This window comes from Abyssibacter profundi, assembly GCF_003151135.1.
Lineage (GTDB): Bacteria > Pseudomonadota > Gammaproteobacteria > Nevskiales > OUC007 > Abyssibacter > Abyssibacter profundi.
In genome coordinates this window covers 1-56,541 of sequence record NZ_QEQK01000013.1, presented here as the reverse complement: position 1 = coordinate 56,541, position 56,541 = coordinate 1, and the positions used below count along the sequence as shown (strand labels likewise).

55 protein-coding genes (1 of these 55 only partly in view) are annotated in these 56,541 nt (G+C 62.5%); 28 read left to right on the top strand and 27 right to left on the bottom strand.

Annotated elements, in window-relative coordinates:
• Nucleotides 1-706, bottom strand: partial view of a glutamate racemase gene (murI, locus tag DEH80_RS14005; protein ID WP_109721165.1) — the 5' portion only. The gene continues 188 nt to the left of window position 1, outside the view; 706 of the gene's 894 nt are visible here — the first part of the coding sequence; it begins with the start codon at nt 704-706; its stop codon lies off the left edge, out of view.
• A gap of 223 nt (nt 707-929) precedes the next feature.
• On the opposite strand from murI, the gene DEH80_RS14000 reads away from it, so the two are divergent.
• From DEH80_RS14000 to DEH80_RS13960, 9 genes are all read left to right on the top strand, one after another.
• Nucleotides 930-2,333, top strand: coding sequence for an alpha/beta hydrolase (locus DEH80_RS14000; RefSeq protein WP_165831477.1), 1,404 nt, complete (start codon nt 930-932; stop codon nt 2,331-2,333).
• Complete coding sequence (locus DEH80_RS13995) at nt 2,330-3,064, top strand: ABC transporter ATP-binding protein (protein WP_109721133.1); 735 nt, start codon at nt 2,330-2,332, stop codon at nt 3,062-3,064. The genes DEH80_RS14000 and DEH80_RS13995 overlap by 4 nt, the downstream gene beginning before the upstream one ends.
• Nucleotides 3,061-4,227, top strand: coding sequence for an ABC transporter permease (locus tag DEH80_RS13990; protein ID WP_109721132.1), 1,167 nt, complete (start codon nt 3,061-3,063; stop codon nt 4,225-4,227). The genes DEH80_RS13995 and DEH80_RS13990 overlap by 4 nt, the downstream gene beginning before the upstream one ends.
• 28 nt (nt 4,228-4,255) lie before the next feature.
• Entirely contained in the window at nt 4,256-4,750 is a 495-nt protein-coding gene (locus DEH80_RS13985) for an RNA polymerase sigma factor (RefSeq protein WP_109721131.1), read from the top strand.
• Nucleotides 4,747-5,325, top strand: coding sequence for a hypothetical protein (locus DEH80_RS13980; RefSeq protein WP_133249251.1), 579 nt, complete (start codon nt 4,747-4,749; stop codon nt 5,323-5,325). The genes DEH80_RS13985 and DEH80_RS13980 overlap by 4 nt, the downstream gene beginning before the upstream one ends.
• Before the next feature lie 80 nt (nt 5,326-5,405).
• Nucleotides 5,406-7,016: a hypothetical protein gene (locus DEH80_RS13975; RefSeq protein WP_133249250.1), complete on the top strand. Its 1,611-nt coding sequence runs from the start codon at nt 5,406-5,408 to the stop codon at nt 7,014-7,016.
• Nucleotides 7,017-7,094: 78 nt separating this feature from the next.
• A complete protein-coding gene (locus DEH80_RS17755) occupies nt 7,095-7,262 on the top strand; it encodes a DUF2256 domain-containing protein (RefSeq protein WP_330408669.1) in 168 nt (55 codons plus the stop codon).
• Nucleotides 7,255-8,778 (top strand): cryptochrome/photolyase family protein, encoded by a 1,524-nt coding sequence (locus DEH80_RS13965; protein WP_109721127.1) that lies wholly within the window; start codon nt 7,255-7,257, stop codon nt 8,776-8,778. The genes DEH80_RS17755 and DEH80_RS13965 overlap by 8 nt, the downstream gene beginning before the upstream one ends.
• Nucleotides 8,778-9,482, top strand: a complete 705-nt coding sequence (locus DEH80_RS13960; RefSeq protein WP_109721126.1) for a DUF3429 domain-containing protein — start codon at nt 8,778-8,780, stop codon at nt 9,480-9,482. The genes DEH80_RS13965 and DEH80_RS13960 overlap by 1 nt, the downstream gene beginning before the upstream one ends.
• A gap of 21 nt (nt 9,483-9,503) precedes the next feature.
• Here DEH80_RS13960 and DEH80_RS13955 read toward each other — a convergent pair whose 3' ends face one another.
• The 7 genes from DEH80_RS13955 to DEH80_RS13925 form a co-directional block, all read right to left on the bottom strand.
• A complete protein-coding gene (locus DEH80_RS13955; RefSeq protein ID WP_109721125.1) occupies nt 9,504-9,899 on the bottom strand; it encodes a VOC family protein in 396 nt (131 codons plus the stop codon).
• A 112-nt stretch (nt 9,900-10,011) separates the two neighbouring features.
• The gene (locus DEH80_RS13950; protein ID WP_109721124.1) at nt 10,012-10,446 is read right to left on the bottom strand and encodes a type II toxin-antitoxin system VapC family toxin; all 435 of its coding nucleotides are present in this window, start codon (nt 10,444-10,446) and stop codon (nt 10,012-10,014) included.
• Nucleotides 10,443-10,664 carry an AbrB/MazE/SpoVT family DNA-binding domain-containing protein gene (locus DEH80_RS13945; RefSeq protein ID WP_109721123.1) on the bottom strand — a complete coding sequence of 74 codons (222 nt, stop codon included), beginning with the start codon at nt 10,662-10,664 and terminating at the stop codon, nt 10,443-10,445. Before DEH80_RS13945 ends, DEH80_RS13950 begins: the two co-directional genes overlap by 4 nt.
• 156 nt (nt 10,665-10,820) lie before the next feature.
• A complete protein-coding gene (locus DEH80_RS13940; RefSeq protein WP_109721122.1) occupies nt 10,821-12,131 on the bottom strand; it encodes a S41 family peptidase in 1,311 nt (436 codons plus the stop codon).
• 57 nt (nt 12,132-12,188) lie between these two features.
• Entirely contained in the window at nt 12,189-13,088 is a 900-nt protein-coding gene (locus tag DEH80_RS13935; protein ID WP_109721121.1) for a TIGR01777 family oxidoreductase, read from the bottom strand.
• A 75-nt stretch (nt 13,089-13,163) separates the two neighbouring features.
• Entirely contained in the window at nt 13,164-17,138 is a 3,975-nt protein-coding gene (locus DEH80_RS13930) for a translocation/assembly module TamB domain-containing protein (RefSeq protein WP_109721120.1), read from the bottom strand.
• On the bottom strand, nt 17,138-18,886 hold the full coding sequence (locus DEH80_RS13925; protein WP_109721119.1) for an autotransporter assembly complex protein TamA: 1,749 nt from the start codon (nt 18,884-18,886) through the stop codon (nt 17,138-17,140). Before DEH80_RS13925 ends, DEH80_RS13930 begins: the two co-directional genes overlap by 1 nt.
• Before the next feature lie 100 nt (nt 18,887-18,986).
• On the opposite strand from DEH80_RS13925, the gene ald reads away from it, so the two are divergent.
• Complete coding sequence (ald, locus tag DEH80_RS13920; protein ID WP_109721118.1) at nt 18,987-20,111, top strand: alanine dehydrogenase; 1,125 nt, start codon at nt 18,987-18,989, stop codon at nt 20,109-20,111.
• Nucleotides 20,112-20,214: 103 nt separating this feature from the next.
• On the opposite strand, the gene gyrB is transcribed toward ald, so the two are convergent.
• The 4 genes from gyrB to dnaA form a co-directional block, all read right to left on the bottom strand.
• The gene (gene gyrB, locus DEH80_RS13915) at nt 20,215-22,629 is read right to left on the bottom strand and encodes a DNA topoisomerase (ATP-hydrolyzing) subunit B (protein WP_109721117.1); all 2,415 of its coding nucleotides are present in this window, start codon (nt 22,627-22,629) and stop codon (nt 20,215-20,217) included.
• Between the two features lie 31 nt (nt 22,630-22,660).
• Nucleotides 22,661-23,737, bottom strand: a complete 1,077-nt coding sequence (gene recF, locus DEH80_RS13910; protein ID WP_109721116.1) for a DNA replication/repair protein RecF — start codon at nt 23,735-23,737, stop codon at nt 22,661-22,663.
• A gap of 51 nt (nt 23,738-23,788) precedes the next feature.
• On the bottom strand, nt 23,789-24,889 hold the full coding sequence (dnaN, locus tag DEH80_RS13905; protein WP_109721115.1) for a DNA polymerase III subunit beta: 1,101 nt from the start codon (nt 24,887-24,889) through the stop codon (nt 23,789-23,791).
• A gap of 238 nt (nt 24,890-25,127) precedes the next feature.
• Nucleotides 25,128-26,468, bottom strand: a complete 1,341-nt coding sequence (gene dnaA / locus DEH80_RS13900) for a chromosomal replication initiator protein DnaA (RefSeq protein ID WP_109721114.1) — start codon at nt 26,466-26,468, stop codon at nt 25,128-25,130.
• 399 nt (nt 26,469-26,867) lie between these two features.
• Here dnaA and rpmH point away from each other — a divergent pair, with 399 nt between their 5' ends.
• Genes rpmH through mnmE form a run of 5 tightly spaced genes read left to right on the top strand, consistent with a single transcriptional unit; the run spans nt 26,868 to nt 30,656 of the window.
• Complete coding sequence (rpmH, locus tag DEH80_RS13895; protein ID WP_109721113.1) at nt 26,868-27,002, top strand: 50S ribosomal protein L34; 135 nt, start codon at nt 26,868-26,870, stop codon at nt 27,000-27,002.
• Nucleotides 26,971-27,342 carry a ribonuclease P protein component gene (gene rnpA / locus DEH80_RS13890; RefSeq protein WP_109721112.1) on the top strand — a complete coding sequence of 124 codons (372 nt, stop codon included), beginning with the start codon at nt 26,971-26,973 and terminating at the stop codon, nt 27,340-27,342. Before rpmH ends, rnpA begins: the two co-directional genes overlap by 32 nt.
• Entirely contained in the window at nt 27,339-27,587 is a 249-nt protein-coding gene (yidD, locus tag DEH80_RS13885; RefSeq protein ID WP_109721111.1) for a membrane protein insertion efficiency factor YidD, read from the top strand. Before rnpA ends, yidD begins: the two co-directional genes overlap by 4 nt.
• Nucleotides 27,588-27,590: 3 nt before the next feature.
• Nucleotides 27,591-29,264, top strand: a complete 1,674-nt coding sequence (gene yidC / locus DEH80_RS13880) for a membrane protein insertase YidC (RefSeq protein WP_109721110.1) — start codon at nt 27,591-27,593, stop codon at nt 29,262-29,264.
• A 48-nt stretch (nt 29,265-29,312) separates the two neighbouring features.
• The gene (gene mnmE / locus DEH80_RS13875) at nt 29,313-30,656 is read left to right on the top strand and encodes a tRNA uridine-5-carboxymethylaminomethyl(34) synthesis GTPase MnmE (RefSeq protein ID WP_243412822.1); all 1,344 of its coding nucleotides are present in this window, start codon (nt 29,313-29,315) and stop codon (nt 30,654-30,656) included.
• A gap of 8 nt (nt 30,657-30,664) precedes the next feature.
• On the opposite strand, the gene DEH80_RS13870 is transcribed toward mnmE, so the two are convergent.
• The 4 genes from DEH80_RS13870 to DEH80_RS13855 form a co-directional block, all read right to left on the bottom strand.
• Complete coding sequence (locus DEH80_RS13870) at nt 30,665-31,549, bottom strand: TraB/GumN family protein (RefSeq protein ID WP_109721108.1); 885 nt, start codon at nt 31,547-31,549, stop codon at nt 30,665-30,667.
• Complete coding sequence (ttcA, locus tag DEH80_RS13865) at nt 31,549-32,406, bottom strand: tRNA 2-thiocytidine(32) synthetase TtcA (protein ID WP_109721164.1); 858 nt, start codon at nt 32,404-32,406, stop codon at nt 31,549-31,551. Before ttcA ends, DEH80_RS13870 begins: the two co-directional genes overlap by 1 nt.
• Nucleotides 32,407-32,544: 138 nt before the next feature.
• Nucleotides 32,545-33,237 carry a nitroreductase family protein gene (locus DEH80_RS13860; protein WP_109721107.1) on the bottom strand — a complete coding sequence of 231 codons (693 nt, stop codon included), beginning with the start codon at nt 33,235-33,237 and terminating at the stop codon, nt 32,545-32,547.
• Nucleotides 33,234-34,439 carry an MFS transporter gene (locus DEH80_RS13855; protein WP_109721106.1) on the bottom strand — a complete coding sequence of 402 codons (1,206 nt, stop codon included), beginning with the start codon at nt 34,437-34,439 and terminating at the stop codon, nt 33,234-33,236. The genes DEH80_RS13860 and DEH80_RS13855 overlap by 4 nt, the downstream gene beginning before the upstream one ends.
• Nucleotides 34,440-34,507: 68 nt before the next feature.
• On the opposite strand from DEH80_RS13855, the gene DEH80_RS13850 reads away from it, so the two are divergent.
• Complete coding sequence (locus tag DEH80_RS13850; protein WP_109721105.1) at nt 34,508-34,726, top strand: hypothetical protein; 219 nt, start codon at nt 34,508-34,510, stop codon at nt 34,724-34,726.
• A 91-nt stretch (nt 34,727-34,817) separates the two neighbouring features.
• Here the strand turns inward: DEH80_RS13850 and DEH80_RS13845 are convergent, their stop codons facing one another.
• Together DEH80_RS13845 and DEH80_RS13840 are read right to left on the bottom strand one after the other, a co-directional pair.
• Nucleotides 34,818-35,333 (bottom strand): O-acetyl-ADP-ribose deacetylase, encoded by a 516-nt coding sequence (locus tag DEH80_RS13845; protein ID WP_109721104.1) that lies wholly within the window; start codon nt 35,331-35,333, stop codon nt 34,818-34,820.
• Nucleotides 35,330-35,893, bottom strand: a complete 564-nt coding sequence (locus DEH80_RS13840; RefSeq protein WP_109721103.1) for a flavodoxin family protein — start codon at nt 35,891-35,893, stop codon at nt 35,330-35,332. Before DEH80_RS13840 ends, DEH80_RS13845 begins: the two co-directional genes overlap by 4 nt.
• 171 nt (nt 35,894-36,064) lie before the next feature.
• Between DEH80_RS13840 and DEH80_RS13835 the strand changes: the two genes are divergently transcribed.
• On the top strand, nt 36,065-36,544 hold the full coding sequence (locus DEH80_RS13835) for an FKBP-type peptidyl-prolyl cis-trans isomerase (protein WP_109721102.1): 480 nt from the start codon (nt 36,065-36,067) through the stop codon (nt 36,542-36,544).
• A gap of 38 nt (nt 36,545-36,582) precedes the next feature.
• Here DEH80_RS13835 and DEH80_RS13830 read toward each other — a convergent pair whose 3' ends face one another.
• Nucleotides 36,583-37,770 (bottom strand): acyltransferase family protein, encoded by a 1,188-nt coding sequence (locus tag DEH80_RS13830; protein ID WP_109721101.1) that lies wholly within the window; start codon nt 37,768-37,770, stop codon nt 36,583-36,585.
• Between the two features lie 154 nt (nt 37,771-37,924).
• Here DEH80_RS13830 and DEH80_RS13825 point away from each other — a divergent pair, with 154 nt between their 5' ends.
• The 6 genes from DEH80_RS13825 (at nt 37,925) to DEH80_RS13800 (ending at nt 46,905) form a co-directional block, all read left to right on the top strand.
• Nucleotides 37,925-38,770 (top strand): LytR/AlgR family response regulator transcription factor, encoded by an 846-nt coding sequence (locus DEH80_RS13825; protein WP_109721100.1) that lies wholly within the window; start codon nt 37,925-37,927, stop codon nt 38,768-38,770.
• 60 nt (nt 38,771-38,830) lie between these two features.
• Nucleotides 38,831-39,643 carry a class I SAM-dependent methyltransferase gene (locus DEH80_RS13820; protein WP_109721099.1) on the top strand — a complete coding sequence of 271 codons (813 nt, stop codon included), beginning with the start codon at nt 38,831-38,833 and terminating at the stop codon, nt 39,641-39,643.
• 19 nt (nt 39,644-39,662) lie between these two features.
• Nucleotides 39,663-40,322, top strand: coding sequence for an HAD family hydrolase (locus tag DEH80_RS13815; protein ID WP_109721098.1), 660 nt, complete (start codon nt 39,663-39,665; stop codon nt 40,320-40,322).
• A 129-nt stretch (nt 40,323-40,451) separates the two neighbouring features.
• Nucleotides 40,452-42,650, top strand: a complete 2,199-nt coding sequence (locus DEH80_RS13810) for a peptidase M19 (RefSeq protein ID WP_165831476.1) — start codon at nt 40,452-40,454, stop codon at nt 42,648-42,650.
• Between the two features lie 81 nt (nt 42,651-42,731).
• Nucleotides 42,732-44,189, top strand: coding sequence for a hypothetical protein (locus tag DEH80_RS13805; RefSeq protein ID WP_165831475.1), 1,458 nt, complete (start codon nt 42,732-42,734; stop codon nt 44,187-44,189).
• 496 nt (nt 44,190-44,685) lie between these two features.
• A complete protein-coding gene (locus tag DEH80_RS13800; protein ID WP_109721095.1) occupies nt 44,686-46,905 on the top strand; it encodes a bifunctional metallophosphatase/5'-nucleotidase in 2,220 nt (739 codons plus the stop codon).
• 183 nt (nt 46,906-47,088) lie between these two features.
• On the opposite strand, the gene DEH80_RS13795 is transcribed toward DEH80_RS13800, so the two are convergent.
• Nucleotides 47,089-47,436, bottom strand: coding sequence for an MGMT family protein (locus DEH80_RS13795; RefSeq protein WP_109721163.1), 348 nt, complete (start codon nt 47,434-47,436; stop codon nt 47,089-47,091).
• A 62-nt stretch (nt 47,437-47,498) separates the two neighbouring features.
• Here DEH80_RS13795 and DEH80_RS13790 point away from each other — a divergent pair, with 62 nt between their 5' ends.
• Nucleotides 47,499-47,762 (top strand): hypothetical protein, encoded by a 264-nt coding sequence (locus tag DEH80_RS13790; RefSeq protein WP_109721094.1) that lies wholly within the window; start codon nt 47,499-47,501, stop codon nt 47,760-47,762.
• Here the strand turns inward: DEH80_RS13790 and DEH80_RS13785 are convergent.
• Entirely contained in the window at nt 47,759-49,063 is a 1,305-nt protein-coding gene (locus tag DEH80_RS13785) for a GDSL-type esterase/lipase family protein (RefSeq protein WP_109721093.1), read from the bottom strand. The two genes, DEH80_RS13790 and DEH80_RS13785, sit on opposite strands and share 4 nt — an antisense overlap.
• Nucleotides 49,064-49,089: 26 nt before the next feature.
• On the bottom strand, nt 49,090-49,737 hold the full coding sequence (locus tag DEH80_RS13780) for a TetR/AcrR family transcriptional regulator (RefSeq protein ID WP_109721092.1): 648 nt from the start codon (nt 49,735-49,737) through the stop codon (nt 49,090-49,092).
• 71 nt (nt 49,738-49,808) lie between these two features.
• Here DEH80_RS13780 and DEH80_RS13775 point away from each other — a divergent pair, with 71 nt between their 5' ends.
• The 3 genes from DEH80_RS13775 to DEH80_RS13765 all read left to right on the top strand — a co-directional run bounded on the left by DEH80_RS13775 (nt 49,809) and on the right by DEH80_RS13765 (nt 52,793).
• Nucleotides 49,809-50,681, top strand: a complete 873-nt coding sequence (locus tag DEH80_RS13775; RefSeq protein ID WP_109721091.1) for an SDR family NAD(P)-dependent oxidoreductase — start codon at nt 49,809-49,811, stop codon at nt 50,679-50,681.
• Nucleotides 50,671-52,185 carry a flavin-containing monooxygenase gene (locus DEH80_RS13770; protein ID WP_109721090.1) on the top strand — a complete coding sequence of 505 codons (1,515 nt, stop codon included), beginning with the start codon at nt 50,671-50,673 and terminating at the stop codon, nt 52,183-52,185. Before DEH80_RS13775 ends, DEH80_RS13770 begins: the two co-directional genes overlap by 11 nt.
• A gap of 200 nt (nt 52,186-52,385) precedes the next feature.
• A complete protein-coding gene (locus DEH80_RS13765) occupies nt 52,386-52,793 on the top strand; it encodes a hypothetical protein (protein WP_109721089.1) in 408 nt (135 codons plus the stop codon).
• Between the two features lie 60 nt (nt 52,794-52,853).
• Here DEH80_RS13765 and DEH80_RS13760 read toward each other — a convergent pair whose 3' ends face one another.
• The 5 genes from DEH80_RS13760 to DEH80_RS13740 all read right to left on the bottom strand — a co-directional run bounded on the left by DEH80_RS13760 (nt 52,854) and on the right by DEH80_RS13740 (nt 55,343).
• On the bottom strand, nt 52,854-53,168 hold the full coding sequence (locus DEH80_RS13760) for a hypothetical protein (RefSeq protein ID WP_109721088.1): 315 nt from the start codon (nt 53,166-53,168) through the stop codon (nt 52,854-52,856).
• Between the two features lie 371 nt (nt 53,169-53,539).
• Nucleotides 53,540-53,839, bottom strand: a complete 300-nt coding sequence (locus tag DEH80_RS13755; RefSeq protein WP_109721087.1) for a type II toxin-antitoxin system RelE/ParE family toxin — start codon at nt 53,837-53,839, stop codon at nt 53,540-53,542.
• Nucleotides 53,836-54,075, bottom strand: a complete 240-nt coding sequence (locus DEH80_RS13750) for an addiction module protein (RefSeq protein WP_109721086.1) — start codon at nt 54,073-54,075, stop codon at nt 53,836-53,838. Before DEH80_RS13750 ends, DEH80_RS13755 begins: the two co-directional genes overlap by 4 nt.
• 164 nt (nt 54,076-54,239) lie before the next feature.
• Nucleotides 54,240-54,659, bottom strand: a complete 420-nt coding sequence (locus tag DEH80_RS13745) for a PH domain-containing protein (RefSeq protein WP_207774609.1) — start codon at nt 54,657-54,659, stop codon at nt 54,240-54,242.
• 99 nt (nt 54,660-54,758) lie between these two features.
• Nucleotides 54,759-55,343 carry a hypothetical protein gene (locus DEH80_RS13740; protein ID WP_133249248.1) on the bottom strand — a complete coding sequence of 195 codons (585 nt, stop codon included), beginning with the start codon at nt 55,341-55,343 and terminating at the stop codon, nt 54,759-54,761.
• Between the two features lie 201 nt (nt 55,344-55,544).
• Between DEH80_RS13740 and DEH80_RS13735 the strand changes: the two genes are divergently transcribed.
• Nucleotides 55,545-56,541 (top strand): IS110 family RNA-guided transposase (locus DEH80_RS13735; protein ID WP_109721084.1); only part of this gene is annotated, 997 nt, incomplete at its 3' end.

The following is a 56,541-nucleotide window of genomic DNA, read 5'->3' as shown; positions in this document are numbered from 1 at the left end:
ACCGCAACGTCGCGGGCCCGACGGCACGCTCGGCAGCGCTCCGGTGGCCGGTCAGTCGCCGTTGCAACTCCTGGGTCACCGCCTCGGCCGGGTCGATGATGGTCAGGTCCTCGCCGACCACGGCGCGAATCGCCGGCAGCAGGAACGGGTAGTGGGTACACCCCAGCACCAGGACGTCGATGCCCGCATCCAGTAGCGGCTGCAGGGTGTCGGCGACCAGCCGGCGGGTCCGGGCACCGGTCAGCTCCCCTCGCTCCACCTGATCGACAAACCCCGGACAGGGCTGAAGCAGTACGCGGCAGCCTTGGGCATGTCGCTGAACTAGCCGCTCGATTTGCTGGCTGGCCAGCGTGCGCTGGGTCGCCAGCACAGCCACCACCCCGGTTTGTGTCAGCGCCGCCGCGGGCTTGATCGCCGGCTCCATGGCCACGATGGGTAAATCGAAGGTTGCTCGCAGCGATGCCACGGCCACCGCCGTGGCCGTGTTGCAGGCCACGACGATGGCGCGGGCACCCTGGTCGATCAGGAACCGGCAAATCGCATGCGCCCGCGCGTGGATCTCCTCGCTACTGCGATCACCGTAGGGCGCATAGGCGGAATCGGCGACATAGATCAGCGATTCGGAGGGCAGCATGCGATGAATATGTCGCAGGACCGACAGCCCGCCCACGCCCGAGTCGAAGACACCAATAGGCGCCGCGCTCATGGCAGGAGCCAGCAGTGCAGGCCCCGGACAGGGGCCGTGGAACAGGGCGGGGCGGTCATGGCAGACAGGGCGCTCATCAAGGCGCGTATTGTGACCGCCCGGCGGCATGGACACCACGATCCCGCCCGCGCCGGGCGATGGGCGCTGCGGCTCGTCGCACCCGGATGTAATAAATCCGAGCCCACCGCACACTAGCGAGGTATCTCCCCCAAAGGATCGCCGCGTGTTTTCGATACTGGCCCTGGCCGCGACCGGCCTGACCTCCCCCTGCTTTGTCGACGGGCTGGGTAGCCGCGTGGAATGCGGCGAGCTGTCGGTGCCCCTGCATCACGCCGAGCCCGACGGCGAGCAGCTGCCGCTGGCCTTTGTCCGGCTACCGGCACAGTCCGCCACCCCCGCGCCCGATCCGATTGTCGTGATCCCCGGCGGGCCCGGACAATCCGGGCGCTCCATCGCCGCGATGGCGGGTGGTCTGCTGCGCGACGCCAATGTCGACCGCGACATTGTCATCATCGACCCGCGTGGCACCGGTTCATCCAACAAGCTGGCCTGTCCCTTCGAAGATGACGACTTCGCCGACGACCGCGAGCGCATCGTGGCCGAGACCGTGGCCTGTCGTGATCAGCTGGATACGGACCTGACCGCCTATGGCAGCGAGGCCGTGGCCGATGATCTGGATCGGCTACGCCAAGCACTGGCGGCACCGACACTCAATCTCTGGGGCGGGTCCTGGGGCACGCGGGCCGCACTGGTCTACGCCCGCCGCTATCCGGCGCACACCCGAACCCTCACCCTGGATTCGGTCGCGCCCACGGACTGGACCATTGGCGCCCACATGGGCGCCGATGCGCAACAGGCGCTAACGCGTGTGTTTCAGGCCTGTGCAGACGAAACCGGCTGTTCGGAAGCTTTCCCGGCGCTGCCGCGACGCTTCGACACCCTGATGAACCGTTTGGATGCCCGGCCGTTCGCGGCCGACCTGGCGCATCCGCTCACCGGCGCCACCCGCGAGGAGTCATTCAACGCGCTGCGTGCGGGTTCGGCCCTCCGCGGCATGCTGTACAGCGATGCGATGATTCGCGTGCTCCCGTACACCATCATCCAGGCATTCGAGGGCCGTTACGCGCCGTTGCATGCAGCGGCAGAGGCCTTTAACAGCGGCATGCTGGATGACATCGCCTTCGGGATGATGCTGTCGGTTTTGTGCTCGGAGGACATCGGCCGGCTTGAGGCTGCCGACATCAGTGCAGCCGAACGGACATCGTTTATGGGAGACCAGGTATTCAAATTCTGGATGACCGCCTGTTCGGTCTGGCCCCGACACGCCGTGGCACCCGACTTCCACGAACCGGTGACCAGCGACATCCCCAGCCTGCTGATTGCCGGACAGTGGGACCCGGTCACACCGCCGTACACCGCCCACCAGGCCGCGCGGACGCTGTCCAATAGCCGCGTGCTGGAAGTCGCTGGCGCTGCGCATATTGCCAGCCGCCGAGGCTGTATCGCCGAACTGACCTCCCGCTTTATCGACACGGCGGACCCCCAATCACTGGATACCCGCTGCGTGGCGGACATCCAGCCCAAGGCATTTTTTATTGACGCCACTGGACCGGAGCTTCCCGAATGATTCATGCCACAGGATTGGCCAAGCATTTTGGCGACGTGCAGGCGGTTAGCGATGTCAGCTTTTCGGCCCCCGATGGCGCCATTACCGGCTTGCTGGGACCCAATGGCGCCGGCAAGACCACCGCCATGCGTTGTGTGGAAGGTTTGCTGAAACCGGATCAGGGACATGTCGATATCGACGGTATCCGCGTGGGCGAGCAGCCCATGGCGGCCCGGCAGCGCCTGGGCGTGTTGCCGGACCAGTTCGGGCTCTATGCCCGGCTGACCACCCGGGAACACCTGGCCTACTTCGGCCGGCTACACGGCCTGGGCCGGCAGGCGGTGGCCGAGGCCATCGACCGGGTCGCCGGGCAACTGCACATCGATGCCTTGCTGGACCGTCGCGTCGAAGGCTTTTCGGCCGGCGAACGCATGAAGGTCGGGCTGGCTCGCGCCCTGCTGCATAACCCGCAGAACCTGGTGTTGGACGAACCGACCCGCGGCCTGGATGTCATGAGCACACGCGGACTACGCGACCACCTGCGCCTGCTGCGCTCCCAAGGGCGTTGCGTCGTGTTTTCCAGCCATGTGATGCAGGAGGTCGAGGAACTTTGCGATCACCTGGTCATCGTCGGCGACGGCATCGTCAAGGCGGCCGGCAGCCCGGCTGAGCTCTGCGCCCGGACCGGACAAAGCCGGCTGGAGGATGCCTTTGTTCGCCTCATCGAGGCCCCCACCGGAGTCGCGGCATGATGCGCCAACTCTGGGCCGTGGCCACCAAGGAGTTCATCGATGCTCGCCGGGATCCGCGGTCGATTATGACCTTGGTCGGCTATGCCCTCATGGGGCCGGTGATGATGCTGGCCGCGTTCACGGCGCTGGTGGAAAACGAGACCCGGAACGAGCAGCAGGTCACCGTGCAGCACATCGATCGGGCGCCGGGCCTGGCCCAACACCTGCGCGAGGCGGGCTACCGCCTGGAGACACTGGCCCCGGACATCGATGCAGAGCAGGCCGTGGGCGACCACGACGTGATCCTGCGACCCGTCGATGACTTCCGGCGGCGGATGCGCGCCGGCCAGCCGGCCCATATCGAGCTGCTCCATGACAGTTCGCGCACCAGCAGCCAAAGCGCCACGCGCCGCGTGGAACAAACCATCGCGGCCTGGAGCGGCGAGCTGGCCAGCCTGCGCCTCATGGCTCTCGGCGTATCGCCCCAGGCCGCGCAACCGGTGCTCACCCAGCGCCGTGATGTCGCCAGCCGCGCCGACCGCGCGGCGCTGGTGCTGAGCGGCTTCCAGGTCTTCGTATTGATTGCCGCCTTCTTCGGCAGCATGCATGTCAGCATCGACGCCACTGCCGGTGAGCGGGAACGACGGTCGCTAGAGGCCCTGCTGGTCCAGCCGGTGTCGCCGCTGGCGCTGGTCGTCGGCAAGTGGCTGGTCGCGGCGCTGTTCGGGCTGTTGGGCGTGGCGTTGACGCTCACCGCCATGGGCCTGCTGTTGCCCATGGCGCCGCTGGGCGAGCTGGGCATTCGCTATCAGCCCACGCCGATGTCGATGCTGACCATGTTCGCACTCATCGCACCGCTGTCCCTGTTGGCCGCCGGGTTGCAGATGCTGGCCTCCAGCTACGCGAAGTCGTTCAAAGAGGCGCAGACGTATCTGTCGCTGTTGATGTTCGTCCCCATGGTGCCCGCCATGGCGGTGAGTTTTCTGCAGCTAGATGCCGAACCCTGGATGTTTGCCGTCCCGGTACTGGGTCAACAGCAGCTACTGGGCGATGCATTGCGGGAGCTGTCGCCGGACCCGCTGTCCTGGGCTGTGGCCACGGCCACCGTGGTGGGGCTGGGGCTGGTTTGCGTCATCGCCACGGCTCGGATGTATGCCTCTGAACGCATGCTGCGCGGCCTGTGAGGCGCCTGACCGATCCACGCCCGCAGCCATGAGCGATTTTGACGCGCTGGTGGCCGAGCATGGACCCGCCATCCGCCGCGTAGCCGCCAGCTACGAACACGACCCCGGTCTGGCCGAAGACCTGACGCAGGACATGCTGGTGGCGATCTGGCGCGCCTGGCCACGGTTTCGCGGCGAGGCGTCGCCGCGCACGTTTGTGCTGCGCATTGCCCATAACCGCGGCGCCTCCCATGCCCTGACGCAGTCCAGGCAGCCCCGATCGACGGATCAGATTCCGGATATGAGCAGTCCCGAGGGCTCGGCCCTCGATCGCGCCGAACGGCAGGAACAGGCCGATCGCCTGCTGGCCGCGGTCCGTGCGCTACCGCTGGGCCAGCGCCAGCTGGTGACCTTGGCGTTGGAAGGCCTGAGCTATGCGGAAATGGCCAAGGTGCTGGATATCACCAGCAATCTCGTCGGCGTGCGACTGAACCGGGCCCGCGCCGCGCTCAGCAAACAACTGGCCGCGGAGGCCAAGCCATGAACGAATGGGATTCAATGCGCCAGGCCTGGCAGCAGGTCGACACCCACCCGGATCAAACGGGTCGCAGCACCGCACCACCGGATGTCACACGCCTGAGCAAGCGGGTGCGTTGGATGCGCTGGTACATCGCATCCGAAATGATTGGATCACCGTTTGCGCTGCTGCTGTTGGCCTGGGCCTGGACCCGCCTCGACCATACGCTGGAATACCTGATGATCGCCCTGCTGGGCCTGAGCATCATCGGCTACTGGTGGGTGGTCCTGGCCGCCTACCGTCGCCAGCAGGCACCGCTGCCGGTCCGACCCTGGGCCATCCGGGCGCGGATGCTTGCCGTGTCTCGCTTCTGGCTCACGGTTTGCCGGGCCGCCACGGTGCTGTTCCTGTTAATCCTGCCGCTGCCGCTGCTGGATCTGGCGCTCTACGGCTTCACCGATCGCTGGCCCTACCTCGCGTTTTCGATGGGCTGGGCCCTGGCCTGGATCGGCGCCTGCCAGTGGTGGGCCTGGCGCCTGTGGCGGCGTTCGCGCGACTACTGCATCGGACCGGCCCGACAGGCACCGTACAGGATTTTCTGACAGCGCCCGGGCCGGCTGGCCGATAGCCGCAGGGCGCGCGGCGCGGGACACTGCGTTCCTGCCTGTCTCCACTGTCCACAATGGCCCGACGGACCCCGCGCGCGCGACGACCACTCCATGCCACCGCCATGCTGCTGGGGCTGTTACTGGTGCTCACTGCCTGTGTGGACGGGGGCGGCGACGCCACGCCGGTGGCCAACGAACCTGCCGACCCCACAGATCCGACCGAATCACCGACCACGGGTTTTGAGATTCCACTGGGCGAGCCTGGCCCCACCGCGTACGCCCATTTGCAGGCGTACCTGGATGTCATCGTCGAGCCAGCTCATTTCGACGAGTGTCTGACCACGGACCCGGACACCGAGTGGTACAAGTGCCTACCGGGACCGCGCACGGGCAGCGGCCTGGGCCATCAGGTTCACCGCTGGGCCGCGGATCAATTCCGTCGCATCGACGGGCTGGAACACATCCAGGAACAGCCGTTCGGGTTCCCGATCTTCAAACCGCGAAACTACGAACTCACCGTCAGCCTGGCGGATGGATCCACCTACCGACCCGCCGTATTTCCGTGGTATTTCCAAGGGGTGACACCGCCCCAGGGCGTTAGCGGTGACCTGGTTGATCTGGGAGGAGGCAGCCTATTGGATCGGCTGGCCGCCGGCGATGTCTCCGGCAAGGTCATCATCTTCACCGCGCGGCAAGTGCTCAACGCCGCGACCGTGGGCGCCCAGCAGGCGCTGGATTGGGCCGCCGAGCAGGGCGCCATCGGGGCGATCGTCGCCGTCGAAGGACCATCCAACGAACTGGTCGCCCAGAACTACAACACCTTCGAGGGCCCGCGCAGTCTGCCAACCCTTATCGTCGGCGAATTCGACGGACAACGCCTCGTGGAACTGGCCGGCCAGCCCGCGCAGCTGGTTGTGGACGCAGACATCGCCGAGCCGGGCCCAGATGGCTATTCCTCGAACAGCTATGCGTTTCTACCGGGCGTGAATCGGGATCAATTTCTGGTCATTGGCACCCCCGTCAATGGTTGGTTCACCGTGGGCTCGGAACGCGGCCCCGGCGTGGGCGGGCTCATCTACCTGGCGCGGTATCTGGCCGACCGGGTCCGGCGCGAAGGCCCGCTGCCTTACACCGTGGTGTTCACCTTCACAGGTGCGCACGAGATGATGGGGTTTGGTCAGGAGCGGGTCCTGCAATGCCTGGGACCCGAGCGCGTGGCGACTTATGTGCATCTGGGCGCGGGCTTGGCCAGCCGAGGTTATATCGAGCGTCAGGGTGAGCCCATGCCCACCGGGCTACCCGCCACGCAGCGTGCGCTGGTGATCTCGGAAAACCCCTTGTTGGAAACCGCCACGCTGGCCGCTTTTGCCGACGTGATTGCCACGCAGGCACTCACGGTATCGCCCGGCGGCGTGTTCAATCCTGGCGAGACCCAGGCCGCCTACGCCTTGCAGATTCCCACGCTGGGCATCTCCGGAGCCGGGCTCTTCCACCACTCGCCGGCGGACACCATCGACAAGCTGTCACTGGACTATCTCGCCCCCGTCATCGAAAGCTACCGCGACCTGGTGGATCGCTTGCTGGACAGCGACCCGAACAGCCTACGCAACGCGAACGCCGTGGCCGATGCGCTGGCCGGTGACCCCATCGGATACAGCTGCCCGGGTCCGATCACCACGCCCTGATCGCCTTGGGTTCGCGGTCAAACATGAACAGCTGTTGCGGTCAGGCGCAGGAATTGCCGACGCTCACAGGCCATCTCGATGCGACGGTCCATGGTCCACCGCAAGCCTTATCTGCCGGAAAAACAATGTCCGGTCTGCCAGCGACCGTTCGCCTGGCGCAAACGCTGGGCCCGCGACTGGCCGCAGGTTGTCTACTGCTCTGAACGCTGTCGACGCAGCGGAAGGCCGAGCGCCCGCCATGCGTGATCTCATTGTCGTGCTCGGCGACCAACTGGATCCCGCCCATGCCCTGATCGCCGACATGGATCCCGAGCAGGACCGGGTCTGGATGGCCGAAGTCGACGATGAGGCCACGCATGTCTGGTCTCATAAGGCTCGGCTGGTCTTGTTTCTGTCGGCCATGCGCCATTTTCGCGACGACCTCGACCGGCCGTTGATCTATCACGAACTCGGCGCGCATCCAGACCTGGCCGCCGCGCTGGCGGCGGACCTGACCCAGCACCAGCCGCAACGTGTCCGTCTGCTCAAACCGGGCGACTGGCGCGTGGAACAATCCATCGAACAGACCTGTCGCGACGCCGGCATCGAGTTGGTGGTCGACGACGATCCACACTTCATCTGCTCCCTGGCCGACTTCGAAGCGTGGGCCGACGGGCGTAAACGCTTTCTGCTGGAGGATTTCTACCGATGGCTGCGCAAGCGGACGGGTATTCTGATGCGCAATCGCGAGCCTGCCGGCGGGCGTTGGAATTATGACGAGGATAATCGCGCCAGTTTTGGCCGGGGAGGGCCTGGCAAGCTGCCACCGCGGCAGCGTTTCGACCCCGACGCAACCACCCAGTCCGTCATCGACCTGGTCGAGGCGCGCTGGCCAGATCACCCCGGCGAGCTGGCGGACTTCGACTGGCCGGTGACCCCGGCACAAGCCCAGCAGGCACTGGACGATTTTGTCGAACACCGCCTGGCCGGCTTTGGCGCCCACCAGGACGCCATGTGGACCGACGCCGCGTTCCTATCACATTCCACGCTGTCGGCTGCGCTCAACCTGAAACTCATCGACCCGCGGTCGGTGATGGATGCCGCTGTTCAAGCCTGGGAATCCGGCCATGCCCCGATCAACGCGGTTGAAGGCTTTGTCCGACAGATACTCGGGTGGCGTGAGTATGTGCGCGGCCTCTACTGGCGCGATATGCCCCAGTGGCTGGACGAGAACCGCCTGGACGCGCAGGAGGCCTTGCCGCCGATGTACTGGACCGGCCAGACGGAAATGCAGTGCATGCAGCAGGCGGTCGGGCAGACGCTGCGCTACGGCTACGCCCACCACATCCAGCGCCTGATGATCACGGGGCTGTTTGGTCTGCTGTTGGGTGTCCGCCCACGTGAGGTCCACGCCTGGTATCTAGCGATTTACGTCGACGCCGTTGAATGGGTGGAACTACCCAATACGCTGGGCATGTCCCAGCACGCTGACGGCGGGCGCATGGCCAGCAAGCCCTACGTGGCCAGCGGCCAGTATGTGAAGCGGATGAGCAACTACTGCGACGGCTGCCGGTATGATCCCGGGGATGCTACGACCGACCAAGCCTGTCCGATGACCACGCTTTACTGGGATTTCCTGGCCCGTCACGAAGACCGCTTTGCCGATCATCGGCGCATGCGGTTCCAGTACCGCCACTACGCCCGCAAGAACAGCGGCGAGCGCGCCGCGATCAGCCGGCGCGCCAATACCGTGCGCAAGCTGGCGCGAGACGGGCAGCTGTAATGGACGCATCTACACTGGGGCGGATCATCGACGAGACGCCCATCGTCATCATCGCCTCCAAACTGACGGACACGCGGACCTTGGAAAAGCGCTTGGGTCTGGCGGGCGCCGATTTCCGTATCCTCATCCTTGGCATGGGCAGCGCCGAGCACCGGCAGGCGTTTCACGACCTACAGACCGAACACGGCTGGTCGCAGCTACCGATGGTGTTCGTTCATGGTCGCTGCATCGGTGGGGAACCCGAACTCTATGACCACCCGCTGCTACGGCCCGAAGACCCAATCACCTGGACGCTGGGCCTGGCCGGGCTGATTCCTTTCGTGCTCGGTGCGCTGGGTAGCCATTTGGATGTGGGGCTCATCGGCCCACACATCTTCAACGCCACTTTGGCCTACGCGGTGCTGATCCTGTCGTTCATGGCCGGAAGCCAGTGGGGTGGGGCGGTTAACGTCCGGGATCAGCGCAATCGATGGCGCTATGTGCTGTCGGTGATCCCACCGTTGGTCATCTGGCCGGCCTGGCTCATGGGTCCGGTTGCCACCCTCTGCGTGCTGCTGGCGGGGTTTGCCGGGCTGCTGCTGGTCGACATCGGCCTGCAGCGCCGCAAGGGCTGGCCCGGCTGGTATCTGAAACTGCGCGCCGTGCTGACCACCGGCGTCATCGTCAGTCTGGTCGTGATGGCCGAGGCCATCCCCACCCTCTAGACCCCGCGGGCCAGCGTCGTGTCAGGCTGGCAGACGGCATATCGCGCAGAGCTTGTGCCCATCCGGGTCACGCACATAGGCCAGGTACATGGGCCCCATGGAGGCCTGCCGTGGGCCCGGCGGCTGCTCAATGGACGTCCCACCCTGTTCCACGGCCGTGTCGTGGAAGGCGCGGACTTGCTCGGGTGACTCACAGGCGAACCCCAGGGTGCTGCCATTGGCCGCCGTTGCCGGTTCGTCGTTAATCGGTTGGGTCAGGCAGAGCGAGCTGCCGGCATGGCGGTAGAAATAGCGGACGTGGCCGCTCGCCGCGACGTTGCGGATGGGTTCCCCGGCGCCCAGTACCCCCAGCACGGCGTCGTAGAAGCGCTTGGACCGATCGAGGTCATTCGACCCCAGCATGACATGGCTCAACATCAAATCACTCCCTGCATTAAAGGCTATCTGCGTCTCAGGGTTGGATGACTGCAGGTTACAACCCTATGGTGCAAATAACGGACTTCCTCTATGTGCCTAAAGGGGACCTTCTTTATGGCTGCAATGTGCCTGGCAATTCAAGTAGTGCTTGATCAAACGTGCAGAGTCCGTCCAGACGATCTCCTGAATCTCCAGAACATTTCGAAGCCTTGTTGAGAATCAGAACATCAGGGAAATCTGCCCATTTCAACTTGCCAGAAATTCTCACGGCTGGTGCATTTCGGAAGTCTACAAGGGCACGCCAAATCGTTTGGCCGTCTTCAAAGCATACGGAGGGCTCTTCAAATAGGGCTGAAACCACCCGTGCAATAGCTTCCCTGTCTTGCTTGTACTTCTTTCCTTTCAACGTCCAGATCGTCTCGACAAGAACGACATCGGTTACCAAGATCTTTTTCTCACCGCTAAATAATGTGGCGGCACGCGGCGATTGTTCCGGATCGTCATTAAGCAGATACCTGAGCAGGACATTGGTATCGACTGCAATCACGCACCAATTCCGCTCTTCATCGAGGCCTCGTCACTCATTCGAGAATCGCCCTTGACGTGGCTCAGTAGGCCGTGCGCAGCTCCGGCCACTTTTTTCACGATGGTGATGTGACCTTCGTTATCGACGAAGCTTTGGTATTCATCACCGGGCTCAATTCCGGCAACTCTGCACTGCTCGATTGGCAATGTAATTTGCCTCTTTGCGCTGACCTTGGGCACGGGGCCACCCTTTACTTTATGGCTAGAAGTAAAGACTAAGAGATTCTTTACTCGCAAGCAAATGGTAAGACATCGGCGCCAATGGGGTTGGCGCAGTGAACTTCCGCAATGCGCCCACTGCCGACGGTCGCCTAGGTTGAAAGTCCTGACGTTAAGTCAGTGGGCGCCGATCAGCCCACGTAGTCCGGCCGTATACGCAACGGGGGCCACGCCAGTCTGTTTGCTGCCCGCAGGACATTGCCCGGTGGTCAGGTAGTCCAGAGCGGTTTGAATCGACGCTTCGTTGCCGGTCTGTCCCTGAATGGCCAGCGGCTCGTCCCATTCATCACCCGCAATGCAATCCGGCGTGATGCCGTCGAAGTAATCCCCCTGACCATCGGCATTCAGCGTCTGGAACGTGACCGCCACCAGCGTCTTGTCGCAGAAGTCCATTGGATGCTGTCCCACCGGTTTGCCGAAGCTGGTGTCGCCGACTACGACGACGTTGATAAACGGCTCCAGACCATTGATGACCAGTTCGCTGGCCGATGCCGTGGACGCGGTGCTGACCACCACGACGCGCCCCAGATCGAGGGCTTCGGCTTCGTTGAAAAAGCGCTCGACAAAGCCCAGCTCGGGATGATCGTCATTGGCCGCTGCATGGGTGAATACCTCACCGCTGTTACCGCGATACACCTGATCCCCACCCACCAGGCTGGCGAGAATGGTGGAGGTGCGGACGCTGCCACCGCCGTTGTACCGCAGGTCCAGAATCAGTTCGTCGACCCCCTGTGAACGAAAGGCCGCAAACGCCTCCCGCAGGGCTGTTCGGGACGGATCCGTGAAGAAATTGGTGAACAGCAAATACCCCACACGCGTGCCACCAACCGTCTCATGGACCTGCGCGGCCTGGACGCTATCAATCGTGACCACCGCCTTGGTCACGCTGACTTGCCGCGAGGTCGCGTCGTCCGGACCCTGGATCTCCATGTCGACGGTCACGCCTTCCTCATCCGCACCCAGCAGGGTGTCGAAATAGTTGGGCTGGGATGGATCGGAGCTGGGAACCTGACCTTCGATACGCAGGATGCGGCTGCCTCGCACCAGCCCGGCTTCGGCCGCCGGACTGTCGGAGAAGACCAGCAGGGCCGTCAGCTCGTCGGCATCGCTAAACCCCAGCCGGACACCGAGCCCGGTGAACTGGCCCTCGTTGAGCAGGGAGTTGAACTGGGCCTTGTCGGCCACATAGCTGTAGCTATTGCCAAAGCGGGTTTCATCCAGGGTATGCCGAAGATCTTGGAGCAGGGCAGACGGACTGTTGTAGCTCGCCGGGTTGGCCCCGTCGGCCACGAATTCCGCCCACAGGTAGGTGTCACGTAGCTGGTCGTAAACGTAGGCGTTCTGGTTGACCACTTGGCAGTCGTCCCCGCCCCCACAGGCCGTCAGCAAACCGGCACCGAGCAACAAACAGGTCAGGCGTGGCTTCATTCGGAACACTCCAGGCCGCGGCGCATCGGGCGACCGATGTGGATTATCAGGGGCAGACTATCGTTCACGCGCGAGGATGTCGGCAAATGCCACCTCGACTGTCGGATAGGCGAACGCGAATCCAACGGCCTGCGCAGCCGCCGGTACGGCGCGCTGGCCCGTGAGCAGTAGGTGCGCCATCTCGCCCACCAACAAGCGCAACATGAAGGCCGGCACCGGCAGTAACACCGGGCGACGCAGCGCGGCCCCCAGTGCCTTGGAAAAGTGCTTATTGGTCACGGGATTGGGTGCCACCGCATTGACCGGGCCTTGGAGGGTCGGGTCGGCCAGCGCCTGTTGGATCAGGCTGACCAGGTCGTGGCGGTGAATCCAGGCCATCCACTGGCGTCCATGGCCCAGCCAACCACCCAGCCCCCAGCGAAATGGCGGCATCATCGCCTGTAGCGCGCCTCCGCCGGCATCGAGCACCACGCCGATACGCAGGCGCACCACGCGTAGGCCCAGCGACTCCGCGGCCTGCGCTGCGGCCTCCCAATCACGACACAGCCGATGCTGGAATTCGTCGTGGGGCGGCGTGGTTTCGTCGACAGTCTCATGGCCCTGCGCGCCGTAATAGCCCACCGCGGATCCCGAAACCAGCACGGCCGGTGGGGCGTCCAGCCCGCGCATCCAGGCCACCAGCTCCTGGGTCAGACCCACCCGGCTGTCAAAAAACGCCTGCTTGCGACGCGCGGTCCAGCGTTTTTCACCCAGATTTTCACCTGCGAGATTCACGACCGCGGAGACCGGCTGGTGAACCTCGGCCAGCGTGTTGACCAAGCGGACCGCGGCGGGCAGGGACTGGCTCGCTTGGCCGGGGTTGCGCGTCAAGACGGTCACGGACCAACCGTCGGCGAGTAACGCGGGAACCAGCGCCGAGCCAATGAATCCGGTCCCTCCGGTGATCAGAACATGCACGACAGTTCACCATCCGAGTGGAGACCCAGTGTACGACGCCACCATCAGGCCGCGTCGCCGCGTTCAGCCACCCGGCTAGTCGCGCTCGATGGTGTAGATCAGATCACCCCCGGTCTGGCTGCCGGTTTCGGTCTTAAGCGTCCATTTGTCCGACAGCGAATAGCGCAGTCGAAAGCTTTGTCCTGGCTTGAACAAGGCCACGCCATAGCTGATGTACAGCTTGGGCGACAGATACTTGCCCAGCACCAGCGAGGCCTGGTCATTGGATGCGCCCGCCTGGGCGCCAATGCTGATCTCGTCCAGGCCCACCTTGTCCTGCAGGGTGTCCGCCAGGAAACTGCCCCCCCGGAGCCCCAGGGCGAGTGCGGCGTTGGCCAGTGCCGCCTGCTCGGTGCCCGAGGCGCCCGAGCGGCGATCCAGCGACCGACCCAAGACCAGGTACGACAGCTGCTCCTGCTGCGCCATAGTCGGGTCTGAGTACAGTTCGAATTCCGGCCGGTTCAACGGGCCGCGCACGCGCACACCCACCTCGATGTCTTCCGTGGGGTAGCGGGATGCCTTTACATCCAAACCGGGCTCCGTGATCGGCCCGCCGGCGAAGATCAAGCGGCCGCGGCGGATATCGAGGTTCTGGCCGTAGGCCTTGTACGCGCCGTCCACCAGGCGCAGTTCGCCGGTCGCCGTCGTTTGATTACCGGCTCGGTCGCGTGCCGTGATCTGGCCTTCAATGCGCGAGGTTAGGCCAAAGCCCTCGAAGCGCACGTCATCGCCTAGGATTAGATCAACCGTCGCCGTCAGTTGGATGGGCTCTTCAGCTGCCCCGCGCGCGCGGGGCCCGATGATGACTTCATCATCGCTGGCGCGAACCAGGGTGTCCGAATCACGCTTCTGCGGCGTGATACGGGCCGAGGGGACCCGCACGGCACCCTCTAGTGTGGCCTGACGGTCTTCTAGCTCAAACTGCAGGTCCGGCGTGACCAGGACACGGGCGTCTTCGGTGTTGTACGCCAGGAATCGCTCCCCGCTGACCTGCGCCTGGATGCGTCGTCGTTCGCCCAGCTGTGCGCGGGCGTTGGCGCGCACCTGGCCATCCCCTGATTTCGCCTGGGCTTCGATCGTCAAAGCCTGGCTCGGGTCGCCGGTCACCAGCACTTGAACCTCGCGCAAGTCGATCCCGGCGGCATCAATCGACGCCGCTGCATCGGCCAGCTCCAGGCGGCCATTGATGTCCGGTGCATTCAGCGCCCCGGTGAGCTGTAGATCGGCGCTCAGGCGACCGGTGACATCGGTGAGCGCATCAACGAGCAGGGCCACGAAGTCCAGGTTGCTCAGCTCGACGCGCAACTGGCCGTCCAGCGGGCGGTCGATCAGCATGCCTTCGCCCTGGAGACGGGCGTCCAGTTGCAGGCCGGCCGCCGTATCGTCCTCCAGCGGCAGGCTGAGCTGCGCGCGAGTCGCCCCGTTCTCATTGCGAATCGTCAGACCACCCGGCGCAAACGCAATGTCCAGCGGATCGTCGGGACCCCGGGTACCGATGAGTTCGATGGCCGAGGTCTTGAGGTCTGCGTTGAGCTGCTCCCGCCCGGCGTCGCGCTGATACGCGGCCTCGCCCTGCACCGCACCGCTCAGGCGTGTGGCCGGGGGTAACAAGGGGGTGATGTAGGCCAGATCGAAGTAGTCGATGGTGGTACTGGCCTTGATGGCGCCATCCGTTGCAGCCGCCTCCAGGCAAAGCTGACTGCGCCGGGTGGATTGCGGTGCGGCGGTCTGCTGTGTCGTGGCCGAGCGGCGAATGGGGCCCGAGGCAGCCGCTAGGCAGAGGTCGGCCACCGACCAGTCCGTAGCGCCGACATCCAGATACGCCTCCGACTCCAGCCTCCAGGCCGGAAAATCAACCGGATCAAGCTCCAACTCGGTGAGCTGGCCTTCCCAACCGGGCGCTTGCAGATCTACCGCTCCGGCCAGTCTCATCTTCAACACGCCTTCAGTGGTCTGTGTTTCCAGTTTGAGAACCATGGCCTCGGCTTCGCCACTGGCGTCGATGATCAGGCTGCGAATGCCAGTGGCAGCGATTTGTGCATCGGCCATCCGCAAATCCACATCCATGCGTTCACCGTCGGCCAGGTCAATATCCGCGGCCACATCGAGACCGGCCACGGCAAATTCCCGATAACCCAGGGCCTCGCCGCGCAGCTCGCCTTGAACACGTGGTGTTTGAGTCGGACCCGACAGTTGGCCGTTTCCGAGCAATCGTCCGGTGACGCCTGGATAAAAATCTGCCAGGTCCGGGCTGGAGATGCGCCATTGCAGGTCGAGTTGCTGAGCACTGGCACGACCCTGAAGCGAAAGCTCCGATGGGCCGGACTCCAGCGTCAGTTCTTCGATACGCAGACCCTCCTCGACATACTGAAGCCGTCCGGCAAGGTCGACGGGGCGCTCCCTTAGTTCACCCGAGAGTTGGAGACGGGGCACACGGACCACTGGCGTCTGGCGGGTGCCGGCCAGTTCGACCTGGACCTGCCCATTCACCGACCCTGGCCACTGCGGCAGCAGCACCGCCGGATCGAGCTGGTCCAGGCGCAGCTGCGCCTGGCCTTCGAGTTGCTGGGCAAGGGCCAGTCGGGCCTGACCAGCGATTTCACCGCCTAGTGCCTTGATCTGCAATCGCTCTAGCTGCACACGTTCGGGCGACAGCTGACCCTTGAGGGCGACGGCAAGCGGCTGATCTCTAAGCTGCCCCTCGACCCGCAGGTCCGGGATGGTGATCTGGATTTGCTCGCCTTCGCGTTCCAGCCGAATCGCACCCTCGGCAACCATATCGCCAGGCCAGTCAGCCAAGGTCGGGGAGAGGTTGGACGGGTCAAAATTCCGACCGGAGATGTTCAAACGGGCGGACAATGTTGGCTGCCAGCTGACACGACCGGTGATTCGGGTCTCGCTACCCGCCGTATCCAGCCGCAACGCATCCAGGGTCAAGCCCTGCGGGTTACCCACGCCGTTTAGCCGCAGCTCCACGGGTTTGAATTCAGCCGGAAGCACGGCGGTCTGGGCCTGTAGTCGCACCGCGTCGACCGGCCCCTTGGCCGTGATGGCTCCGGATTGTAAGCGCAGCTGGACATCACCGAGGGCCGCCTCCAATGGCCACGCCAGCGTGTCCCAGGCGATACGGGCATCGATTTGCTCCCGTTGGACCGTTGCCTGGGCCTGGAGCGTGGCCGGACGCCCCCGAGAGAGCAGATCGGCCTTGAGTGATGCTTCTAAGGCCGCCAGGTGACCTTCCACGTGAAAGCGGCCGCTGGGCGAGCGGACTTGCGGCTGGCTGGTCAACGGCCAACGCAACGCGTTCCACTGGCCTTCGAGGTCAAGGTTGAGACGCCCCAGGGTTTGCCGAATTTGGCCTTGCAGCTGTGTGGACAGATCGCTATCCGGTGATGCCAGATTCAGGGTCTGGATGCGCACCGCATTGTGTTCCAGCAGGGCAAAGGCCTGGGCCTGGAGATGACCCGTCAAAGGCGACCGGACCGTCAATTCCGAGATCTCCAGCGAACCGCGATCCCAGACACCTGCCATCGTCGCCGCATTGATCACCAGCGGTTCCGCACCTGGGCTGGACCGGAGCGTGAAGTTCTCGATGAAGGCGTCTTCGATGACCAGCGTAATCGGGGCGCGAAAATCCAGCGACAAGGCAGTGTCCGGATCCGCCGCTGGCGGCGGCGCGGGGCCACGCAGTTCGATATCCACACCCTCGGCCCCGAGCTGTGCAATCTGAACCTTGGCCACTGTGAGGCGGCTGGGCCGCCAATCCAGGACCAAGCGATCCGCCGTCATTTGCAGACCGGGTTGGTCAATGTCTACGCCGTGCAGCTCCAGCGGGCCGATGAGGCGACCTTCGACGCGCTGGACCGACACGCCTTCGGGTAGGCGATCCCGGAGCAACGACCAAAGCGATGCCAGCCCCGCTTCCGTGGTGAACAAGAAGAGCAAAGTAAGGGCCAACAGGCCGGCCAACGTGGCGGGCAGCCAACCCAAGGTCCTGATCACCCGGCGCATCAAAGTCCTGCCCTCACGCCGATGTGCAGGCGCGCCGCCCGGTCGGGGTCATCGAATGGATGGGCTACGTCGATGCGGATCACGCCTACGGGAGACCGATACCGAAAACCCACACCTGCACCATAGACAGGCTCAGGAAACCCGTCATCGTCGGCGTTACCGGCGTCGACGAAGATGGCCGCGCCCATGTTGCCGCGAATCAGGTGTTCGTATTCAACAGACCCGGTGAGCAGAAACTCGCCCCCGATGACCCGGCCTTCGTCGTCCGTCGGACCAAGGGATTCGTAGGCATAACCTCTGACGCTGTTGTCACCGCCCGCAAAAAACCGTTCCGATGCCGGCAGGCGGGAGAACTCATCGGTCCAGCTTCCGCCCACTTCGCTGCGTAGCAACAAGCGACCACGGCTCAACACGGGCAATACGCCTTGGAGCCGTAAACGCGACTGAATAAAGTTGGTATCCGACAGCAGGGTTCGTTCGGCGCCATGGACATCAAAAAAGGCACTCCACCCGCTGCGGGCAAACACGGGGTCGGACAGCTCCGTCCTGCTGAAACTCACGCCTGGGGTGAAGAGCACGCTAAAAGTTTGCTGATCGGACAGTTGAAAATCTTCGCGCACGAACTGCAGGTAATAGCGTCGTTTCCAGTCGCCCAGCTGCCAGTTGCGAGCCGCCTCTAGGCGCAGGGTTCTACGGTCGCCATCCTCCAGCCGCTCGTCTTCGACACCGGCCGAAAATGTCAGGGATTCACCCGGCACATTGCCAACGGGCACGAGATACTGCGTCGTCAGCGTGTTGATCACTTCGGAGACCTGAAACGACAGGTCCAGCTGGTGCCCACGACGGTTCAGGCGTCGCCATTCCGCCCCGGCTGTCAGGCGGGCCCCCGTGTCCGTTCCATAACCCACACCGGCTTCATAACGCTCGGACGGCCTGGGCACCGTCTCGATCACCACGGGAATCCGATGGTTGACGGCATTGTCCTTGTTGGCATCGACTTGGACCTGGTTGAAATAGCCCAGGTCGGCCAGATCCAGTTGCAGGTTCACCAAACGCGACGGATCGAAGCGTTCGCCAGGCGCCACCTTGACGTAGCGCGTCAGAAAATCGGGGTCCAAGATGTCCTGGTTGATCTTGATCTCGCCAAATTCGTAGGCGTTTCCGCTGCTCAGGATCAGAGCAACATCGGCACGGTTAATCGCCGGATCCACCGCCAAGCGCGCCGTTTGATACTGCGCATCCAGGTAACCCAGTTCGTAAGCCTTGTCACGAATGGCGGCCTTGGTCGACCGGTAAAGGTCGTGTCGCAACGGCGCATCCGCCTTGATCTCGCTGGCCTGTACGACGTTGCGTAGCGCTTGCTCCCGAGAACCCGGACCCGAAATTTCGATACGGATGTCACGGAGCGTAGTCAGCGGTCCCACGTCGACCGTATAGGTCGCCTGGTAGCCCTGATCGGTGGGGACCAGTTCGGATCGGATCACCGGGTTGTAATAGCCGAAAGGCCTCAGCGCATCGCGAATATCGGATTCGGCGCGACGATGCAGCCGACGGATGGCGCGAGCGCGCGTCTTGTCGTCGTTTTCGAGCTTTCTGATGCCGAGAAAGCCGTTTATGTTGTTGCGTATGGCATTTTCCTGCACACCTTCCAGTTGGACTGAAACCGTTGCAGCCGACGCACAGAAGCCAGCCAGGATCAGGCCTGCGGCGATGAACGGTTTACAATAACGGGTAGCGTTTGCAGGCATGCCTGACCTTGGTCGTCCGTTCCTCGGACAAGTTCCATGATTGTTTGCCAAGGCTTAGTCATTATACGGGCCGTCGCCCTTTCTCCGTCTGGGGTTGTTCATGAAAATCGGTGTACCCAAGGAAATCAAAGCCCGTGAATATCGCGTCGGTCTGACGCCTTCGGGCGTGCGTGAACTGACCAGCCGCGGTCATGAGGTGGTGGTCGAAACCATGGCCGGCGACGGCATTGGTTTGAGTGACGAAGCCTACGAGCAGGCAGGTGCAGTCATTCTGGCCGACGCCGATTCGGTCTTCCAACAGGCCGAGATGATCGTCAAGGTCAAGGAGCCACAACCTGACGAATGCCGAAAGCTACGAGATGGACAGGTTCTGTTTACCTACTTGCACCTGGCCCCGGACCCGACTCAAACCGAGTTGCTGGTAGCCTCAGGTTGTACCGCAATCGCTTACGAAACCGTCACGGACGACCACGGCGGCTTACCCTTGCTACGGCCGATGAGTGAAGTGGCCGGCCGCATGTCCATCCAGGCGGGTGCACATGCCTTGGAGCGGGCGCAGGGCGGTAATGGCACCCTGATTGGAGGCGTGCCCGGCGTCGCGCCGGCCAATGTTTGCATCATCGGTGGCGGCGTGGTCGGTTACAGCGCCGCGCGCATGGCCGTGGGGCTGGGCGCTGATGTCAATATCATCGACCGCTCCCTGCCACGGCTGCGGGAGTTGGACGAGTTGTTCCAAGGTCGCATGACAACGCTGTTTTCAACGGCAGATGCTCTGGAGCACAGCATACGGAATGCAGATCTCGTGATCGGCGCAGTGCTGCTGCCCGGCGCGGCAGCACCTAAGATCATCACGCGGGACATGCTCGGTTTGATGCGTTCACGGGCGGTCATCGTGGATGTAGCCATTGATCAGGGTGGCTGCACGGAAACCTCGAAAGCCACCACGCACGATAACCCGACCTATGTGGTCGATGACGTGGTGCATTACTGCGTCGCCAACATGCCCGGCGCAGTCGCCCGGACATCAACCTTTGCGTTGACGAACGCCACCTTGCCGTTTGTTCTCAAGCTCGCCAACCAGGGTTACAAGCAGGCATTACAAACGGATCGCCACCTGCGCAACGGTTTAAATGTTCACCGCGGCAAAATTACTTGTCAGGCTGTAGCCGAGGCGCTGGACTACAACTATGTGCCTGCCGATGAGGTGTTGTCGCAGGCCGCTTGATCAACCGCAAGTATCCCGGCTGATGCTGGCATCGTAAGTTGTTGATATAAAAGAAAAAGCCGCCCGAAGGGGCGGCTTCTTTCATTCTGCGGGGAAACCCCTGCTAAACGTCTAGATTGCCAACCAGCAGCGCGTTGTGTTCGATGAATTCGCGCCTTGGCTCGACATGATCACCCATGAGTGTGGTGAAAATTTCATCAGACGCAACCACGTCCTCAATGCGAACCTGCATGAGTCGACGCGTCTCGGGGTCCATCGTGGTCTCCCACAGCTGATCAGGATTCATCTCACCGAGACCCTTGTACCGCTGGATATGCAGTCCGCGACGGGCTTCCTTCATCAACCAGTTCAGCGCCTCGCTGAAGTCACTGACCTCGGTCGACTGCTGGCCGCGGGTAACGGTCGCACCGCTACCGACCAGGCCCTGGAATCGCTCACCCAGCTGGCATAGCTCTTCGTACTCTGGCGATGCAAAGAACTCGGCCAGCCACTGGCAGGCATGCGGGACACCGTGGCTGTAGCGCACGACTTCCAGATACGCCCGACCGTCGCGAACAAACTTCGCCGTATAGCGATGTTCGCTGTTCTCGAACTCATCCAGGATGGCCTGCATAGACGCGGCCCAGGCATCTGAAGCGTCTGCATTCTCCAAGTCTGCCGCGGACAGTCGAGGCAGCCGCATCATGGCTTCCAGCGCCGCGCGTTCATAGCGCCTGGCGAGCCGGTCCACCAGTGCACGTCCTGCCAGGTGATCCCGGGACAGGATTTCCAACTCACTGGGGTGAATCGGCGGGGCATCAGGGCCCACCCGCAGTTCTGCGCCATTGAGCGCGGAGTTCAGCAGGTAGGCGTTCAGCTCCGCATCGTCCTTGACGTAGGTTTCCTGCTTGCCAGCCTTCACCTTGTACAGGGGCGGCTGGGCAATATAAATGTGTCCACCCTCCACCAGCACATACATCTGGCGGTAGAAAAACGTTAACAACAGCGTCCGAATATGCGATCCATCCACGTCGGCATCGGTCATGATGATGATGCGTTCGTATCGCAGTTTTTCGGGATCGAATTCGTCGCGCCCGATCCCGCAACCCAGGGCGGTAATGAGCGTGCCAACCTCTGCGGAAGACAGCATCTTGTCGAAACGCGCCTTCTCCACGTTCAGGATCTTGCCCTTTAGTGGAAGAATGGCCTGGAACCGACGATCACGCCCCTGCTTGGCAGAGCCACCGGCCGAATCGCCCTCGACCAGGAACAGCTCGCATTTGGAGGGATCCTTTTCCTGGCAATCCGCCAGCTTGCCAGGCAAACCGGCCACATCAAGCGCACCTTTACGACGCGTCATTTCCCTTGCTTTGCGAGCAGCCTCGCGGGCCCGTGCAGCCTCAACAATCTTCTGGGCCACGGCCTTGGCATCCCGGGGGTTCTCCAGCAAGAAGGTGTTGAGGTGCTCGGCCATGGCCGATTCCACTGCGCCCTTAACCTCCGACGAGACCAACTTTTCCTTGGTCTGCGAAGAGAACTTTGGATCAGGCACCTTCACGGAGATCACCGCGGTCAACCCTTCGCGCGCATCATCACCGGAGGTCGCCACCTTCTCCCGCTTGGCCAGCCCCTCGGCTTCGATATACCCGTTCAAGGTACGGGTCAGCGCGGCGCGAAAGCCGGCGAGATGCGTCCCGCCATCCCGCTGGGGAATATTGTTCGTGTAGCAAAAGACGTTCTCCTGAAAGGAGTCATTCCACTGCAAGGCCACTTCGGTGACGATCCCGTCCTTTTCACCTTCAAAGTGACAAACCACCTCGTGCAGCGGCGTCTTGTTGCGATTGAGATGCTCAACAAACGCGCGAATACCGCCCTTGTACTCGAAGACATCTTCACGCCCGGTGGCCTCTTCCGTCAGCCGGATCCGGACACCGGAATTCAGGAACGACAGTTCGCGTAGCCGCTTGGCCAGGATGTCGTAATGGAATTCGATGTTCTTGAAGATCTCTTCGCTGGGGTGAAATCGCAGCGTGGTTCCGGTGACGTCCGTGTTCCCGATAACAGCGAGGTCCTCTAGCGGCTCGCCCATAGAATAGGTTTGCCGATGGATGTGACCATCGCGGTGAATCGTCAGCTCCAACTTCTTGGACAGCGCGTTCACCACGGAAACGCCAACCCCATGCAGACCGCCCGACACCTTGTAGGCGTTGTCATCAAACTTACCGCCTGCATGCAGCACGGTCATGATGATCTCGGCGGCCGGTCGGCCTTCTTCTTCATGGATGTCGACGGGGATGCCGCGGCCATCATCCGACACGGAGACGCTTTGGTCAGCGTGAATGGTGACGGTGACTTCAGAGCAATGCCCGGCCAATGCTTCGTCGATGGAGTTATCGACGACCTCGAACACCATATGGTGCAAGCCTGTGCCGTCGTCCGTATCGCCAATGTACATGCCGGGCCGCTTGCGTACGGCTTCCAGCCCCTTCAGCACGCGAATACTGGAGGAGTCGTAATTCTTGGGTTCAGTGTCGGTCATCGGAGGGTCTTTCGTTGCCTACGTCATGTTATCACGGGGCAGCCCGCGCCAGATGTTCCACGTGGAACATCTCGGCAAGCTCCAAATCCGAGCCGGGCGCATCCAGCCAGGTCGAAATCCATTGCGCGCTGCCCTGTTGCAGTTGCGCCACTGCGCGGTGCCGCATCGCTACACCCCACTCAGCGGAGAAATCATCGATTAACAACAAGGGGCTGTGACCGAGCTGTTCAGCGACCAGTTCGACCTGCGCGGTCAGCAGCGCCATGACCAGCGCCTTTTGCTGTCCACGCGAAGCTTGATGACGCACCTGCCGCCCGCCTAACTGCAGCCGAATGTCCGCACGGTGAGGTCCGACCACGGTGTAACCCGCATCGAGCTCACGAGACTCTGCATCCTCTAGGGCCTCACCCAGCGCGGCGTGCTTGGGCCAACCGGGCCGATAACCCAACACGGGGTTCAGTTCATCGTCGAGCAGGTGATTGACCCGCTCCCGCCACGAGCACGCCAGTGCTTCGAGATGCTGGCGACGAGCCGCATCCACACGCTGTGCAGATTCGATGAATGCGGGATTCCACGCGCGAAGCTGTTTTCGGTCCCCACGGCGACACGCTGCGTTCCGCTGACGCAACACGCGCTGAAACTGTCTCCAGTTATGCAGGAAAGAATGTTCCACGTGGAACACTCCCCAATCGAGCATGCGCCGCCGATGCACCGGCCCCTCATCAATCAGCCTGTGCGCCCGCGGGTCCATCACCTGTATAGGTAAGGCCCGCGCCAACTCCAGCACCGTGGCATCTCGCCGCCCACCGATTCGGATTTCGAGCCCGGCCCGACCGCGCTGGACTGCGTAGCGCGAGGCTTCGTTCTGGACTTCCACGGTGGCGACCACCAGCGCATGGTCTTTATCGTGTCGAATGACATCCGAGGGTGAACTCCCCCGAAACGACACGCCGCGGCTGAGTAGATATATGGCTTCGAGTACGGACGTCTTTCCGGTGGCGTTATCACCGATGATCGCCACGCCGCCGGGCGCGCTGGCCGCCGTTAACTCGAGCTGCATCCGGGCGTGACAGCGAAAGTCGGTCAACGCCAATGAGCGAATCAACATGCCGCGCTGGACAATCGACCGATTGCCCGTCTGATGATCGGTGTAATGCGCTTACAGCCGCATGGGCATGACGACGTACTTGTGCGCGTCCGTCCCCATTTCGGTGAGCAGTCCACCGGCATCCGGACTGCTCATTTCAAAGCGGAACGCATCGCCTTCCATCACGCCGAGCGCATCCAACAGATAGTTGACGTTGAAACCGATTTCCAACGGCGCCCCATTGTAATCCACCTCGATCTCTTCCTCCGCCTGCTCGTGCTCCGGGTTTTCGGTTTGCAGCTTGAGCAGACCGGGGTCCAGTACGAGACGAACCCCTCGGAATTTTTCGTTGGAGAGAATCGCCGCTCTAGCCAGCGCTTGGCGAATCACTTCTCGGTCACCGGTGAGCAGTTTGTCGCCCGCCGCGGGGACCACCTTTTCATAATCTGGGAATCGACCATCGATGAGCTTGGTCGTGAACAAGATGGTGCCCAGGTCGACCTGCAGATGGTTGTTCGTCAGCGACACGCTCACAGTCTCGTCCTCATCGGAGAGCAGGCGGTTCAGCTCCAGGACACCCTTGCGCGGGACGATGACCTGACGCTCTTCGCTGATTTCAAGTTCCACATCAACATCGGACAAAGCGAGTCGATGGCCGTCGGTGGCAACCGCGCGTAAACGGTCATGCCGCAGCGCCAGCAACAGTCCGTTGAGGTAGTAACGAACATCCTGTTGCGCCATCGCAAACATGGTGCGATTGAGCACCTGGCGCAACGCGAGATTCGGTATGGAATGACGATCCGCCGAATCGATATCACCTAGCGAAGGAAATTCGCTGGCCGGCTGCGTCGCCAGCGTGAATCGGCTTCGACCAGAGCGAACGATGAACTTCTGCTCTGAAAGCTCAGCACGAATGACGGAACCTTCCGGCAGTCCACGACAAATGTCGAACAGCTTCCGGGCCGGCACGGTGATCGCACCGGGCTGATCGACCTGCGCCTGGACATGGCTGACCAACTCGAGTTCCAGATCGGTACCGGTCATGCGCAGTCCGGTCTCCGACGCTTCGATATGGAAGTTCGACAGGATCGGCATGGTCTGCCGACGCTCGATCACGCCGATGACGGCCTGAATGGTTTGCAGGAATGACCCACGATCGATTTCGAACTTCATGTCTGGTCCCCGAACTCCATCGGCAAATGACTATATAGAAGTATCTTTTAAAGATAGTAGTAGTAGTAGAGGGCGTGGCCCGCTGTGTGTAACACAGAAATACTGTTTTCTTTCAATGGCTTATCCACGCCCCGCCGTGGATCAAACACCTGGGGCAACGCCGTCGGATTCCTGTGGACAGAATGTGTGCGCAACCCGATTTCTCGCATTGTCACATTCCATCCCCGAGATATCCACATCAACGGCTCAGGGTTCTCAACAGGGCCTCATAGTCGTCACGTATGGCGCGATCGGCATCCTTGAGCTTCTGAATCGTGCGGCAGGCGTGCAGGACCGTGGTGTGATCCCGACCACCGAAGGCGTCGCCGATTTCGGGCAGGCTGTGGGTCGTGAGCTCCTTGGACAGCGCCATGGCCATTTGTCGTGGCCGGGCGATGGAGCGACGACGACTGCGTTGCGTCATATCAGACAGACGGATGCTGAAATACTCGGCGACGGTGCGCTGGATGCTCTCGATCGTGACCATGCGGTCGTGCACCGACAAGATGTCCTGCAGTGCATAACGAGCGAAATCGATGTCGATGTTCGTACCGGTGAACTGGGCGGTATGAACCAGGCGATTCAGTGCCCCCTCCAGCTCGCGGACATTGGAGCGGATGCGGTTGGCAATAAAGAACGCGACGGGTTCTGGGACGGCTGCACCCAGTTGCTCTGCCTTGCTCATCAGGATGGCGACCCGCGTTTCAAGCTCGGGGGGATCGACGGCGACGGATAGCCCCCAGGAAAAGCGGTTCTGCAAGCGGTCATCCAGGGCATCCAACTCTGCGGGATAGCGGTCGCAGGTCAGGATGATCTGACGATTGGCTTCGAGCAGTGAGTTGAACGTGTGGAAGAACTCTTCCTGGGACCGCTCCTTGCCTGCAAAAAAATGGATGTCGTCGATGAGCAGCGCTTCGGCCGTCCGGTAGAAGTTTTTGAAGCCATCCATCCGGTTATGTCTCACCGCCAGCACCATGTCATTCACAAAGCGCTCGGCCGGGATGTACACAACCCGATTGGCCCCCCGCTGGGCGGAGAGCAGATTCCCAACGCTGTGCATCAGGTGGGTCTTCCCGAGGCCGGTCCCACCGTAGATCAGCAACGGGTTGTAAGACGTGCCCGGTGATTCGGCGACCTTCTGAGCCGCGGCGCGGGCAATCTGGTTGCTCTTGCCTTCCACAAAACGGTCAAAGGTGTAACGCGGATCGAGCCGACTACTGCTATGGGTGGAGTCCGTCTTGGGCGCCGCCGCTCGCCGGGGCTCTGCAGGCTCCGGTGCGGGGGCGGTTGGTTCGGATGAACCCACGCGAACCGTGACGCGCGGACTCTCTAAATCCACGACCTCGCTCCACACCGCACTTATGGTGGCAAGGTACTGCGCCTTGACGTTCTCCATCACCGGCCGGTTCGGTGCGATGAGTTCCAGGTTGCCGTTGTCAGCATGGGCGTGCAGCGGCCGCACCCAGGTGCCGACATCCGATTCGGAGAGCACGGATTCGAGACGTTCGAGACAGCGCTGCCAGAGCGCGTTTGAATCCACCAGAGACACCTGCGTCGTCGTAGAAATATCGGGCGATCGGACCCGCCAGTGGATGGTCCGAACAAGAGCTCATTCTTGCAAGCAGCCACCGGCCCGTTGAGCCCGAGCGCAAGCACATCGCTGCGCTGGCAATAGGTCCTTCGAGACCCCGGGCGCCGGACTGAACAGGGACCACCCCCCGGGTCACCAAGGGATGTTGCTGGGGGTCCGAAGGCGTCCCGGAGCGGGGGCCAGACGACAGTGATGATCCGCATGCCGAAGCGACATACGAGTCCGAACGCGACCGGGAACTGTGCCAGCGTAGTTATCCACAGCCAGGTTGCTTGATGCAAGGGCCTATTTTTCAGTACTATCCGCGCCCTTTCGCCCGCCCCGGGCACCTTCACGAGATTGAGAAAGATGAAGCAGACTTTCCAGCCGCACGCAGTGCGTCGCAAGCGTACGCATGGTTTCCGCGCTCGCATGGCAACCGTCGGTGGCCGCAAAGTGATTAAGGCGCGTCGTGCCAAGGGCCGTAAGCGCCTCACCCCGTAAGCCGTTCGGCTTTCCCCGGGATCATCGTCTGCTCAAACCGGACGAGTTCCGGGCTGTCTTTCGAACCGGTCAGCGTGTCCATAACCGCCATTGGATGCTCGTCGTAGCGCCTGGCGTAACGGGCTCCCCTGCGCGTTTGGGGCTGGCCGTGTCGAAAAAATGTGCCAAACGAGCCGTTGATCGGAATCGCATCAAACGCGTGACCCGAGACTGGTTCCGGCATGCCGGCTTACAAGGTGTCGATATCGTGGTGACCGGCAAGCGCGGTGTCGCCGACCTCAGCAAGCCGGAACTGCGTGATTCCCTGAAACGTCTACAGCGGCGCTTGGGTTCCTCATGATCCGCCTGCTGACGGGATTGATCCGCGCCTATCAACGCTGGTTGAGTCCGCTGCTGCCGCCGCGCTGCCGTTACACGCCGAGTTGTTCGCAGTACGCCATCCAGGCCTTGTATGCGCATGGTGTGGTGAAGGGTGGCACACTGGCGCTGCGGCGCATTGCCCGCTGTCACCCGCTGCAGCCTGGCGGTCATGATCCCGTGCCAGGCTGCGGGGCTCCCCCTCCCAACGATCAAGTGTTGCGTTAACACATGGAATCTATTCGTTTTCCGTTGATCGCCGCGTTCGCGGTCATCTGCTTCTTTCTGTACCAAGCTTGGCAACAGGACCAGGCGCCTGCCCCTGAGCCGACCACGGCGTCACCCATCGAATCGGTCAATGTCGAAGACGATGTGCCATCGCTGGCCGCGTCGCCGAACCGAGCGGACGACAGCCCGGCGGCACCGGATGTCGCCGCGCCGGTTGTTGAGGCCCCTTCGACCGATCTGGTCGTGGTCGAAACCGACGTCATGCGAGCCTACCTTGACCCGCTGGGTGGGAACTTGGTGCGCGTTGAGCTGCTGGATTATCCGGTGGAAGCCGATAGTGACGTGCCGTTGGCCGTGTTGCATCAAGGCAATCGCGGCTTTTTTGTCGTGCAAACGGGCTTGCTAGGAACCGATGCGCCGACGCACAAGGCGATCTACACGGCGCAGCGCACGCGTTATCAACTGAATGACGGTGACGAGTCCGTGCAGGTGCCCCTGACCTGGACGGGCGCCGACGGCCGTCAGGTCACCAAGACCTATCAGTTCGAAGCCGGGCGCTACGTGATCGGCCTGGACTACCAGGTCAGCAACCTAGCTGATCAGCCGTGGTCAATCAGTGCCTATGGCCAGGTTTGGCGGACGCCGGCTGATGCCGGTGGCGGCACGCCGTTCGTCCGCCAGTTCGAGGGCGCAGCCTGGTACGAGCAGCGAGACGGAGAGACCAAGTACCGGTTCCAGAAGGCCGATTTCGGCAAGATCGAAGACGAGCCCCTGGACGTGACCCAGACGGGCGGTTGGGCCGGAATGATGGAGCACTACTTCATCGCTGCGGTGATCCCACCGGCGGAGCAGACCGTCCGGCTGGTCACCAAGCCGTCGTCTAGTCAGGGATATCTCACCCAGTTGATTGGTGAGAAAACCGAGGTGGCGGCACAAGCCACGGCCAAGCTGTCGCAGCGCATTTACGTCGGTCCAAAATTGCAAAACCGGCTAGAAGATGTGGCCCCAGGTCTGCAGCTGTCCGTGGACTATGGCTTGCTAACGCCCCTGTCCGAGCCGCTGTTCTGGGCCATGGACAAAGTCCACAAGGTGGTGGGCAACTGGGGTGTGGCCATCATCATCATCACGCTCGCCATCAAACTGGTGTTCTACAAGCTGTCGGAGGCGCAGTACCGTTCGATGGCGAAGATGCGCAAGTTTGCGCCGCGCATTCAGTCCATCAAGGATCGCTACGGCGACGATCGCCAGAAGATGCAAACGGCGATGATGGATTTGTACAAGAAGGAAGGCTTCAACCCCTTTGCGGGATGCTGGCCCATGCTCGTGCAGTTCCCGGTGTTCATCGCCTTGTACTGGGTGTTGCTGGAATCGGTCGAGCTGCGCCAGGCCCCGTTCTTCCTGTGGATTCAGGATCTCTCCGCCCCCGATCCGCTGTTTGTGCTGCCGGTGCTGTTCGGCATCTCCATGTACTTCCAGCAGAAGCTATCGGGTCAGGCGATGACCATGGATCCGATGCAGCAGAAGATCATGAGTGCCATGCCGATTGCACTGGCTGCATTCTTTACGTTCTTCCCTTCCGGTCTGGTGCTGTACTGGTTCGTCTCCAACCTCGTGGGCATCGCGCAGCAGTGGTACATCTACCGCAAGCTGGATCATGAGGGTCTGGGCCGCAAGTAGGTCCAGCGTCCGCCGGGCGGATGTCTGCCATGCCTAATGGGCTTCGCCGTGCCCCCCTCCACTGACACCATTGCCGCCATCGCCACGGCACCGGGTCGTGGCGGTGTCGGCGTCATTCGCATCTCCGGCCCTTTGGCGGTGTCGGTCGCCGAGGCAGTAGTCGGTGATTGTCCGCCGCCTCGGCATGCGGCTTATCGTCGGTTTGTGGATGCGCACCGCGAAGCGATCGACTCGGGTTTGGTGCTGTACTTTCCCGGGCCGGCTTCCTACACCGGTGAGGATGTTCTGGAGCTCCAGGGCCACGGTGGCCCCGTGGTGCTCGATGCCGTGCTGGCCAGAGTGTTAGACCTGGGGTGTCGGGCTGCCGAGGCCGGCGAGTTCACGCGCCGCGCCTTCGAGAATCAGCGGCTGGACCTCTCCCAAGCCGAAGCGGTTGCCGACCTGATCGACGCCGATAGTCTGGCTGCCGCACGGGCGGCCCAGCGTTCCCTGTCGGGTGCGTTCTCTCGTCGCATCGACGCGTTTCGAGATGAGCTGTTGTCGCTGCGGACCTGGGTCGAGGCCTCGATCGATTTTGCCGACGAGGACATCGATTTTCTGGCCGATGGCGAGGTGGCGCGTCGTCTCTCGATTCTGTTGCAACACCTGCAGGAGCTCCGGCGCCAGACGGACCGCGGCCGGGTGCTGGCGGAAGGGCTGCGCGTGGCGATCGTCGGCGCGCCCAATGTTGGTAAATCCAGCCTGCTCAATGCGCTGGCTGGCCATGACGCCGCCATCGTGACGGAGATCGCCGGCACCACACGAGATGTGCTCCGCGAGCGTGTCGTACTCGATGGGTTGTCGGTGCTGCTGCTGGACACTGCAGGCATACGGGTGACCGATGACCCGATTGAGCAAATCGGGGTGCAGCGGGCCTGGGCCACGCTGGATGACGCCGATGTCGTGCTGGTCATGAGCGGTGACGGTCAGCCCAGCGCCATCGAAACCGATTCGGCATTCGAGCGACTCCGTGGTGACCCCCGGTTGCTGCGGTTACACAATAAGTGCGACCTGACGGCCGGCGTGGTTGGCCTGCGCGATGACGGATCCATCGGTTTGTCAGTCCTGCAGGGTCAAGGCCTGGATGCACTGATCAAGGCGTTGCAGCAGCGTGCGGGTTTAGAGGGTGGCGCAGTGGGTGAATTCAGCGCCAGGCGACGGCATCTGGATGCCATTGATCGCGCCTTGCAGGGCCTGGAGCAAGCCGAGATCCAGTTGAAGGTTCACCAGGCCCCCGAACTGCTGGCTGAGGATCTCGCACTGGCCAACCGCGTGCTGGGTGAGATCAACGGGCCGGTGGACACGGAAACCCTGCTGGGTTCGATCTTTTCCAGCTTCTGCGTGGGCAAATGAGTGCTGCCCTAGCGCGTCACCCGCACAAGCGTCAGGCCTTCGGATTCCAGTAACTGCAGCAATCCCGTCTGGCCCGGCAAATGTGCGGCGCCGACGATGACCAGCACGTTGTCCGTCCCTGCAAGCAGTCCCACCAGATCGTTCATCCAGCGCAGGTTGCGGTCGGCGAGCAAGCGGTCGAAGGCGCTGGGATGTTCATCGGCCATGGTGTCGACGAGCTGGCCCATGGCATCCAGATCGCCTGAGCGCCAAGCCTGGTAAATCGATTGCGGCAGATCATCGTAGGTCTCGAACTGGCTGAGTGTTGCGGCCAAGGTACTGGTGCTGCCGATTTCACCATCGCCGAGGCCGGTCAGCAGCCGCATGTGCTCGTCCGGTGTCTCGAGGCCGCGAATGGGCTTTTGATCGGCGATGGCCCGCCGGCTGAAATGTTGATCCAGACCATGCTCCGGCCGAAACCCGGCTTGCTGGTACGCCGCCAGTTCCAGCATCAACCCGACAAACCACGGCTTGAGGGTGTCGAGACTGAACAGTGGCAGACCGAGACGCTTGGCATGCCGGCGCACATCGTCGTACATCGCATCACCGATGCGCTCGCGTAGCGTGGCGTCGGTGTCGGCCTGGGCCGAGGCCAGCAGCAGGGTCTGATTGGTGGGTGACTCCAACTGCGTCAGATCGGCTTCCAGCACCAGCCGCGAGACATCGTCATAAACCCGCTCGTAGGCGGGGTGCAGCGGGTAGGCAGACTCGGGCAAGAGGTGCAGTGAACCGGCCAAGTACAGCCGTGAGTCCTCATCCTCGATCATCCAGATCAAGGGCTCGGCTCGCGCCGTACCCAGCAACAGCAGTGCGAGCAGGCCCAGCAGTCCGGCCCGAAGGCGCATCGACGTCATCAGGACGAGCCACCGACGAGCCAGCGATCATCCGCCGTGGTGGGTTCTTGGCCATCAATCCGCAGCGATGCGAAATCGAATAACGATCGGTCCGCGAGCTGCGAAAGCGCGATATTGCCCATGGCCTTGAAAATCGTTTCCACCCGCCCGGGCGAGAGTCGATCCCATTGCTGCAGCATCTGTTTGATGGCCACGCGTTGCAGGTTGTCCTGGGTGCCACAGAGATTGCAGGGAATGATCGGAAACGCCTTATCGGTAGCGTACCGGGCCAGGTCTTTCTCCCGGCAATACGCCAGCGGTCGGATCACGACATGGTCGCCCTTGTCCGACTTCAGCTTGGGCGGCATGGATGCCATCCGACCCCCATGGAACAGGTTCAAGAACAGTGTCTCGACCATGTCGTCCATGTGATGACCGAGCGCAATCTTGGTAAAGCCCTGCTCGGCGGCATAGGTGTAGAGCGCGCCCCGTCGTAGCCGTGAACAAAGACTGCAATAGGTCTTGCCCTCGGGGATCACCCGCGTCACGACCGAGTAGGTGTCCTGCTCCAGAATCTCGAAGGGCATGTCGATGCTGCGCAGGTAGTCCGGCAGCACATGTTCGGGGAAGCCCGGCTGTTTCTGATCCAGGTTGACGGCGAACAACTCGAAGTCCACTGGCGCCGCAGCCTGAAGCGACCGCAGGATTTCCAGCATGGCATAGGAATCCTTGCCGCCCGACAAGGCCACCATGACCCGGTCGCCCGGCTCGATCATCTTGAAGTCTTCAATGGCCTGACCAACCTGGCGGCGCAGGCGCTTGGCGAGCTTGTCCGACTCGCGCTTGGCGCGGCGGTCTTCGGTGACGGCTTGATTCATCCGCGCATTATAAAGTTCGCTGGCGACTTCCTGTGGGTTGATGTTGCCGCTGATCAGCCGGAGCGCCGTGCCTGGCCTGTTTGCAGGCAGCAACTTGGCGGTGCGAATAAACCGGTGCTTCCCTAGCTCGGTGGTTGTTCAGTCCGAGTGATCCGATAGCACCGTGAGAATGTCGGGCAGCGGTCGCCGGGTGATGGCCGGCACCTGGGCATCGTCAGCGGGGTAACCAGCCACCAGCAGCACAAAGGGGCGTTCATGTTTCGGACGGCCCAGGATCTCCGTGAGGAATCCCATGGGGCTGGGCGTGTGCGTCAGCGTGGCCAGTCCCGCGTGGTGCAGCGTGGCGATCAGCATGCCGGTGGCGATCCCCACCGAGTCGATGGCGTAGTAGGTTTTTTCTCGCTGGCCATCGGAACCGATCCGGTGGCGCTCGTAAAACACGGCGATCAGCCAGGGTGCCGTCTCTAGAAACGGCTTGTCCGCCGTTGTGCCCAAGGGTGCCAGCGCGTCGAGCCAGTCTTCTGGCGCACGGTGTGCGTAGAACGCACGCTCCTCCTCCTCGGCCGCGGCGCGAATGGCCTGCTTAATCGCCGGATCGCCAATCGCAACAAAGTGCCAGGGTTGCTGATTGGCTCCGCTGGGTGCAGATCCCGCCGCACGCACGGCCTGCTCGATGACAGCCCGTGGAACCGGCCGGTCGCTGTAGTCCCGTACGGTTCGGCGACGGGACAGCTCATCCGCGTAGGCCCTGGCCCGTTGGATGAGTTCGTCCGGTTCGCGCTGCGCAAAGCCGTGTAAAGGGTGAGTGGGTGGTTGCTGTTGCTGACTCATGCGGGTTTCACCAGCGGGCGGCGTTGCCACCACAGTCGCATCGGCTGGTCCGGGCTGGGCGTCTCGGGCACGCAGCGGGCCAGCAGCAGGGACGCCGTCGCCATGCCGGCGCCGAGTATGAACACCCACGCAGGTGCGACCAGCCAGATGATCCCGAAACTGGCCGGGATGACGACCGCCGCGATGTGGTTAATCGTGAAGTTAACGCCGGCCGTACCGGCAATGTCGCCGGGGTCTGCGATCTTCTGGAAGTAGGTCTTCTGGGCAATGGCCATGGCAAAGAAGATGTGGTCCACGACGAACAGTGTCGCGGCCAGTCCGCCACTGTCGACCACCGCGTAACCCAGGAATACCGTGATCAGCCCGATGTACTCAATGGTGAGCGCGCGGCGCTCGCCGACCCGACCGATCCAGCGGCCGATAATCGGCGCCAGCCACCAGCTCACACCGTGGTTGACCAGATACAGTGCAGCTATGGCGGATGCCGAATAGCCAAAGCGTTCAACCAGCAGAAAGCTTGCAAACACCATGAAGATTTGTCGGCGGGCGCCGCTGAGAAAGGTGAGCGCGTAATACAGACCGTATCGTCGTCTCAGGATGAGTTGCTTGCGTTGGGGGCTTGGTGCTTCAAAACGCGGGAAGGCCAGCGCCATGAACAGCACCAGCAGCAGACAGGCCAGACCCGCCGTGGCGTAGATCACCGTATAGCTGGCCGCGAACACCTCTAAAAGCACCCAGACCACGGCATAGGACGCCAGCGAGGTCAGTGCGGCCACCGAAATCAGTTGACCCAGCACGGCGGGCGCCTCGGCTTTGCTCAGCCACTGTAGCGACAGCGATTGCTTCAGCGTCTCCAGGTAATGAAAGCCTACGGACATCAAAAACGTGGTGATCAGCAGCCCGGTCGTTGTGGCAAACACGCCGGTCACAGCGACGGCGCCGCCCAGCAGAGCGATCGCGACCAGGGCGAAGCGCTGCTCGGAAATCACGGCTAGAAAGAACACCGCGGTGAAGGCCAGAAAGCCCGGAATCTCGCGCACGGACTGCAGGACACCGATGTCCGATCCATCGAACCGGGCCATCTCGATGGCGAAGTTATTCAGCAGGGCATTCCAGGTGGCGTAGCCCAGCGGCAGCGCCACCGCCATCAACATGAGGAACAGACGTGGCGTGCGCCAATCGGTGGTGGGCGATGCGCTCATCGTACTTGGCAAAAACCGACGCGGCGGGCAATCATGGCATGCATTGAAACAACGCGCGGGACGCCATCATGGATCTGTTCACCATGATCACCATCGTGGTGATCTTTGGCACGACGACCGGGGCCATTACGAGCTACCTCAAGAGCCGGCAACAGCAACAGCCGCCGGCCGATGTGCTGGAACGGCTGCAAAAGCTGGAGCGCCGGGTGGGCGAGCTCGAAGCGGCGGTCACCAACGAAGAACGCGAACTGCGGCGCCGCTTCGCCGAGCTGGACGCCAGCGCCTGACAACGCAGGATCGCGGGAGAACCGGCCCGTTCCGTCTTGCCTGGCCTGTTCGCAGGCAGCAACTTGGCGGCGCGAATAGATCAGTGCTTCCCTAGTCAGCCGCTTGTTGGATAGCGTCCGCCAGCCGGCTGGCCATGGTCGCATCCAGGCCAACCAGTTGGATCTGGCTGGGCTGTGCCTGCTCGGCAAGCCAGGCGTTGCACTCGCGCACGGCGATGGGTAGCGCTGTGTCGACGGGGTAGCCGTACACTCCGCAGGAAATCGCCGGAAAGGCGATGGACCGCACGGCGTGTTCGGCGGCCAGCGCCAGTGAGTGGCGATAGCACTGCGCGAGCTGTTCGGCCTCACCAGCCGAACCGCCTGTCCAGACCGGGCCGACCGTGTGGATGACCCAGCGGGCCGGCAGGTTGTAGCCGGCTGTGATCTTCGCCTGACCGGTTTCGCAGCCACCCAGCTTGCGGCAGGCCTCGAGCAATTCGGGTCCGGCCGCGCGGTGGATGGCACCATCGACACCGCCACCGCCCAGCAGCGATTGGTTGGCGGCATTGACGATGGCGTCCACGGCCAGGGTCGTGATGTCGGCCTGCACGGCCGTTAGCGAGTTCACGGCTTGAACAGGGTCTGACCTGCGACGCGATCGGCGACCCGCGCGATGTTGGCCCCATGTGCGGTGAGCACAGCCTGTTGGGCGTCACTCACCTCGATGGGTTCCATGGTGTCGGCCGTGTGCACTCGCGCGTAGGGACCCCACTGCAAGCCGCCATCGGCGTAGTGGGTGGTGTTCTTCGGTAGCGGGACCAGCAGCATCCCCAACTCGGCGAGGTTGTTGAGCAGGGCCAGCAGGGTCAGTTCGATACCACCACCTGCATTGCCGTAGCCGCTACCGGTACCGAAGACCGCGCCCACCTTGCCGATACCGTCGTTGTTCATCCACAGGCCGGAGCAATGTTCATCGATGAAACGCTTGATCTTCCAGTCCGGTGAGCCCATGTGCGACGGCGAACCCAGGACCAGCGCATCTGCCGCCCGGACATCGTCACCGGTTGCATCGCCAGCGGCTCGCAGCATCGCGGCGCCGCCAGCCGACTCAACGCCTCGCGCCAGGGCCTCGGCGCAGGTCTGGGTATGTCCGTAGTCGGTTGCGTAGACGATCAAAACCTTGCTCATGATCGAACTCCAATGGAATACCCGAACCACGTTAGGGCATCGGAGCAGGGGATCAAACCGCTGAATCACGCAGATTTCTGCCTGGTTTGAACAAAATTTCTGATGGGGTCTCCGATCGATGGTTTGACAGCCTGTGATACCGTGAAAGCCCTTTATTTATCAGGATGTCCTGTGCAGATTGCAGAAAATACCGTCGCGAGCTTCCACTATGTGCTGAAGACGCCCGAGGGCGAAGTGCTCGAATCTTCACGTGAGGCGGAGCCGATGGCCTACCTGCATGGCACGGGTGGGATCATCCCGGGGCTGGAAGAGGAAATGTCGGGCAAGTCCACCGGCGACCGCTTCGAGGCCACCATCCCCCCGGAAAAAGCCTACGGTGAACACGATCCGGCCCGCGTCCAGCAGGTACCGCTGGCCGCATTCCAGGGTGTGGACAAGGTCGAGCCCGGCATGGTGTTTCGCGCGTCGACCGACGGCGGCGACATTCCGGTGGTGATCCGCGCCGTCGAAGGCGACACGGTTGTTGTTGACGCCAACCATCAGATGGCAGGCCAGACGCTGGTGTTCGATATCGAGATCACCGATGTGCGTGAAGCCACGCCGCAGGAACTGGAGCATGGTCACGTCCATGCGGGCGGCGCCGACCACTAGGTCGTCTCGCGATCGCGGACTCGCCGCTAGGACGAGTCCTATGACGAGCCGGTTGCAGCTTCGGGTTGCCGCCGGCTCGTTGCGTTTGGGCCGGGTTTGAGTCCGAACAGCGGGCGCAACCAGCGGCTACGCTGAATCACCGAGGTCAACACCCAGCAGCCCAGTAGGGTGCCGCCCAGTACGACGATGGGTTCAACCACCGGACCCAGCAACGCCCTGCCGGCGTAGTAGCCGATCACGACGGTGAGGCTTTGATGGAGTACATACCAGGGGTAAACCGATTCATTGGCCCAGCCAAGCCATCGCATTGGCCGGTTCAGCAGGTGGTGCGCCCAGGCCAGCATCACGAGCATCCAGGTCCAGCGATTCAGGTAAACGCTGAATAGCCAGGCCAGCCCTTCTGCCCCGCTGGCCTCGGTGTCCAGCCAGCGAGCCAACAGGCTGCGCATGGCAAAGCTCAGCACGCCAAGACCCAGCAGCCACCCCCGCAGCGCGGCCAGATGGGCCCAGAGGGCGCGATCTCGCCCGATGAGATAGCCGTAGATGAAGCAGCACCCAAACATCGCATGGGCGTAGCCGTCATCGATCAGGCTGTGACTGATGTAGGGAAACTGGGGGTACACCCAAAGCCCGGCCGCCATGAACGGCAGCAACGGAACAAGCACCAATGCCGTGCCCCGAAGCTGCACGAATCGTTCGCTTAGACGGTCGAGTTGAGGGGCCAGCGGGATGATCACCAAGGTGTAGAGCAGCAGGTACGCCAGGTACCAAAGGTGATTCCAGGTCACACCATTTTCCGCGCCGGCAAAGCTACCCGCGGGCCAGGGCCTCAGCTGCAGGTAGCGACTCAGAAACGCGAGATAATCCCCGTCGAACGCCTGATTGCGCAGGGCTTCCACATAGGCCTGGGGCGGCACCACAACCAGCATGCCGAAGAATAGCGGCAGGCCCAGGCGCTTGAGACGCTGGCGGGCCAGCATCGACGCGCTGCGGCCCCGGCGCATGAAATGCACCGCGAGTCCGCTGACGAGAAAGATCAGCGGCATGCGCCACTGGTTAAAGAAGACCATGACCGGCTCCAGCCAGGCCGCCGGATAGGCTGACTGCACATGCCAGTGCCAGGGCACATAGAACATCCCCACGTGATAGAGAATCAGCAGTCCGAAGGCGATGGCGCGTAAGGCGTCGATGTCATGACGACGCGGCTCGTGCAGGGCAGCAGGCATGGCGGCGAAAGCGAATCAGGGTTGACCGCCAGTGTGCGAACGGGGGCTGAGTCGCCTACCCCCGGGGGGCTGGGTGGCGACCTTGCTGGGGCCAGTGGCGGATAGGTGGGACGAATGGTTGGGACCCCGACCGCGGACCGGCTACCCTGCGCGCATGCTGCCTACGCTTGCCCAATACCAACGACATCGCCGCTGGATTGAAGTCGGTGGCTGGGGAGTGTTGTTGCTGGTCAACGCGGTGATGAACAGCCTCGTCGTCATTGCCGATCTGCGCCGTGCGGGGGATCCGCTGGCGGCCTGGCAGCCAGTGACCTGGGAGTTCACCAGCACCCTGGTCACCGCGATGCTGATTCCGGTCATTGTGATGTTCAACGCTTGGCTGCGACCGCGCACCCGCTGGTGGCAGGCCTTGCTGGCGCATGGACTGGCCACGGTCCCCTTCTGCCTGTTGCATGTGGGCGGCATGGTTTTACTGCGTGAAGCTGTCTATGCGCTGGTCGGTGAGGACTACGCCTTCGCACCGTGGTGGCGCGAACTCGGTTACGAGTATCTCAAGGATGTGCGCAGCTACTTTCTGATTCTGGCGCTGATCGAGCTCTATGCCCTGCTGCTGCGCCGATGGCAGGGCGAGGCCCGCATGCTGACCGACGATGCGCAGCAGCCACAGCCCGTCACCGATCGTTTCCTCGTCAAGAAGCTTGGTCGCGAGTTTTTGGTGCGCGTTCAGGACATCGATTGGATCGAGGCTTCGGGTAACTACATCACCCTGCATGTCGGTACCACCGAATACCTGTTGCGCGAAACGATGGCTCGTGTCGAACGTCGATTGGCTGCCCGGGAATTCGTCCGCGTGCATCGCAGCGCCATCATCAACCTGAATCGTCTAGTCGAGATTCGTGTGCACGACTCCGGTGATGGCGAGGCGCAGATGCACAACGGCGACCACGTGCCTGTCAGCCGTCGATCGCGTAGCGCGCTGAAATCGAGGCTGAACGTCTAGCCTCTGCAGAGTGACAGTGGATGCACTAGGCTGCGTCCTACCGTTTTCGGAGACACGTCGATGAAACCACGCTCGTTACTTCTGATGGTTGGCTTGCTGGCGACCGGCCTGGCCCAGGCTGGGCCTGCGACCCTGGAGGCCGCCGCCGCGGCTGATCACCGCACCGAGGCTTATGTTGCCCGCGATGCCGCACGGCATCCGGTCGAGGTGTTGGAGTTCTTCGGTGTCGATGCCGACGACACCGTGGTCGAGCTGTGGCCTTCGGCGGGGTACTGGACCGAGATTCTGGCCCCCTACCTGGCTGATTCGGGGCAGTACATCGCTGCCGTCTATGAGGTCGGCCCGGCCGACACCCCCAGTTATCGGCGCCGCTTACATGGCCGCTTGTTGGGCAAACTGGCCGACCAGTCGACCTACGGTAAAACCATTGTCACCACCGCCGATGCTGGGCAGTGGACGCTGGCGCCGGATGCCAGCGTCGATGTCGTGTTGACCTTCCGCAATGTGCACAACCTGTGGTGGGACGATCAGGCCGAGGCCTTCTTCGCCGCCGCGCATGCGGCGCTGGAGCCAGGTGGCGTGCTGGGCGTTGTCGATCACCGCGCCAAGCCGGATGCTGACCCGGCCGAGCTCAAGGCCAAGACCACCGGCTACATCCGCCAGGCCGATGTCATTCGCATGGCCGAGGCCGCCGGGTTCAAGCTGGCGGCCAGCAGCGAGATCAACGCGAATCCCAAGGATGACACCGAACATCCCCGTGGGGTCTGGACCCTGCCACCTTCGCTGGCCCTGGGCGACACCGATCGTGACGTCTACCAGGCGATTGGCGAGTCCGATCGCATGACGCTGAAATTCGTCAAATTGCTCAACTAGCCCGGCGACTGAGCGACCTATGAACTACGACTTGGTGATCTTCGACTGCGATGGCGTGCTGGTCGACAGCGAACGCATCACCAGTCGGGTGTTCTGCGACATGCTGGCCGAGTTGGGGCTGGAGCTGACCCAGGAGGAGATGTTCCAGCGCTTTGTTGGCCAGGCCATGGATCGTTGCCTGGTCATTATCGAGGACGCGCTGGGCCGACCGGCGCCCGACAATTTTGTGCCAGACCTGCGCGCCCGAGCGGCCCAGGCCTTGTTCGAGCAGGTCGAGCCGGTGCCTGGCGTAGTCGACGTACTGGACCGGCTGCCGGTGCCTGCCTGCGTGGCATCGGCTGGCGAACGCATGAAGATGCAGCTCACCTTGGGCAAGACGGGTCTTTGGTCTCGCTTCGAGGGCCGGATTTTCAGCGTCGAGGATGTTGAGCACAGCAAACCGGCACCCGATGTCTACCTGCTGGCGGCCAGCTCGCAGGGTGTCGCGCCGGCGCGATGTGCAGTGATCGAGGACTCGGCGGCGGGCGTCACCGCCGGTGTGGCCGCCGGGATGACCGTGTTTGCCTACACGGCCGATGTACCGGCAGATCGCCTACAGGCGGCCGGTGCGCATTACCTGTTCGACGACATGGCCGAGCTGCCGGCCCTGTTGGGTTTGCCGGCGCTGGCAACCGCCTGAACTGGATCAGCACCGCTGCGCGGCCGATCCCTCCCTTGAGTCAGATTTACCAGTTCGGACTGACTACACTCGCTGGCATCATGTTCCGATAACAATCGGAGGCCGCGGTGCGTACCGCGCGGAGCACAGATGCAGGGATCGTCACGTTGGATGATGGCCGCCATGGCGGCAGTGGGTGTTGCGACCACCGCGGGATGCGGTTCATCGGGTTCGTCTGGCGGAACGCCTGCACTGGGTGCGGCACCCGTGACCAAATTCGACTTGGCCAGCGGCTGCTATGTCCTGCAGGTCGACGGCCAGTATGTGCAGCGTGACGGCACGGCATATCTGGCGGTTGGAGACGATGCCACCACGGCTGAGCGCTTCCACATGCGCGCCGCCAACCTGGGGCGCTACCTGTTCTACGCGGTGGACGAAACCTTGATGACAGCCAGCGGCTCGTCGGTGAGTGCCACCACCGATCCCGCCGATGGTTCGGACTGGACCTTTGACGGTGATCAGGGCCGCTTCACCGCCAGCACCCTGGGTCAATCACTGGCTGCCGATGACGACGGGCTGCTGGTGCTGGCAGACACGCCAGCCACACTGCGCTTTGAGCCGACCACCGGCTGCACGGAGTACCCGGAAATGCCGGTGGGCATCGACGGTCCGACCTTTACGGGCCCGGCCGTCGGCCAACCGGTTCTCGGCTTCGCCGAGGTCCACGCGCACATGGGCATGGGCTCCGAACTCTCCGATGGCAGCGAAGACGTCGGTCCGTCTGCCGGTGGTGTGCTGTATGGCCAGGCCATCAACCGATTCGGTGCGCCCGCCGCGCTGGACAACTGCGTGCTGATGCACGGCCCCAACGGCACGCTCAGCGCCGAGAACATCCTGCTCGACGGCGATCCGCTGCAAACCCATGACACCCAGGGCTGGCCCAGCTTTATCGACTGGCCCAAGCAAGACTCCTTCCTGCACCAGCAGATGTATTACCGCTGGGTGGAGCGGGCCTATAAGGCCGGGTTGCGTGTCATGGTGGTTCACGGCACGACCATCGAGGCCCTGTGCAACCTGGCCAAGGCGACCTACGGCGACAAGACGGCCGAGTGCGAGGACATGATTACCGGCACCCAGCAGGTCGAGTTCCTGTACGACGTGCAGGACTATGTGGATGCCCAGTGGGGCGGCCCCGGTGAGGGCTGGTTCCGTATCGTCGGGTCACCGGTCGAGGCGCGCCAGGAGATCGCCAACGGCAATCTGGCCGTCATCCCCGGTCTGGAGTTTTCCAACCTGTTCCATTGCCGGGTCACCTTCAATCCGGACGGCAGCGAGAACAGCGACTGCACCCGAGACGATATCGACCGCGAGATCGACGAGGCCTGGGAGCTGGGTGTGCGTCAGGTCTTCCCCTTCCACGATGTCGACAGCGCGCTCGGCGGCACGGGGATCTTCAGCTCGGTGCTGAACTATGTCGGGTTCACCGATACCCGCGGATTCTGGAAGACCTATGACTGCCCGGACGGCGGCGAGGGTGAAACCTATTTCTACGATGCGGGGGCCGAGCTGGAGTCCGGCGCAATCACCCAGTTCAATGATCCGGTGACGCAGCTGATCATGGATCTGGCGCAGGGCCAGTTACCGGTTTATCCGCCCGGCCGCCAGTGCAATGCCCGTACGGTGACGGAGCTGGGTGAATACGCCATCGAGCAGATCATGAAGAAGGGCTTCGTGCTCGACATCGATCACGCCGAGCTGCTCAGCAAGCAGTACATGCTGGACAAGGGCGCCGAATTGGACCCGCCTTACCCGATGGTTTCGGGCCATGGCGGCCATGGTGGCATCAGTAATGACCAGGCCACCCAGATCATCCGTCAGGGCGGCATTATTTACCCGGCGTTGCCGCACGGGCGTGACTTTGTCGATTTTCTCGCCAAGCTGAAGCCGATCTGGGAGGCCTCCGGCACCAGCCGGCCGTTCGCCGTGGGCTACGGCGCCGATGCCAATGGCCTGCGCACCTTGCCGCAGTCACGCGGGGCCAGTGCCGAGCCCATCGTCTATCCGTTCACGCTGTTCCAGGGCGAAGGCTGGGGACCCCAGTTCGCCGAGGCCGGGATTGCCCCGTTGCAGGTGGACCTGCTGTCCATCCCCGGTGGCAAGCAGTGGGTCATGGATGAGGAAGGCATGTCGCACTACGGTTTGGTCGCCGATATCGTCGAGGGCATCCGGCTCGAAGGTGGTGAAGAGGCGATTACCGCGCTGTACAACTCGGCCGAGGCCTATCTGCAGCTTTGGGAGCAAACCGAAGCGGCAGCCGCGTCCGCGCGTGCGCAAGCGGATCGCCATTAAGCATGGTCGCTTCTTGATGCGAGGCAAGCCGGCAACGTGCTAGGCGCCGCCCCGCCGGCCTGCCTGGATCGCGCAGGCCGCATGCGTTGTTTCTTCGGGATCGGGTTGCTGCTGGGGGCGGTGTGGCCTCTCGCAGCCAGCGCCCACGGTTTCGGCCGGCTCTACAACCTGCCGGTGCCGTTCTGGCTTTACGCCTGGGCGGCATCGGCTGCGTTGCTGGTCTCGTTTTTGCTCGCGCTCTATTTCGTTCGCCGTCCCGAGGGGCCGGAACCGGAACCGACGACACGGACGATCCGTTCGACGGGTGGGTGGGTACGGCTCAAGTCCGTTTTGCAGGTCCTGAGTGTCGGCCTGCTGGTCCTTTGCATAGCCACAGCGCTGTGGGGCAATCGCGACCCGTATCGCAACTTCAGCATGACGTTCTTTTGGATCGTCTGCCTGCTGGGTCTGACCTACTTCACCGCCGTTGCGGGCAATGTTTACGCCTATCTCAATCCGTGGTCCATCCTGACCGGCTGGCTGGGGCGGCTCTGGCCGGGCTACGCCCGCGGTGCTTGGGTGTACCCGAAATGGCTGGGAGACTGGCCCGCACTACTGCTGCTGCTGGCTTTTGTCTGGTTCGAACTCTTCGGCAGGGGCATACCGCGCCAGTTGGGATGGCTGGTACTGGTCTACACGCTGATGAACGTGACGGCGGTGGGTCTGGTTGGCCGGCAAGCGTGGTTCCGGCATGGAGAACTCTTCGCCGTGTACCTTCGCCTCGTTGGCCGACTGGCGCCGTTGCGGCTCGGCGGTGAGGACCACCTGCGACAGCCCGCGGCATGGCGCTGGCCAGGCGCAGGCCTGGTCCACAGTCGTCCGGCCCACATGGCGACGGTGGTGTTCATTCTGGCGATGCTATCGACCACGGCTTTTGATGGTCTGCGCGCAACCCAGTGGTGGGTCCGGTTGTTCTGGAGTGATCCGACTGGCTGGGTTGAAGCCTTGATGGGCCAGCGGCCGATGCAGAACATTATCGAAGCACGCCGCTGGTACCTCGCCTGGGAAACACTCTGGCTGCTGAGCCTGCCGGGCATTTATTTCGCGGCCTACGCGGGAAGCCTTCAAGTCGCACGATGGATGACCGGCTCGCAACGCCCATTGCGAGCGCTGCTGCTGGATTTTGCCTACCCGTTGTTACCCATCGCGCTGGCGTATCACGTGACCCACTACGCCACGCTGGTGCTCACGCAAGGCCGGAAGATCGTCAGCTTGGTCTCCGACCCCTTTGGCTGGGGCTGGGATTTGTTCGGGACCGCGATGACGTGGCGAGCGCCCTTCCTACCCGAGATGAGTTGGGTGTGGCATTCACAGGTCGCGCTGATTCTGATCGGGCACGTCGCAGGCGTTTACGCCTCCCACCGCGTCGCCGTTCGCGTGTTCGAGACACCCCGCAGCGCAGCGCTCAGCCAGATCGCGTTATTGGTGCTGATGGTCGCCATGACCGTGAGCGGGCTGTGGATCATTGCTCAGCCACTGACGGTCGAGCGCATGACCTGATACGGGTATGGTCGCAGGCTTCAAGAGGAGCCGGCACCGGTTGTTACGGCAACAGGCTGCGCGACGCCCCGCCAGTCGACTGCCCGCTGTTGGCTCGCAGGTGCCGACCGGCGGCCGGCCGACCCGTTTATCGCGGTCATTGTTGGCATTCATCCGCCGACAGAGCCGCCAGACGACTCGTTCCCCTCATTCCCTTCTCGAAACCGAAAGCTCGGTATGACCCGATGTGACTTCGGGTAGCCGGCTAGCGTGACCCGGCTCCAGTCGCCCAATGGTCTTCGCGGTCCTCGCCCGCGAAGGCGAAGCCCAGGGGGTCGATCCGCGCAGTGGTCAAACGCTCCGATCAGAGGGCCTATTTCGTCATCCGGTAGCTGACTTAGACACGTCAAAAAACGATCACGCGGCTGAAACAAACGCAGCCTAGCCTCCGACGGGCTCAGTGGGGTCGGCCACCGTCCAGTTCTAAAGGCCACCACGGGATTTTTTCGGAGGATGCATGAGTAATTCGACGTTGATGCGAACGGTGGCCTGCGCTGCGTTCGCGGTGGCTTTGGCTGGGTGTGAAGGCTCAAACGGAACCAACGGTGCCAACGGTTTGGATGGCACCAACGGCGCGGATGGCGCGCCTGCACTGGTGACGCAAACCGAAATCGGTACGGGCACGGCCTGCACCTTCGGTGGCCTGCAAGTGGATAGTGGCACCGACGCCAATCGCAATGGCGCGCTGGAATCGTCAGAAATCGACTCGACCAACTACCTGTGCGAGGACGGTTTCTGGTTGCAACTGCTCCATTTCGCCGACGTTGACGGCAACGAAGCCACTGCACTGGACACGGTTGATGAATTCTCGGCGCTGGTGGATGGATTCCGCAACGACGCAACCTACGGTTTAGACACCGTGGTCGTTTCGTCCGGTGACAATGTGATCCCCGGTCCGCGTTGGTTTGCCGCCGAAAACGATACCGTGCGCACGCTGACCGGCAGCAATGAGCCCGGCCATGTCGACCACCTGTGGATGAACGCCTTCGGCGTGGTTGCGTCGGCACTTGGCAACCACGAACTCGACCAGGGCCCGGGCGAGTTCAGCGACGCTCTTTCCACCGAATCAAGAAACGGTGTCGTGTTCCCTGGTACGCGCTTCCCCTACCTCGCTGCCAACGTCGATTTCAGTGGTGATGCGGACTTGGCTCAACGCATTGGCGTCGATGGCGATGACGCCCGGCGGATGGGCGGCCAAGTCGCGGGTAGCGCGATCGTTCGGGTTCGCAATGAGTTCGTGGGCCTCGTCGGCGCTGCGACCCCGCAGCTTCCTAACATCACCACGACGGGCGCGCTGACGGTGGAGGGCAGCACCACGGCCATCGAACAGCTTGCCGCGGCGATTCAGCCACAGATCGATGCATTGACGGCGACCGGCATCGACAAAATCATCCTGCTCTCGCATATGCAGCAAATCAGCATCGAGCGCGCCTTGGCGCAGGCACTGACCGATGTCGACATCATCGTGGCCGGCGGTTCCAACACGCGCATGGGTGATTCCACGGACACGTTGTTCCCCGGTGATGCGGCCTTTGCGGAGCCCTATCCGTTCTCGACAACCGATGCCAATGGCGGCACGACCCTGATCGTCAATGTGGATGGCGACTACAAGTACCTCGGTCGACTGGTTGTGGCTTTTGACGACGCCGGTCAGATCATTCCCGGTAGCCTCGACGAGGCCGTAAACGGTGCTTGGGCCAGTACGGCAGAGAATGTGACGCAGGCCGGTGGCCTTCCGATGGAAGCCGTCGTCGCGTCGCGTGACGCGGTGCAGGGCGTGATCTTCGACCAGTTCGAGAATGTCGTGGGCCACACGGATGTGTTCCTGGAAGGCCGACGCGGTGTGGTTCGCACGCAAGAGACCAACCTGGGTAACTTGACGGCTGACTCCATGGTGGCCTACGCCGAAAACTGCACCGAACTCACCAATGTGATCGCGTTGAAGAACGGCGGTGGTATCCGTGCCGAGATCGGCAACGCGGTCACGACTGGGACCACCACAGACCTCTTCCCGCCGTTTAACGACGGGCTGAACGCAGACGCGGGCGATGTCAGCGAGGGTCACTTCCGGGGGACGCTGCGCTTTGACAACGGGCTTGTTGTCTTGGACGTGACCGGCTCCGAGCTGAAAGCGCTGCTGGAGCATGCGGTGGCGCAGACGGAACCGGGCGCGACACCCGGGCGCTTTCCCCAGGTGGGCGGCATTGCGTTCGGCTTTGATCCGGCGCTTGCTCCGGGTGCCCGCGTCACCGATCTGTGGGTGGACACCGACGCCGACAATACGCCCGACACCGCACTGTTTACGGGGGGCAGCGCACAGCCTGCGGCGAGCGACACGTTCCAGCTTGTGACCCTGAACTTCCTCGCCAACGGCGGCGACGACTACCCGTTCGACATGCTGAGCGCGCCCAACCGGCGTCAGATCTACAGCGGCGTGGGCTTTGGCGACCCGGACACGGCCCCGACCGGCACGCCGGACTTCCCCGTTCTCACCGCCTGTGATTTTGGCCTGCAGTCCGGGTTCAGCTACACCGGTGGCGAGCAAGATGCGTTGGCCGAGTTCTTCCTGATGAACTACCCGGACGCCGCAACGCCGTTCAACGTGGCGGAGACGGCCCCGGCTGACGACCGCCGGATTCAAGATCTCAGCGTGATCAACACGTTCATAGCGCCCTGATCCACTGAGTTCGCAATCTGTATCAGCCCCGCAGTGCTGCAAGCAGCATTGCGGGGTTTTTTCATTCTGAGTGCGCTCGACAACGTCCCGAACATCGAGTGTTCTGAGGCTCCGCAATCAGGCGTTCCAGTCGCCAAAGCACGTGGAATCCGCTCGGCTCGCCAGCCGTGGCGGCACTGCGACTCAAGGGTCGTCGACTGCAGGTAGCAGCAGGCTGTTTGCAGGGCGGTCGTCCGCTCGGTATCGCGACATGGAGACTCGCCCGTCGACCACTACGACGCCCTCGTTCTGCAGTCGCAGCCGCTGTTCGCCATGCAACGGATGATCAGGGGGAAAGCCGATGCGCCCATCCGCCCGCAGGACGCGATGCCAGGGCAGTTCTGCGTCGTCTGGGGCGCTGCGCAACGCGGCCACCGCGACACGAGCGCCGCGAGGAATACCGGCTTGCGCCGCCAGCTGTCCATAGCTCACGACACGACCGGCCGGGATGCGCCGCAGCGCGGCATGAACCCTGGCGTGCTGCTCAGACACGGCCACGATCAAACATCCTCGACGCAGGCCTGTAATAAATCCGGGTTGCCCGGGGACTATTCATGACGACCTTCCCCGACGGCGCAGACATGGAACACCTAGATACGATTGTGAAATTCTTAATGCTCGGCGGTTTTATCACGCTGATGATGTGGTTGGATCGTCGCTTCGATCTAGGCATGAATGACTGGGGTTGCGGCACGCGGCGATCGACGACAGACGATCAGGCGCTACGGGCCCGGCTCGAAGCGCTGGAAGCCGTGGTGACCGACCGTGATTTCGAGCTGGATCGCGAGTTCGACGTGTTGCGCCGGCGCGCTAGCTAGCCGCCGGGGCTGCGATCGCAGTCGCCGTAGGGCGGTGGCAGCAGGGCAGCCAGCGGAATGGCATCGGCCAGTGCCTGCATGCCCAGCGAGTTCGGGTGTAGGCCCTCGACGAAGTAGGGTTGGAACGGCTGGTTCGGGTCTAAGGGGCTGGCCATCGCACTGGCCACGTCGGCCACGGCATCGAAGGCTGTGCTGTCCATCAGCAAGGCATTGAGCGCGCGCCGCTCGGGTTCATCGGTGTCGACATCCCAGCCAAAGGGAACGGGCGGATCGTTGCGCGGCAGTATGGTGCTGACCACCATGTAGACGCCGGTGGCCTGTGCCTGCGCCGCCAGGTCGACGAGGGCATCGTAGACGGCGGTTGCCGGTACGCCGGCGCTGAGGTCATTGGTGCCAAGCAGCACGAACACGCTGCGCGTGCCCGCCCGCAACACATCGTCAGCAAACCGTTGGGTACCTGGCGGTCCGGCATTGCCGCCATCGCGCACAGTGGTCACGGTATTGCTGTTGATTCCCAGATTACGCACGCCCGCCGGTATAGCGGCGGCCTGCAGACGGCGGGCCAGAAAGTCGGGATACCGGTGGTTGAGGCCGGGCGTTGAGAAGGCGCCATCGGTAATGGAGTCGCCAAAGGTCGTGATCGCGAATCCCTCGTCGGTCTGCACCTGCAGGTCCGACAAGAAGAACCAGCTGCGTTCCAGTTGCGTCAGGGCTGCGCCGTTGGGGTCGGCCGCCACATCGCCAACACCGGGCGGGCTGACATAGTTCACGGCAAAGGCCTCGGCATGCCAGGTCATCGGTCCGCTGGGGCCCGACACATGAAAACTCACGGCCACGTCTGTGCCGGCCGTCAGCGCAAAGTCCACCGCATCGCTGCAAACCCGGGCACCGACCGGCACGGTGACCGATGGTTCGCCATTAAAGGCCAGGGCGGTTTGGTTGCTCACCGTGGGGCCGGCGACCACCTCGCCGATATAAAGACTGGTCAGGTGGAGTGGACGATCCCCCAGCGCATTGGATAGGCAGGCGCGGACCCGTTCGCCCCCAAGACTGGGATGCACGATCATGCGAAAGCTTTGATCTTCGGCCTGGTGATCGGGGAACTGGGCCGTGTACGGCGCCGCCCCCGGCTGGGTCAGCGGACCTGCGGGATAGGGCCCGTAGACGGCGGTTGCCCAGCTGCCAACCCAGTTGCCGCTGTCGCTCGTGGCCGATGGCGTGTCTGACGTGGATGCACCACAACCCGCCAGCAGCGCAGCCAGTCCGATAAGGGTCCCAATGGCCCGTCGATGGTGGCGCATGGGTGTCTCCTGCTTGTTGTGTTTGATCAGCCCAGCGTTTCCAATCGCTGCCGCCAGGCGCCGATGACAATCATGCGGCAACTGGCGATGACCACCTCTTCCGGCTCCCGGTAACCGGACAAGGCCCAGGCGCCGGCCGCGTAGATGATGGCACCGACCAGCGATTGGCCGAACAGTGCGTTATCGGCCTGCCCTGGGTCCAGCACACCAGGGGCCAGCGGCGAGGCGGCGGTGATCAACAGCGTGGCGAAGGCCTGGGAGGTCCGCATGTAGAGGCTGGTTACCTCGGCGCTGACCCCGAGAATCTCAGCCATCATGATCCGGGCGTTGCGGTCATCTCGCATGAATGCAAAGAAGGCCCGCAGTCCCGCATCGGTCTTGGACTCAATATCGTCATCCGCCTCGGCGAGCGCTTGCATTAGCGCCTGTTGCAGGGCCTCGGCCACGGTTTCATAGACGGCAATCAGCAGGCCCTCGGTATTGCCGAACAGCTCGTAGAAATAGCGGTCGGTAATGCCCGCCTGCTTACATACGGCACGGATCGTGGCGGCGCGATAACCCTCGGTGCCGATCAGTTGAAAGCCGGCCTCGATAAAGGCGGCACGGCGCTCGGCCATGCGGTCGGCGTGGGACTGTCCACCGTAAACCCGGCGGCTGGCTCTGGATCGGCTCATATCTATATTTGACGACACACGTCCTCAGAAGTAAAGTGACGACACTCGTCATCACTTCAGGTTCAGATCACATGAAGCAGTTTGCAAATAAGGTTGCGGCCATCACCGGCGCCGGATCAGGCATTGGCCGCGCGTTGGCCATGGAGCTGGCCGCGGCAGGCTGTGATCTGGCCTTGAGCGACATCAGCGAAACTGGTCTCAAGACCACGGCTGACCAGGCCACGGCGCAGGGCGTGAAGGTCACGACCACGGTGCTGGACGTCGCCGACCGCGAAGCCGTGTATGCCTGGGCCGATCAGGTGGTGGCCGACCATGGCCGCGTGAATCTGCTGTTCAACAATGCTGGGGTGGCGTTGGCGGCTCCGGCCGAAACCACCAGCCAGGCCGACTTCGAATGGCTGATGGACATTAATTTCTGGGGTGTGGTGTACGGCACCCAGGCGTTCCTGCCGCATCTGCGTGCCTCGGGCGAAGGCCATCTGGTCAACCTGTCCAGCCTGTTCGGGCTGATTGGCATGCCCACGCAGGCCAGTTACTGCGCCGCCAAGTTTGCCGTGCGCGGGTACACCGAAACCCTGCGCATGGAACTGGAGATGGAAGGCGCGCCGGTGAGCGTGTCCTGTGTGCATCCGGGCGGTGTGGCGACGCAGATCGCCAGCTCCGGTCGCGTGGATGCCGCCATTGAAGGGCTGACGGGTGCCTCGATTGACGCCCACAAGCGTCGGTCGGAGAAGGCCATCCAGACCACCACGCCGACCAAGGCCGCACAGATCATTCTCAAGGGTGTTCAGCGCGATGCGCGGCGCATCCTCGTCGGCCCCGACGCCAAGTTGCTCGACAAGTTCGCCCGTGTGCTGGGCGCGGGTTATCAGGCGCTGATCCTCAAGCGCTACCCGCGCGGCAAACAGGCCACCGCGACGCAGGAGGCCACCCATGGCGTTTGATGCTGCACGGCCCGAGGCCATCGACATCGATGTCCTGATCGTTGGCGCCGGCCTGTCCGGCGTGGATGCCGCCTACCGGCTGCAAACCGAGTGCCCTGACAAGACCTACACCATCGTCGAGGCGCGCGATGCCATCGGTGGCACCTGGGATTTGTTCCGCTACCCCGGCATCCGTTCAGATTCGGACATGAGCACGCTGGGCTTTCCTTTCGAACCCTGGGATAGCGACGTCAGCATTGCCGACGGCGACACCATTCGCCAGTACATCCAGGACACGGCGGCCAAGTACGGGATTGATCGCCAGATCCGCTTCGGTCATCGAGTCACCAGTGCAGATTGGAATAGCGAACAGGCGCGCTGGTTGGTGACATGCCAGACCGCAGGCGGCGAGCAGCGGTTCAGCTGCCGTTTTCTGCATGTCTGCTCCGGCTACTACGACTATGCCTCCGGCTACACGCCGTCGTTCGCCAACCGCGAGGCCTTCGACGGAACCATCGTGCACCCGCAGCACTGGCCGGAGGATTTGGACGTTGCCGGCAAACGCATCGTTGTGATTGGCAGTGGCGCCACCGCCATCACGCTCATCCCGTCGCTGGTCAAGAACGGCGCCCAGGTCACCATGTTGCAGCGATCGCCGACCTACGTGGTCAATCTGCCGCGCCGTGATGCCATCGCCGGCAAGTTGCGACAGCTGCTGCCGCAGCGCATGGCGGGCTCGCTGACCCGTTGGAAGAACATCTTGCTCAGCATGTATTTCTACCAGTACGCGCGGCGCAAGCCGGACAGCACGCGGGAAAAAATTCTGCACTTCGCCCGTCAGCAGCTGGGTGATGCGGTCGATGCCGATCTGCATTTCAACCCAAGCTACAAGCCCTGGGATCAGCGTCTTTGCATCGCGCCGAATGGCGATTTGTTCCGTGCCCTGCGCAAGGGGAACGCGAACATCGTGACCGACCACATCGAACGCTTTGAAGCCGAAGGCGTGCGCACCCGTGGCGGAGAACTGCTCGAGGCCGACATCATCGTCACAGCCACCGGCCTGAACATTCAGTTGTTTGGCGGGGCGACGCTCAGCCTGGACGGCCAGCCGGTCGAAACCGGTGAGCGGCTGATCTACAAAGGCATGATGCTCGATGGCGTCCCGAACATGGCCTTTGCCTTTGGGTACACCAATGCATCATGGACGCTTAAATGTGACCTGACGGCCCAGTACGTCTGCCGGCTGCTTCAGCGGATGGACAAACGGGGCGAGGCCGTCTGCATCCCCGAACGCCGCGAGGGCGTGGAAGCCGACGATATGGTCGATCTGGAATCCGGTTATATCCAGCGCGCCAAGGATTTCCTCCCCCAGCAGGGCACCCGGGCGCCGTGGCGTGTGCATCAGAACTACGTGATGGATCTGGCAGTGACGCGCTTCACCAAGCTGGATGACGGCACGATGCGGTTTCTTGCCCAGCCGAGCCGTACCGAGTCGCCGGCCAAGGCCGCCACCCAGGCAGCCTAACGGGCCCAGGTGCCAGGTCTTCGCGGTTTCGGCAGAGGTTGCTGCAGCTGACGGATTCCTGGCACCGGCTTCCCCATGCCAAGCTTTGACGTCGGTTTTCCGTAATGACGACGTGAAATCAAGCGTCTGCAGCCGGTTTTTCCAGGCATGCGGCTTGCAGAAGTCGGTTATTAGACACGCGCGACTGGGGAGCCGCCAACATGCCATCACGATTTGTTCTTCGCGAAGCTGCCGCACCAACGGTCCTCGGGCCGGACGACGGGGCCTGCCCCGAGACCCTGCTCACGGACGGCCGCTACATCCTGGAGATGATCGCCGTCGGTGGGGAGATTATCCGCGTGCGGGCCGAGCAACGGCTCGGGGATGAATTGCATGGCATCGTCGTCGGCGTACAACGCTACGACGCCAAGACGGCACGGCGGATGGCCGTGCCCGGCTCACGCTCGGGGGATGTGGAATCAGGCCAGCGGGTGCACTTCCTGCCCGAACACGTCCAGGCCATCATCGACGTAGAACTGTGCGCCGCCCATGACCGCCGCCAGGCGCAGCGCCCGACAATTCACGCACGCCGCAGCAGCGACCGCAGCCAGTCGCTGCGGTCCGCCTAATCGCAGACGGACCGGGGATCGCAGGCAGCAACTTGGCGGCGCGAGTCGGTCAGTGTTGCGCTAGTGCAGGCGAAACGCGGTTGTGGCCGGCGTATCGCTAGATCGCGGTAGCGCCGTGACCGCCTCCTGAGCGATCACAGCTCTGGAAGCGGTGTGATCAATCGGTGGGATGACATAAGCATCACCCGATTCCACACGTACGCCCCCGAACAAATACAGCAGTTCCAACGCCAAGCCTTCGGGTACGGGCTCGCCGCCGTTGAGCGGGCGAAGCGGCCCGACAAGAAGTGCGCGCTCCAGTGCATCGGGGTCATCGTCGACCACGATCAAATAGCTGGTTTGCGTGTGAAAGAGAAAGACGTCGGTGCAGGCCATGTCGGCCCCCGTGCATGCGGATCCAAGGACGTTATCGGCTGGTGCTGATCAAGCTTTAGCGACAACAAACGATCCCGCATCCTGCCCAAGCCGCTTCACCTCAGTCTGCGTGGACACACCAAGCAGCTGGCCACGGCAATCCTTCGCATCACGAGGCGTTTGGCAACACCACTGCGACACTCCCTGGGTGGTTAGAGAAGAAAGGCTTGCTAAGCAGCGTGAGCGGAGTCGGACGTTGCTGGCCTATGCCCTGCTCAACGACTCGCCGAAATGCAAAAGCTCATCACGATTATCAATGTGAGGATGAAAACCGGGCAGCATTGGAATCCAGATTTGGCCTGAATTTATTGACTTCCGACCATAGTCACTTGTTATGTGCGCGACCGACCTTGCCACCGAACGGGTGATTGGCTGGGATGAAACACCGCGAGAACAAGAACCGAATCCGGTTCATCGCGATAGAGCAAGCCGTGCGGGAAGGTCGTGAGCGGCCAGCGACGGATTTCGTGCTCCAGTACTTGCATCGCTTGGGGGTTCTCAGCGGCGCCATTGGCTGCGGTCTCAACCGCTGCTTGGAATTGGCGTGCGAGTTCGGGATTGATTTTCCGGTAGTAGGACTTCTCGCGCCGGATATCCTCGCGCGCAGCTGGCAAGAAGCTGATTGCCTTCAATGATCATCTTTCCGAAGTTCCGAGAACACGTCCGCGGCTGGAATCGCCTGAACTTCTCCGCGTTGATACGCGTCGTAGCGGCGTTGAGCTTCGGCTAGCCAAGCGCGTTCGACTGCCCGGGGATCGCCGCCGGGGCGCTCCTCAATGCTTTCCAGGAGATGGACAATGAGCCGCGCACGATCTTCAATCGGGAGAGAAAGTGCGTCGTTTTCAATAGCGTCAGCGGAAGCGGCCATGGCGATTCTCAGGCAATCCAGAACACAGACCTTACTCTACCGCTAAGACGCTCGGACGCGAAGCTCCGGAGCTAGCGGAAAGCACATAACGCCCGCCATGAGGGACATATTTGGAGTGGAGCGCGAAGCGCGTAACGGAAAATATGCCCCTCTCCATGGCGATGTTAGGCGGCATCTTCTCTGGCTCGCTCTAACTCTTCGATGAAGGCCGGTTGATCCTTTGGCGAGATCATTAATTCCTGACCGCGGCCGTACTTGATGTGAAGGCGATCAAGCGACAGTGCCGGGCTCGAAAGTGGATTGCGCGTTGGCTCGACCGATGAAATTTCGCTGAGCGGGACCTTCCATTTGAATGGCCCGCTTTGGACAAGAAGTCTTTCGCTGCCTATGGTGTATTTGGTTGACGTGAGTAGCCAGACAGGCAGGCCTGCTCCGATGGCAGCAATGAATGCACCAATAGCGATGGCAAATACAGACTTCGTTACGAGCGTTGCGCCGGCAGCAACCAGTGCCACACCCGCACTGACGAGCAAAACCACGAGCAGCCAAGTATCAATCTTGGACGTGTACACGGAATCAATCATTTCATTTACCGCCTAACGCCTGCCTTCAGCCGCCCATTTGGAGCGAATGACCGAAGGGAAGTAGTGGAAAATGGGTCGGCTGCAAGGCATTGTTGGACGTCAATCGGTGGCCGCTGCCATGAGCGCGCTGCGGTGTTTTTGATTCATAAATTGGAAGGCATTGGGACACCTTTCCTGAAGCTGAGCGAATGCTTCAGCGCAGTAGTTCCGTTCCTGTTTGCTCTTAGATTCGTACACCCCATCAAGCACAGTCAGTTCAGGACCAAAATAGCGAGCTTTTGCAATATCACGGAGCGACGACAGTTGATCGCGATTCGCCTGCGTGGCACAGGCGAAAACTCCAAACTCCTTCATCCGATAAAAGTCGGCAGGTTTGTCCTCACACAGCGGATCTGCAGAGATCATGTCGGTTAAGGCCTCTGCATAGGCTGCTTGGAGATCAAGATTAAATGCCTGGTGATACACGAACACACCGGCGATACCTGCCAACATGACTACAAAGGCAACGATCGACCAAATTGGACTATCAAACACTGCATAGAAACCAATTAGTGTTCCGGCTGCGCAGTATAGTGCGGCCATCAGAAGTGCCAGCGAGACCACCGGTTTTCCGTTTATAGCGGCCAAAATACCTAATACGAGCCCGACAACAACTATCAACGCACTGATAATTAACCGAATCATGTTCTTGCTGACGCCCAACGCCGCCCATCAGCCGCAGCCCGCAGGGCCGCCCGAAGGGCGCTTTTGGAGCGAAGCCGCAGGCGTAGCGGAAAAAGTGTCGGATGCATTGATGGAATGGACTCCTCCCGCCGTTTTACCGGCATCTGTGTGCCAAGCTGGTGTTTCTGAATCACGAGCTACACCGACAGAAGGAGTCCGAGCATGCAATCTACGACGATTGCCGTGGATACGGCAAAACTGATCTTTGAGCTGGTGGTGTCCGACGGGCGTCGCGTTGTCGAAAATCACCGTCTGAAACGGTCTGAATTTCAGGCCTTTATCGTTCAGCGACCACGCAGTCGGTTTGTCATGGAGGCCTGCGGAGGGGCCCACCATTGGGCTCGGTTGATGCTCGCGCACGGTCACGATGTGCGCTTGCTCCCTGTGCCCTACGTTCGCGCTTATCGCCGTCGCAATAAGACCGATCGGGCGGATTGCATGGCGATGCTCGAAGCCGATCGCAATCCCGAGATTCTGTCAGTGCCCGTCAAAGAGGTGGATGCCCAGGCCATCCAGGGTCTGCATCGCGCCCGGTCTGCATGGATGGGTAGCCGCACCGCTCGCATCAATACACTGCGCGGGCTGTTGCGCGAGTTTGGTGTCATCTTGCCACTCGGTGCAAAAGTCGCGGTCAAACAGATGGCCGCCGCCATTGACGATCCAGCCGTCCCTGACCTGCTGAAGATCACTCTGCTAGAGCTGCTGGCCGAGGTGCACGACCTGGATGACAAGATCGCCCGTGTCGAGCGCCAGCTCGCTGTCGTGGCACGCCAGACGCCGGCCGTGCGATTGCTGCAACAAATACCAGGAATCGGGCTGCTCACATCCACCGCGCTATACGCCAGTGCCGGTGATCCCAAGCACTTCCAGTCAGGGCGGCACCTCGCTTCGTGGCTGGGGCTGACGCCAAAAGAGCATTCAAGCGGCTCTAAGCGACACCTGGGCGGGATTAGCAAGCGTGGCGACAAGTACGTCAGAACGCTGCTTATCCACGGAGCGAGAACGGTTTTACTCAGTGCTAGGCGCAACCAGAACGCGGGCAGACCCCTGAGCCCGCTCCAGCACTGGGCGCTGGGCGTGCAGGCGCGATCCAATCACAACAAAGCGGCCTGTGCCGTGGCCAACAAGCTGGCTCGGATCGCCTGGGCGAGCTGGGCGA

Excerpts from the sequence above, each read along its gene's own strand:
- DEH80_RS13995 (WP_109721133.1), top strand. The coding sequence starts at position 2,330 with ATGATTCATGCCACAGGATTGGCCAAGCATTTTGGCGACGTGCAGGCG.
- DEH80_RS13990 (WP_109721132.1), top strand. The coding sequence starts at position 3,061 with ATGATGCGCCAACTCTGGGCCGTGGCCACCAAGGAGTTCATCGATGCT.
- DEH80_RS13985 (WP_109721131.1), top strand. The coding sequence starts at position 4,256 with ATGAGCGATTTTGACGCGCTGGTGGCCGAGCATGGACCCGCCATCCGC.
- DEH80_RS13980 (WP_133249251.1), top strand. The coding sequence starts at position 4,747 with ATGAACGAATGGGATTCAATGCGCCAGGCCTGGCAGCAGGTCGACACC.
- DEH80_RS13975 (WP_133249250.1), top strand. The coding sequence starts at position 5,406 with ATGGCCCGACGGACCCCGCGCGCGCGACGACCACTCCATGCCACCGCC.
- DEH80_RS17755 (WP_330408669.1), top strand. The coding sequence starts at position 7,095 with ATGCGACGGTCCATGGTCCACCGCAAGCCTTATCTGCCGGAAAAACAA.
- DEH80_RS13965 (WP_109721127.1), top strand. The coding sequence starts at position 7,255 with ATGCGTGATCTCATTGTCGTGCTCGGCGACCAACTGGATCCCGCCCAT.
- DEH80_RS13960 (WP_109721126.1), top strand. The coding sequence starts at position 8,778 with ATGGACGCATCTACACTGGGGCGGATCATCGACGAGACGCCCATCGTC.
- DEH80_RS13955 (WP_109721125.1), bottom strand. The coding sequence starts at position 9,899 with ATGTTGAGCCATGTCATGCTGGGGTCGAATGACCTCGATCGGTCCAAG.
- DEH80_RS13940 (WP_109721122.1), bottom strand. The coding sequence starts at position 12,131 with ATGAAGCCACGCCTGACCTGTTTGTTGCTCGGTGCCGGTTTGCTGACG.
- DEH80_RS13930 (WP_109721120.1), bottom strand. The coding sequence starts at position 17,138 with ATGCGCCGGGTGATCAGGACCTTGGGTTGGCTGCCCGCCACGTTGGCC.
- DEH80_RS13925 (WP_109721119.1), bottom strand. The coding sequence starts at position 18,886 with ATGCCTGCAAACGCTACCCGTTATTGTAAACCGTTCATCGCCGCAGGC.
- ald (WP_109721118.1), top strand. The coding sequence starts at position 18,987 with ATGAAAATCGGTGTACCCAAGGAAATCAAAGCCCGTGAATATCGCGTC.
- gyrB (WP_109721117.1), bottom strand. The coding sequence starts at position 22,629 with ATGACCGACACTGAACCCAAGAATTACGACTCCTCCAGTATTCGCGTG.
- recF (WP_109721116.1), bottom strand. The coding sequence starts at position 23,737 with ATGTTGATTCGCTCATTGGCGTTGACCGACTTTCGCTGTCACGCCCGG.
- dnaN (WP_109721115.1), bottom strand. The coding sequence starts at position 24,889 with ATGAAGTTCGAAATCGATCGTGGGTCATTCCTGCAAACCATTCAGGCC.
- rpmH (WP_109721113.1), top strand. The coding sequence starts at position 26,868 with ATGAAGCAGACTTTCCAGCCGCACGCAGTGCGTCGCAAGCGTACGCAT.
- yidD (WP_109721111.1), top strand. The coding sequence starts at position 27,339 with ATGATCCGCCTGCTGACGGGATTGATCCGCGCCTATCAACGCTGGTTG.
- yidC (WP_109721110.1), top strand. The coding sequence starts at position 27,591 with ATGGAATCTATTCGTTTTCCGTTGATCGCCGCGTTCGCGGTCATCTGC.
- DEH80_RS13870 (WP_109721108.1), bottom strand. The coding sequence starts at position 31,549 with ATGACGTCGATGCGCCTTCGGGCCGGACTGCTGGGCCTGCTCGCACTG.
- ttcA (WP_109721164.1), bottom strand. The coding sequence starts at position 32,406 with ATGAATCAAGCCGTCACCGAAGACCGCCGCGCCAAGCGCGAGTCGGAC.
- DEH80_RS13860 (WP_109721107.1), bottom strand. The coding sequence starts at position 33,237 with ATGAGTCAGCAACAGCAACCACCCACTCACCCTTTACACGGCTTTGCG.
- DEH80_RS13855 (WP_109721106.1), bottom strand. The coding sequence starts at position 34,439 with ATGAGCGCATCGCCCACCACCGATTGGCGCACGCCACGTCTGTTCCTC.
- DEH80_RS13850 (WP_109721105.1), top strand. The coding sequence starts at position 34,508 with ATGGATCTGTTCACCATGATCACCATCGTGGTGATCTTTGGCACGACG.
- DEH80_RS13840 (WP_109721103.1), bottom strand. The coding sequence starts at position 35,893 with ATGAGCAAGGTTTTGATCGTCTACGCAACCGACTACGGACATACCCAG.
- DEH80_RS13830 (WP_109721101.1), bottom strand. The coding sequence starts at position 37,770 with ATGCCTGCTGCCCTGCACGAGCCGCGTCGTCATGACATCGACGCCTTA.
- DEH80_RS13825 (WP_109721100.1), top strand. The coding sequence starts at position 37,925 with ATGCTGCCTACGCTTGCCCAATACCAACGACATCGCCGCTGGATTGAA.
- DEH80_RS13820 (WP_109721099.1), top strand. The coding sequence starts at position 38,831 with ATGAAACCACGCTCGTTACTTCTGATGGTTGGCTTGCTGGCGACCGGC.
- DEH80_RS13815 (WP_109721098.1), top strand. The coding sequence starts at position 39,663 with ATGAACTACGACTTGGTGATCTTCGACTGCGATGGCGTGCTGGTCGAC.
- DEH80_RS13810 (WP_165831476.1), top strand. The coding sequence starts at position 40,452 with ATGCAGGGATCGTCACGTTGGATGATGGCCGCCATGGCGGCAGTGGGT.
- DEH80_RS13805 (WP_165831475.1), top strand. The coding sequence starts at position 42,732 with ATGCGTTGTTTCTTCGGGATCGGGTTGCTGCTGGGGGCGGTGTGGCCT.
- DEH80_RS13800 (WP_109721095.1), top strand. The coding sequence starts at position 44,686 with ATGAGTAATTCGACGTTGATGCGAACGGTGGCCTGCGCTGCGTTCGCG.
- DEH80_RS13790 (WP_109721094.1), top strand. The coding sequence starts at position 47,499 with ATGACGACCTTCCCCGACGGCGCAGACATGGAACACCTAGATACGATT.
- DEH80_RS13785 (WP_109721093.1), bottom strand. The coding sequence starts at position 49,063 with ATGCGCCACCATCGACGGGCCATTGGGACCCTTATCGGACTGGCTGCG.
- DEH80_RS13780 (WP_109721092.1), bottom strand. The coding sequence starts at position 49,737 with ATGAGCCGATCCAGAGCCAGCCGCCGGGTTTACGGTGGACAGTCCCAC.
- DEH80_RS13775 (WP_109721091.1), top strand. The coding sequence starts at position 49,809 with ATGAAGCAGTTTGCAAATAAGGTTGCGGCCATCACCGGCGCCGGATCA.
- DEH80_RS13770 (WP_109721090.1), top strand. The coding sequence starts at position 50,671 with ATGGCGTTTGATGCTGCACGGCCCGAGGCCATCGACATCGATGTCCTG.
- DEH80_RS13765 (WP_109721089.1), top strand. The coding sequence starts at position 52,386 with ATGCCATCACGATTTGTTCTTCGCGAAGCTGCCGCACCAACGGTCCTC.
- DEH80_RS13760 (WP_109721088.1), bottom strand. The coding sequence starts at position 53,168 with ATGGCCTGCACCGACGTCTTTCTCTTTCACACGCAAACCAGCTATTTG.
- DEH80_RS13750 (WP_109721086.1), bottom strand. The coding sequence starts at position 54,075 with ATGGCCGCTTCCGCTGACGCTATTGAAAACGACGCACTTTCTCTCCCG.
- DEH80_RS13745 (WP_207774609.1), bottom strand. The coding sequence starts at position 54,659 with ATGATTGATTCCGTGTACACGTCCAAGATTGATACTTGGCTGCTCGTG.
- DEH80_RS13740 (WP_133249248.1), bottom strand. The coding sequence starts at position 55,343 with ATGATTCGGTTAATTATCAGTGCGTTGATAGTTGTTGTCGGGCTCGTA.